This is a genomic window from Paraburkholderia sp. BL21I4N1, assembly GCF_002973525.1.
GTDB lineage: Bacteria > Pseudomonadota > Gammaproteobacteria > Burkholderiales > Burkholderiaceae > Paraburkholderia.
Window position 1 is genome coordinate 1 of sequence record NZ_PVEN01000029.1, and the last position, 51,411, is coordinate 51,411.

General features: G+C 62.3%; 50 protein-coding genes and 13 pseudogenes. 24 read left to right on the top strand and 39 right to left on the bottom strand.

Annotated features, from left to right (window positions below; genetic code table 11):
* From B0G83_RS38960 to B0G83_RS36280, 3 genes and pseudogenes are all read left to right on the top strand, one after another.
* Positions 1 to 471 (top strand): annotated as a pseudogene (locus tag B0G83_RS38960) (chitooligosaccharide synthase NodC); the annotation flags it as partial.
* A 272-nt stretch (positions 472 to 743) separates the two neighbouring features.
* Positions 744 to 1,658: a nodulation factor ABC transporter ATP-binding protein NodI gene (gene nodI / locus B0G83_RS36275; RefSeq protein ID WP_071336792.1), complete on the top strand. Its 915-nt coding sequence runs from the start codon at positions 744 to 746 to the stop codon at positions 1,656 to 1,658.
* A 3-nt stretch (positions 1,659 to 1,661) separates the two neighbouring features.
* Positions 1,662 to 2,450 (top strand): ABC transporter permease, encoded by a 789-nt coding sequence (locus B0G83_RS36280; protein ID WP_105512099.1) that lies wholly within the window; start codon positions 1,662 to 1,664, stop codon positions 2,448 to 2,450.
* 412 nt (positions 2,451 to 2,862) lie between these two features.
* Here B0G83_RS36280 and B0G83_RS36285 read toward each other — a convergent pair whose 3' ends face one another.
* The 13 genes from B0G83_RS36285 to nifH all read right to left on the bottom strand — a co-directional run bounded on the left by B0G83_RS36285 (position 2,863) and on the right by nifH (position 14,469).
* Positions 2,863 to 3,366, bottom strand: coding sequence for a DUF2325 domain-containing protein (locus B0G83_RS36285; RefSeq protein ID WP_258168487.1), 504 nt, complete (start codon positions 3,364 to 3,366; stop codon positions 2,863 to 2,865).
* A gap of 53 nt (positions 3,367 to 3,419) precedes the next feature.
* Positions 3,420 to 3,812: an oxygen-binding protein gene (locus tag B0G83_RS36290; RefSeq protein WP_258168489.1), complete on the bottom strand. Its 393-nt coding sequence runs from the start codon at positions 3,810 to 3,812 to the stop codon at positions 3,420 to 3,422.
* 417 nt (positions 3,813 to 4,229) lie between these two features.
* Complete coding sequence (locus B0G83_RS36295; protein ID WP_105512100.1) at positions 4,230 to 4,790, bottom strand: nitrogen fixation protein NifQ; 561 nt, start codon at positions 4,788 to 4,790, stop codon at positions 4,230 to 4,232.
* Between the two features lie 11 nt (positions 4,791 to 4,801).
* Complete coding sequence (fdxB, locus tag B0G83_RS36300; protein ID WP_105512101.1) at positions 4,802 to 5,113, bottom strand: ferredoxin III, nif-specific; 312 nt, start codon at positions 5,111 to 5,113, stop codon at positions 4,802 to 4,804.
* 25 nt (positions 5,114 to 5,138) lie between these two features.
* On the bottom strand, positions 5,139 to 5,339 hold the full coding sequence (locus B0G83_RS36305) for a CCE_0567 family metalloprotein (RefSeq protein WP_105512102.1): 201 nt from the start codon (positions 5,337 to 5,339) through the stop codon (positions 5,139 to 5,141).
* A 24-nt stretch (positions 5,340 to 5,363) separates the two neighbouring features.
* Positions 5,364 to 5,849, bottom strand: a complete 486-nt coding sequence (locus tag B0G83_RS36310; protein ID WP_105512103.1) for a NifX-associated nitrogen fixation protein — start codon at positions 5,847 to 5,849, stop codon at positions 5,364 to 5,366.
* Positions 5,842 to 6,255, bottom strand: coding sequence for a nitrogen fixation protein NifX (gene nifX, locus B0G83_RS36315; protein ID WP_105512104.1), 414 nt, complete (start codon positions 6,253 to 6,255; stop codon positions 5,842 to 5,844). The genes B0G83_RS36310 and nifX overlap by 8 nt, the downstream gene beginning before the upstream one ends.
* A 22-nt stretch (positions 6,256 to 6,277) precedes the next feature.
* A complete protein-coding gene (gene nifN / locus B0G83_RS36320) occupies positions 6,278 to 7,669 on the bottom strand; it encodes a nitrogenase iron-molybdenum cofactor biosynthesis protein NifN (RefSeq protein WP_105512105.1) in 1,392 nt (463 codons plus the stop codon).
* 25 nt (positions 7,670 to 7,694) lie between these two features.
* Positions 7,695 to 9,176: a nitrogenase iron-molybdenum cofactor biosynthesis protein NifE gene (nifE, locus tag B0G83_RS36325; protein WP_105512106.1), complete on the bottom strand. Its 1,482-nt coding sequence runs from the start codon at positions 9,174 to 9,176 to the stop codon at positions 7,695 to 7,697.
* 500 nt (positions 9,177 to 9,676) lie between these two features.
* Positions 9,677 to 9,859 (bottom strand): hypothetical protein, encoded by a 183-nt coding sequence (locus tag B0G83_RS36330; protein WP_258168491.1) that lies wholly within the window; start codon positions 9,857 to 9,859, stop codon positions 9,677 to 9,679.
* A 515-nt stretch (positions 9,860 to 10,374) separates the two neighbouring features.
* Complete coding sequence (gene nifK, locus B0G83_RS36340; protein WP_105512107.1) at positions 10,375 to 11,934, bottom strand: nitrogenase molybdenum-iron protein subunit beta; 1,560 nt, start codon at positions 11,932 to 11,934, stop codon at positions 10,375 to 10,377.
* Between the two features lie 86 nt (positions 11,935 to 12,020).
* On the bottom strand, positions 12,021 to 13,484 hold the full coding sequence (nifD, locus tag B0G83_RS36345) for a nitrogenase molybdenum-iron protein alpha chain (RefSeq protein WP_105512108.1): 1,464 nt from the start codon (positions 13,482 to 13,484) through the stop codon (positions 12,021 to 12,023).
* Between the two features lie 103 nt (positions 13,485 to 13,587).
* Positions 13,588 to 14,469, bottom strand: a complete 882-nt coding sequence (gene nifH, locus B0G83_RS36350) for a nitrogenase iron protein (RefSeq protein ID WP_018423167.1) — start codon at positions 14,467 to 14,469, stop codon at positions 13,588 to 13,590.
* 378 nt (positions 14,470 to 14,847) lie between these two features.
* On the opposite strand from nifH, the gene B0G83_RS36355 reads away from it, so the two are divergent.
* From B0G83_RS36355 to B0G83_RS36365, 3 genes are all read left to right on the top strand, one after another.
* Positions 14,848 to 15,303: a group II truncated hemoglobin gene (locus B0G83_RS36355; protein WP_105512109.1), complete on the top strand. Its 456-nt coding sequence runs from the start codon at positions 14,848 to 14,850 to the stop codon at positions 15,301 to 15,303.
* Positions 15,303 to 15,911, top strand: a complete 609-nt coding sequence (locus tag B0G83_RS36360) for a hypothetical protein (RefSeq protein WP_105512110.1) — start codon at positions 15,303 to 15,305, stop codon at positions 15,909 to 15,911. Before B0G83_RS36355 ends, B0G83_RS36360 begins: the two co-directional genes overlap by 1 nt.
* Positions 15,912 to 15,987: 76 nt before the next feature.
* Positions 15,988 to 16,551, top strand: coding sequence for an ankyrin repeat domain-containing protein (locus tag B0G83_RS36365; protein WP_105512137.1), 564 nt, complete (start codon positions 15,988 to 15,990; stop codon positions 16,549 to 16,551).
* Positions 16,552 to 16,649: 98 nt separating this feature from the next.
* Here the strand turns inward: B0G83_RS36365 and B0G83_RS36370 are convergent.
* From B0G83_RS36370 to B0G83_RS36405, 7 genes and pseudogenes are all read right to left on the bottom strand, one after another.
* Positions 16,650 to 16,925 (bottom strand): annotated as a pseudogene (locus tag B0G83_RS36370) (transposase); the annotation flags it as partial.
* Between the two features lie 44 nt (positions 16,926 to 16,969).
* Positions 16,970 to 18,052, bottom strand: a pseudogene (locus B0G83_RS36375) (fatty acid desaturase).
* Between the two features lie 105 nt (positions 18,053 to 18,157).
* Entirely contained in the window at positions 18,158 to 18,490 is a 333-nt protein-coding gene (gene cyoD, locus B0G83_RS36380; protein WP_105512112.1) for a cytochrome o ubiquinol oxidase subunit IV, read from the bottom strand.
* Positions 18,491 to 19,099: a cytochrome o ubiquinol oxidase subunit III gene (gene cyoC, locus B0G83_RS36385; protein WP_105512113.1), complete on the bottom strand. Its 609-nt coding sequence runs from the start codon at positions 19,097 to 19,099 to the stop codon at positions 18,491 to 18,493.
* A gap of 3 nt (positions 19,100 to 19,102) precedes the next feature.
* Complete coding sequence (cyoB, locus tag B0G83_RS36390; protein ID WP_105512114.1) at positions 19,103 to 21,109, bottom strand: cytochrome o ubiquinol oxidase subunit I; 2,007 nt, start codon at positions 21,107 to 21,109, stop codon at positions 19,103 to 19,105.
* Between the two features lie 3 nt (positions 21,110 to 21,112).
* The gene (cyoA, locus tag B0G83_RS36395) at positions 21,113 to 22,009 is read right to left on the bottom strand and encodes a ubiquinol oxidase subunit II (protein WP_258168492.1); all 897 of its coding nucleotides are present in this window, start codon (positions 22,007 to 22,009) and stop codon (positions 21,113 to 21,115) included.
* Between the two features lie 478 nt (positions 22,010 to 22,487).
* Positions 22,488 to 22,799: pseudogene (locus B0G83_RS36405) on the bottom strand (oxygen-independent coproporphyrinogen III oxidase); the annotation flags it as partial.
* A gap of 185 nt (positions 22,800 to 22,984) precedes the next feature.
* Here B0G83_RS36405 and B0G83_RS36410 point away from each other — a divergent pair.
* The 3 genes and pseudogenes from B0G83_RS36410 to B0G83_RS36420 all read left to right on the top strand — a co-directional run bounded on the left by B0G83_RS36410 (position 22,985) and on the right by B0G83_RS36420 (position 24,519).
* Positions 22,985 to 23,657: pseudogene (locus tag B0G83_RS36410) on the top strand (OmpW family protein).
* A 157-nt stretch (positions 23,658 to 23,814) separates the two neighbouring features.
* Positions 23,815 to 24,264 carry a hypothetical protein gene (locus B0G83_RS36415; protein ID WP_105512116.1) on the top strand — a complete coding sequence of 150 codons (450 nt, stop codon included), beginning with the start codon at positions 23,815 to 23,817 and terminating at the stop codon, positions 24,262 to 24,264.
* A gap of 18 nt (positions 24,265 to 24,282) precedes the next feature.
* Positions 24,283 to 24,519, top strand: a complete 237-nt coding sequence (locus B0G83_RS36420) for a zinc ribbon domain-containing protein (RefSeq protein WP_105512117.1) — start codon at positions 24,283 to 24,285, stop codon at positions 24,517 to 24,519.
* A 185-nt stretch (positions 24,520 to 24,704) separates the two neighbouring features.
* Here the strand turns inward: B0G83_RS36420 and B0G83_RS36425 are convergent, their stop codons facing one another.
* From B0G83_RS36425 to B0G83_RS36505, 17 genes and pseudogenes are all read right to left on the bottom strand, one after another.
* Positions 24,705 to 25,283: a hypothetical protein gene (locus B0G83_RS36425; RefSeq protein WP_105512118.1), complete on the bottom strand. Its 579-nt coding sequence runs from the start codon at positions 25,281 to 25,283 to the stop codon at positions 24,705 to 24,707.
* Between the two features lie 84 nt (positions 25,284 to 25,367).
* On the bottom strand, positions 25,368 to 25,571 hold the full coding sequence (locus B0G83_RS39500) for an NAD(P)-binding protein (protein WP_105512119.1): 204 nt from the start codon (positions 25,569 to 25,571) through the stop codon (positions 25,368 to 25,370).
* Positions 25,572 to 25,587: 16 nt separating this feature from the next.
* Positions 25,588 to 25,875 (bottom strand): annotated as a pseudogene (locus tag B0G83_RS36435) (2Fe-2S iron-sulfur cluster-binding protein); the annotation flags it as partial.
* 55 nt (positions 25,876 to 25,930) lie between these two features.
* The gene (locus B0G83_RS36440; RefSeq protein WP_105512120.1) at positions 25,931 to 26,773 is read right to left on the bottom strand and encodes an SIR2 family protein; all 843 of its coding nucleotides are present in this window, start codon (positions 26,771 to 26,773) and stop codon (positions 25,931 to 25,933) included.
* A 10-nt stretch (positions 26,774 to 26,783) separates the two neighbouring features.
* Positions 26,784 to 27,947, bottom strand: coding sequence for a DegT/DnrJ/EryC1/StrS aminotransferase family protein (locus B0G83_RS36445; protein ID WP_105512121.1), 1,164 nt, complete (start codon positions 27,945 to 27,947; stop codon positions 26,784 to 26,786).
* Positions 27,934 to 28,212 carry a hypothetical protein gene (locus B0G83_RS36450; RefSeq protein WP_105512122.1) on the bottom strand — a complete coding sequence of 93 codons (279 nt, stop codon included), beginning with the start codon at positions 28,210 to 28,212 and terminating at the stop codon, positions 27,934 to 27,936. Before B0G83_RS36450 ends, B0G83_RS36445 begins: the two co-directional genes overlap by 14 nt.
* Before the next feature lies 1 nt (position 28,213).
* Positions 28,214 to 28,432: a putative nitrogen fixation protein NifT gene (nifT, locus tag B0G83_RS36455; protein WP_007177241.1), complete on the bottom strand. Its 219-nt coding sequence runs from the start codon at positions 28,430 to 28,432 to the stop codon at positions 28,214 to 28,216.
* Between the two features lie 41 nt (positions 28,433 to 28,473).
* Positions 28,474 to 29,561: pseudogene (locus B0G83_RS36460) on the bottom strand (cysteine desulfurase family protein).
* 22 nt (positions 29,562 to 29,583) lie between these two features.
* Positions 29,584 to 29,955 (bottom strand): hypothetical protein, encoded by a 372-nt coding sequence (locus B0G83_RS36465; protein WP_105512123.1) that lies wholly within the window; start codon positions 29,953 to 29,955, stop codon positions 29,584 to 29,586.
* Positions 29,952 to 30,227: a nitrogen fixation protein NifZ gene (locus tag B0G83_RS36470; RefSeq protein WP_105512124.1), complete on the bottom strand. Its 276-nt coding sequence runs from the start codon at positions 30,225 to 30,227 to the stop codon at positions 29,952 to 29,954. Before B0G83_RS36470 ends, B0G83_RS36465 begins: the two co-directional genes overlap by 4 nt.
* Positions 30,224 to 30,604 carry a nitrogen fixation protein NifZ gene (locus B0G83_RS36475; protein ID WP_105512125.1) on the bottom strand — a complete coding sequence of 127 codons (381 nt, stop codon included), beginning with the start codon at positions 30,602 to 30,604 and terminating at the stop codon, positions 30,224 to 30,226. Before B0G83_RS36475 ends, B0G83_RS36470 begins: the two co-directional genes overlap by 4 nt.
* Entirely contained in the window at positions 30,597 to 31,433 is an 837-nt protein-coding gene (locus B0G83_RS36480) for a 4Fe4S-binding leucine-rich repeat protein (protein WP_105512126.1), read from the bottom strand. The genes B0G83_RS36475 and B0G83_RS36480 overlap by 8 nt, the downstream gene beginning before the upstream one ends.
* Entirely contained in the window at positions 31,430 to 32,011 is a 582-nt protein-coding gene (locus B0G83_RS36485) for a hypothetical protein (RefSeq protein WP_105512139.1), read from the bottom strand. The genes B0G83_RS36480 and B0G83_RS36485 overlap by 4 nt, the downstream gene beginning before the upstream one ends.
* Before the next feature lie 15 nt (positions 32,012 to 32,026).
* Positions 32,027 to 32,434 carry an iron-sulfur cluster assembly accessory protein gene (locus B0G83_RS36490; RefSeq protein ID WP_105512127.1) on the bottom strand — a complete coding sequence of 136 codons (408 nt, stop codon included), beginning with the start codon at positions 32,432 to 32,434 and terminating at the stop codon, positions 32,027 to 32,029.
* A 50-nt stretch (positions 32,435 to 32,484) separates the two neighbouring features.
* Positions 32,485 to 32,679 carry a 4Fe-4S binding protein gene (locus B0G83_RS36495; RefSeq protein ID WP_026226294.1) on the bottom strand — a complete coding sequence of 65 codons (195 nt, stop codon included), beginning with the start codon at positions 32,677 to 32,679 and terminating at the stop codon, positions 32,485 to 32,487.
* 40 nt (positions 32,680 to 32,719) lie between these two features.
* Positions 32,720 to 34,315, bottom strand: a complete 1,596-nt coding sequence (gene nifB / locus B0G83_RS36500) for a nitrogenase cofactor biosynthesis protein NifB (RefSeq protein ID WP_105512140.1) — start codon at positions 34,313 to 34,315, stop codon at positions 32,720 to 32,722.
* A 254-nt stretch (positions 34,316 to 34,569) separates the two neighbouring features.
* Positions 34,570 to 36,272, bottom strand: a pseudogene (locus B0G83_RS36505) (sigma 54-interacting transcriptional regulator).
* 318 nt (positions 36,273 to 36,590) lie between these two features.
* Between B0G83_RS36505 and B0G83_RS36510 the strand changes: the two are divergent.
* The 11 genes and pseudogenes from B0G83_RS36510 to B0G83_RS39665 form a co-directional block, all read left to right on the top strand.
* A pseudogene (locus B0G83_RS36510) lies at positions 36,591 to 37,267 on the top strand (aminotransferase class V-fold PLP-dependent enzyme); the annotation flags it as partial.
* 192 nt (positions 37,268 to 37,459) lie between these two features.
* Positions 37,460 to 37,834 (top strand): iron-sulfur cluster insertion protein ErpA, encoded by a 375-nt coding sequence (gene erpA / locus B0G83_RS36515; RefSeq protein WP_105512128.1) that lies wholly within the window; start codon positions 37,460 to 37,462, stop codon positions 37,832 to 37,834.
* A 23-nt stretch (positions 37,835 to 37,857) separates the two neighbouring features.
* A pseudogene (locus B0G83_RS39345) lies at positions 37,858 to 37,980 on the top strand (2Fe-2S ferredoxin); the annotation flags it as partial.
* Positions 37,981 to 38,405: 425 nt separating this feature from the next.
* Positions 38,406 to 39,542: a homocitrate synthase gene (nifV, locus tag B0G83_RS36525; protein WP_105512129.1), complete on the top strand. Its 1,137-nt coding sequence runs from the start codon at positions 38,406 to 38,408 to the stop codon at positions 39,540 to 39,542.
* The gene (locus tag B0G83_RS38840) at positions 39,539 to 39,691 is read left to right on the top strand and encodes a hypothetical protein (protein WP_181157178.1); all 153 of its coding nucleotides are present in this window, start codon (positions 39,539 to 39,541) and stop codon (positions 39,689 to 39,691) included. Before nifV ends, B0G83_RS38840 begins: the two co-directional genes overlap by 4 nt.
* Positions 39,692 to 39,696: 5 nt before the next feature.
* On the top strand, positions 39,697 to 40,035 hold the full coding sequence (gene nifW / locus B0G83_RS36530; protein ID WP_105512130.1) for a nitrogenase stabilizing/protective protein NifW: 339 nt from the start codon (positions 39,697 to 39,699) through the stop codon (positions 40,033 to 40,035).
* A gap of 34 nt (positions 40,036 to 40,069) precedes the next feature.
* On the top strand, positions 40,070 to 40,918 hold the full coding sequence (locus B0G83_RS36535) for an electron transfer flavoprotein subunit beta/FixA family protein (protein WP_105512141.1): 849 nt from the start codon (positions 40,070 to 40,072) through the stop codon (positions 40,916 to 40,918).
* A complete protein-coding gene (locus B0G83_RS36540; protein WP_105512131.1) occupies positions 40,915 to 42,018 on the top strand; it encodes an electron transfer flavoprotein subunit alpha/FixB family protein in 1,104 nt (367 codons plus the stop codon). The genes B0G83_RS36535 and B0G83_RS36540 overlap by 4 nt, the downstream gene beginning before the upstream one ends.
* 11 nt (positions 42,019 to 42,029) lie before the next feature.
* Positions 42,030 to 43,340: an FAD-dependent oxidoreductase gene (locus B0G83_RS36545; protein ID WP_105512132.1), complete on the top strand. Its 1,311-nt coding sequence runs from the start codon at positions 42,030 to 42,032 to the stop codon at positions 43,338 to 43,340.
* Entirely contained in the window at positions 43,337 to 43,636 is a 300-nt protein-coding gene (locus B0G83_RS36550; RefSeq protein WP_105512133.1) for a ferredoxin family protein, read from the top strand. Before B0G83_RS36545 ends, B0G83_RS36550 begins: the two co-directional genes overlap by 4 nt.
* An 11-nt stretch (positions 43,637 to 43,647) precedes the next feature.
* Positions 43,648 to 45,117, top strand: a complete 1,470-nt coding sequence (locus B0G83_RS39665; RefSeq protein WP_374954977.1) for a helix-turn-helix domain-containing protein — start codon at positions 43,648 to 43,650, stop codon at positions 45,115 to 45,117.
* Between the two features lie 817 nt (positions 45,118 to 45,934).
* Here B0G83_RS39665 and nifA read toward each other — a convergent pair.
* Positions 45,935 to 47,809 carry a nif-specific transcriptional activator NifA gene (gene nifA, locus B0G83_RS36565; protein ID WP_258168494.1) on the bottom strand — a complete coding sequence of 625 codons (1,875 nt, stop codon included), beginning with the start codon at positions 47,807 to 47,809 and terminating at the stop codon, positions 45,935 to 45,937.
* Positions 47,810 to 47,971: 162 nt separating this feature from the next.
* Here nifA and B0G83_RS39350 point away from each other — a divergent pair, with 162 nt between their 5' ends.
* From B0G83_RS39350 to B0G83_RS39355, 3 genes and pseudogenes are all read left to right on the top strand, one after another.
* A complete protein-coding gene (locus B0G83_RS39350) occupies positions 47,972 to 48,106 on the top strand; it encodes a hypothetical protein (protein WP_258168495.1) in 135 nt (44 codons plus the stop codon).
* 148 nt (positions 48,107 to 48,254) lie between these two features.
* Entirely contained in the window at positions 48,255 to 48,728 is a 474-nt protein-coding gene (locus tag B0G83_RS39670) for a group II intron maturase-specific domain-containing protein (protein ID WP_219849068.1), read from the top strand.
* A gap of 54 nt (positions 48,729 to 48,782) precedes the next feature.
* A pseudogene (locus B0G83_RS39355) lies at positions 48,783 to 49,106 on the top strand (IS5/IS1182 family transposase); the annotation flags it as partial.
* 43 nt (positions 49,107 to 49,149) lie between these two features.
* Here B0G83_RS39355 and B0G83_RS36575 read toward each other — a convergent pair.
* Positions 49,150 to 50,530, bottom strand: a pseudogene (locus tag B0G83_RS36575) (IS110 family transposase).
* Positions 50,531 to 50,780: 250 nt separating this feature from the next.
* Between B0G83_RS36575 and B0G83_RS39360 the strand changes: the two are divergent.
* Positions 50,781 to 50,972: pseudogene (locus tag B0G83_RS39360) on the top strand (hypothetical protein); the annotation flags it as partial.
* Positions 50,973 to 51,411 lie beyond the last annotated feature (439 nt).

The window sequence follows — 51,411 nt, forward strand, 5'->3', positions numbered from 1 at the left end:
CCCTGTCTCGATCGCTACCTTACGCTGGAGGTGATCGGACTGAATCTGGGCTCGCTATTTCTCGCCTTATCGCTTCTAGCGGGGCTCGCGCAGCTCGCATTGACAGCGACAGTGCCGTGGTGGACTGCCCTGATAATCGCATCATTGACCATGATCCGCTGCAGCGTGGCATCGGTTCGCGCTCGCCAGATTCGATTTCTTGGCTTTTCTCTTCACACACCGATTAACCTGTTTCTCCTGCTCCCCCTGAAAGCCTATGCGCTGTGCACATTGGGCAATTGCGCGTGGCTGTCCCGTGGCTCTGCAGGCAACGTATCGAACATTCGTGAAAAACAGCCCGACACTCCGGATCCGGTTACAAAGCCGAACATGACTTCAGCGTCAAGAGTTGCGACTCCGCACCGTCGACCGGATCACGCGTGTGAGTCTTCAACGTTAGCAACGTCTGACGAAGCATTCGATGGCAATTAGTAAATCGGACATATTGGATCTCGAATATTGCACCACCCCAGAATCGCCCACCATCGGTAGTGGTCCGCTTGAGTGCGATCGTCTCACGCAATGGCTCAATTCCCGCCTTCCTAACGCGAGTGTATTCACCGGAATCCTGGTACTCGATTGTCAGAACTCTTGCGCATGGCAGGCATGGATCTTCTATCGCCGCGGGCGTTTTCAATCGTGCCGCGACAGCAGAACGGCTTCTTTTTCTCCAAGACGAGCGCGTAATTTTCCTTCTTATCCCCATGTCCAAAGCAGCAATTAGCTTCGCTAGCGTAAGGAAGTCATATGGCAACAAGATCGTAGTCGACGGATTATCGTTCAGCGTCGCGCCTGGAGAGTGCTTCGGTCTGCTAGGGCCAAATGGCGCGGGCAAGAGCACGACGGTGCGTATGGTTCTCGGCATGGCGCCGCCCGACGCAGGCAAGATCATCGTGCTCGGGGAGCCAGTGCCGGCTCGCGCTCGCTCGGCACGTATGCGCATTGGCGTAGTGCCGCAATTCGACAACCTCGAGCCCGGGTTCACCGTGCGCGAGAACCTTCTGGTGTTTGGCCGCTACTTTGGCATGAGCACACGTGAAATTGAAGCGGTCGTGCCATCGCTGCTCGAATTCGCCCGCCTCGAAAGCAAGGTCAATGCGCGCGTCACCGAGCTATCCGGCGGCATGAAGCGGCGGCTAATGCTGGCTCGCGCGCTGATCAACGATCCACAGTTGTTGGTCATGGACGAGCCAACAACGGGTCTCGACCCGCATGCTCGCCACCTGATCTGGGAACGGCTACGTTCCCTGCTGGCGCGCGGCACCACGATCCTCTTGACCACCCATTTCATGGAAGAGGCCGAGCGGTTGTGCGACCGACTGTGTGTGCTGGCGGAGGGTCGAAAGATCGCCGAAGGCGGGCCTCGCGCGCTGATCGCAGAACAGATCGGGAGCCACGTGATCGAGATCCACGGCGGCAATCCGCATGAGCTGCGCACGTTGATCGCGCCGCACGCGCAGCGTATCGAGGTCAGTGGTGAGACCCTCTTCTGCTATGTGTCCGATCCGGAACGGGTGTGCATACAGTTGCGCGGGCGCACGGCGCTGCGCCTTTTACAGCGTCCAGCAAATCTCGAGGATGTCTTTTTGCAGCTAACCGGGCGCGGGATGAAGGAGTGAACGATGAGAGAGTTTTATGCAGCGGCCCTGCCCGCGAACCTGTGGAACTGGGTTGCAGTGTGGCGCCACAACTATCTGGCATGGAAAAAAGTCGCGTTTGCCTCGATTCTCGGTAACCTTGCCGATCCTATGATTTATCTGTTCGGCCTCGGCTTTGGTTTCGGGATAATGGTAGGTCGCGTCGATGGCGCATCTTATATCGCGTTTCTCGCGGCGGGTATGGTGGCCACGAGCGCAATGACCTCCGCGACCTTCGAAACGATTTACGCAGCTTTCTCTCGCATGCATGTTCAGCGCACGTGGGAAGCGATCCTGTGTACACGGCTCACGCTCGGCGATATCGTTCTCGGTGAACTGGCATGGGCCGCCACCAGGGCCTTTTTTGCGGGCATCGCCGTCATGGTGGTAGCTACCGTGCTGGGTTACGCAGCGTGGTCATCCATTCTCTGTGCATCGCCTGCCATCGCCCTGACTGGCCTCGCCTTCGCGAGTCTGGCGATGATCCTCACGGCGCTTGCACCCAGTCACGACTACTTCGTGTTCTATCAAACGCTCGTTCTCACGCCCATGGTGCTCCTGAGCGGCGTGATCTTCCCGATCAGTAAGCTACCTGCCGTTTTTTGCGACGTAGCGCGCTTCCTGCCGCTGGCACATTCCGTCGACCTTATCCGTCCCGCGATGCTCGGACGCCCGGCGGGCTGTGTTGCCCTGCATATTGGCGCTCTCTGCATTTGCACGGTGTTGCCATTCTTCCTGTCAGTGGCGCTGTTACGTCGACGTCTCATGTCTTAATGCCAGCTATGGCCAGTACGAGTGAGTAGAAAAAACACCATGTCGTATCACCGCGAACGCTTCGTGCATCCGCGCACGCGCCTCATCCGCCGACGGTAACCGCGCAGCCCGATATAGCACCGTAAACGAGTCGCGCTGCGGGCAAACAGTGGCGCCAGTCCGCTGCTGTTCGCGTTCGACCTGTAGTTATGCTCGGCGAGCCACACCTCGTAGTAGCCGAACGTTCGGGCGGCCGGTGCGTTACGCACCGCTTGCGTCAGCGCATCGCGCGCGTCGCCGTCGGGGTTCTCGACGTTGAAGAAAAGGCCTTAGCGTTATGCGGAATCCGACATGGCAGGCTCTCTTGTGGAAAGACCCACGTCAAAGGCACGTTTCGCGCCCACATCTCGCGGTATGTAAAGTCATGACGACGTCAGCCATGCCTCAGGCAGAAGCGCGACGCTGCGACCACGCCGCGCGGCTGGGCAGGCCGAGCCCGCAACACGCCCGCAATGAAGCTCGTCACGCTCGACGAACGCAAAGCGGACCACGGCGCGCGGTGACGCGCGCACAACCGCCGCAGCGCGACCAGCGAGTCCGGGTCGATCAGATCCAATGGGCACAGCACCCGGTAGGCGCCTGACAGCAAAGCCTCGAAGCCTTCGGCGCGGCCATCGTCGTCGATGGTCCCGGTGTGATGAACGAACTCGCCTCCGGCCGCTTCCACCAGCGCACGCAGCACGGCGTTGATGCTTGGCCGCCCGCCTACATAAACCCATCGACGCCCGCTCAATGCGCGCGTCAATGCGCGGCCATCGAGCAGCGCCTGCTCAACCGCGAACAACTCGCGCTGCAGGCTCGCGACATGTGCCCGCGCGCGCTCGAGCGACAGGCTAGCACTGCTGTCGGGAAGGCATGTGCCGCGGTTCTGATTCATGACGGGCTGCGCTTCGGGTCGCACCTTTACGGCAACGGCAGGCCGCATGGGTTTCATGGCGAGCTCCTCGTGGCATGGCCCGCAAGCCGTTCGCCCGCTGCCGGGGTAAGAAACCAGCTACGCACCGTGTCGTACGTGCAGCGCGTTCGGCCGGCATGACGAGCGTGCGTCGCCGCCAGCCGATGCTCGGACAGCGACTCGGCCCCGCCCCCGAAGTCGGGGCGCAGCGCGGGCGGGAAACCGACGTCGTCGAACGCGTGCCAAAGTTGAACCAGCCGGAGTTCGCGGCCCTTTTCGTCAAGCAGCAACGGCGGCCCGGAGTCCGCCTGCAGATGCGCATGCCGCTCGCCGTAATACAGCAGCCCGCCGCAGGGCTCGACCACGAAGTCGGCCACCCGCAACGCGACACAATCGAAGCGGTGACCGACGCGTGCAAACAGCAGCATAAGCCTGAGCCGCTGCAAGTGGCACAGCGCCAGACCGAGCAACCCCGCTTGGTCGCAGATCGCGAGTAGCCGGTGCAGCGGCGGTTGTGGCAGCGCGGGCACGCGGGCGGGCGGCAATGCCCGCGGGGCGCGCGGCCCCTGCTGCTGCGACCCGCAACGGGCCATTGCAGCGTCAGGCGGCAAGCGCGGGTGCACGGTGTACAGCGACGGCGGGGCCCCCGGGACGGGGGCAGGTCGGAACGAATCCATAGATGTGTAAGGTTTGTGGTTCGATTTTCTCGTTGAATGCCTGAATACATAACGATGAGCATGCTTACGCAACTCCCGCGCCTTCTCACTGTGAATCTACCGAAGAAGCCTGGCAAAGCGGACCGGCGACGCGCCTGCTCAACGGGGGCGCGAGCCGGGCATTTTTGCCTACTCAGCTCCAAAGCAAAGCGCATGGTCCGAACAGACGCCACAACTCGGCGCCTTGCAGCTGAACACGCCCTCGCGCTCGCACAGTTGCTTGTAGAAGAACATCTTCCACTTCATGTCATGCGTATTTTTCGCGGCCAGCCGCGGAAACCAGTGGCTAATCAACGCGGACAGCTCGCGCCGCGACGGCAGAAGCAGGTCTTGCCAAAGGTGGTTTTGCCCGAGGCTCGCACAGGCCAAGGCATGGGCCACGTAGTTTGCCTCGTCTGCCGGGCCGGCGCGCGGATCGGCATGGTGATTGAGCAACGCCACCAGATCTTCGAGTTCGTCGTCACGCGGCATCGTGGCGGGCGACAACGCACACCTAAGACCGAGCGCCGGCCCGGCACCCGGGAACCAGCGCGCGAGCATCCCGCGCGTCTGGTCGGAGTCCAGTCCGCGCATCGGCAGCATATCGACGCCGTGGTGCTCGAACCCGCTCGACAGCACGCCGGCCAGTGCCAGCACGGTGGGATCGCCCGCATCCACCGCGCACGCCATCAGGGTTGCATAGGCGTCCATCGCGGCATCGCTCAGAGAACGGCCGCCGCGTGCGTGTAGCACTTTTTCGGGCAGATCTTCGCGCACGCGGTGCAGCCGACGCACAGTTCACGATGCACGATAGTCATCACTTTCTTCTCGTACTCGTCGTCTTCGTCTTCGTCGTCGCCGTCCAGTGCGATGTGCGCGCCGTCCTCGTTAAGCCCGACGAGTTGCAGCACGCCACGCGGACAGACACGGAAACAGCGTCCGCAACCAATGCATTTTTCTTCGTCGAGCCTCTTGACGAAGGTCGGCGTCCAGGTGGCGCCGCTCGGCAGCGTAACGCTGAAGGTATCGCTCATGGTGTGACTCCGTGGCTTCGCTGGTTCAGGCCGCTGCCGCAGCGGCAGCCTTGCGGGCTGCCATCAGCGCGGCGTGGGCGTCATGGCAGCGCTGGGCAACAGCGAGAATGTTCTCCCAGTTGGTCGGGAGTTCCTCTGAGAGGTCGTGCAGGTCCAATTTCGCCCGGGTCGCTTGCGCGTTGAGTTTCTTCAGGTGCGCCTTGAGTTCATCGGCATCGGTGCTCATCGTCTCGGCCCCCTCACAATTCCTTCAGGCACTGTACTGTGCGACGGCGGGGTACGTCCGGATCAGCTCGACCGCTTCGCCGAGAAGCTTTGCGCCAGCCTCGCCGAGCTTCTCCAGCGAAGCGAAGCCGAACCGGTGTACGTCGCGCAACTGCTTGTTGACAATAACAAGCCGCCCCGCGAGCAACACCATGCGGCCGAAGCCCTCCTGGCTCATCTTCATCATCGGCGAAACCATTTGGCCGGTCTCACGCTCGATCGCCACCGCAATCGCGTTATAGAAAAGCTCGAGCCGCCACAGCGTTTCGGGGTCGGGGTCGCCCATGATCGGAATCGCGCGGCGTTCCTCGGGCGTGTGGATGTACGGCTTGAGCAGTTGCAGGTCGGTCTTTCCGTCCCACACGCCGTGGGCATCCTGCGCGCGCAATTGCCTGACGAGCTGCTGCACGAACGGTGCGCGCAGCAACATTTCGTCGCTGGCCTCGGACGGAATTGCGGATGATTCAGTCATGGGATACCTCATCGTCTTCAAAGTCGTATACTCGTTCGCCATCCTTCGCCAGCGCCTTGCGCAGCCACGGCGGCGGCGTACCCTTCAGCACCTGTTGCAACTTGCCGAGAATCTCCTCGATGGACTCGGGCCGCGGCACCTTGATCGGGTGAATCTTCAGCGCAACCACTCGCGCCGCGGCCGAGCCGCCGATTGCGGCGACGTACAGGATCGCGCAATCCTTGACGGCTTCGAGCTTGGGCGCGAGCTTGTCCTCGTCGCCGTCCTCTTCGAGCTTGCCACCAAAGTCGAACGCCTCGACGAACTGGTAGCCGTCCGGTGTGACGTTGTAGGTGACGATGCTTCTCGCCCAGCCAAAATGCGCATCGACGAACTGCCTGTCCTGGGTGGCGAACGCGATCTTCATGCTGTGTGCTCCTTTAGGTGGGTCAGGCACCGGCCGCGACGACAGGAATGTTCGCTTCCCGCGCCGGATCGCGCGCGGCCAGATCGATAGCGGCCTGCGGCAGCGGCCAGTCGCCCGGATCGTGATGCGGAATCTGCTCGATCATCAGGTTGGCGATCTCAAAGATCAGGTTCATCGTGCCGCGGTAGCCGACGTAGCGTCGATGTGCGTTTCCAATCCGGTCGAAGACCGGAAAACCGATCCGGAAGAGCGGCTTTTGCAGGTGCTCGGCCATCTGCCTGCCGTGCGAATGGGTGATCAGCAGGTCGCAGTCCGCCGCGGCGCGCTCCATGTCTTCGAGATCGCCGATCACGACCTGATCAGCGGGCAGCAACGCGTGCGCGGGCGATCGCGTCGTGCTGATGCAGCAGCGCAACTGCGCGCCCATCTCGTGCAGCATGCTGCCCACCGCGAACAGCAGATCGGGCTCTGCGCCGATCGCGACCTTGATGCCTCCAGTGTAGAAATGGCCGTCTAGCATCGCATCGAGCAATTGGCTGCGCTGACGCCGGTATTTCGCGGGAACGGGTCGTCCTGCGCGCTGCGCGAGCAAGTGCAACAGACGGTCGTTGGGTTCCAGTCCGGTGAGCCGCCCGAACACTTCGAACGGTGTGCCGGCGATAGCATGCAATGCCTCCGCACCGTCGCGCGTCTGCTCGCCCACACCGATCGTAAATGCCGATGCACCCGCGGCCCGGATCTCCGCGAGCGTGGTACCGCCCAGTGTGGTGCCGCGCCAGTCCGGCGCGATATGGCCGTCGAGCGAGCCGGAAATGTCGGGCAGCACAATGACATCAAAGCCGAACGCTTCGATGATCTCGCGCAGTTCGTCGATGTCGCCAGGCGACAGATGGCTGCCGGGCAGCAGCGTCACCTGATTGGCCACCGTTGGCAACGCCTTGACCAGCGCGTTGACGATGCCGGTAATCGCATGCCGGTAGCCGTCTTCGAATGCGCCGACATAGTCGGGGGTCGACACATAGACGATCTCAGTGTCCTTGAGTTCGGGCTTGCGTTTGCGCACGGTAACGAGATAGCCGGCCACGTCGTCGCCCTCGGTCTCGGTGAGACCTGTTGAACAGATCGCGATGACCTTCGGCGCAACGCGCTTGCGGATGTTGAGCAGCGCGGCCTCGATGTTCTCGTAGCCGCCGAGCACCGCGGTGACTTCCTCCATGGCCGTCGTCTGCAGCGGGATCGCCTCCCTGAAGTGGCGCACCAGCAGCACGAGGCCGAACGACGTGCAGCCCTGCGAGCCGTGCATCACGGGCATGCAGGCATCGAGCCCAAGGAACGCGAGGCTCGCGCCCAGCGGCTGGCTCATCTTGAGCGGGTTGACCGCACAGGCTTTCATAGATTCGACGACATCGGCCATGGCATGTTCTCGAGTTCAGGGGGCGTCAGGTCGGTATACCGGGTTCGAGGCTCATCGCCCACGCCGCGACGCTCGACAGTGGGCGCGCGGCTTGCGTTTGGACCACACCGAGCGCTCCCCCGTCTTCACCCCACGGAGCAGGGATGCGCACCTGTTGCCACACCGGGTTGTAGATCGCGCGGTCGATCTCGTACACCAGCTCGACCATCCCCTCGTAGCCGCCATAAGGGTGGTGGCGTTCCTGGTTGATGTCGAGCCACGGTATGCGGGCCTTCAGTGCGACGAACTGTGAGCGGCCACCGGACAGCATGATGTCGGCCCGCGCGTCCCGGAGCATCGCGTACATCTCGCGCGGCGCCATGCCGTCGATCATGTGGGCGTCGTCGCCCATGATCTCCTTGATCTTGTCCTTGTCTTCCTTAGTGCTCTTCTTGACGCTGGTGCCGACGATTTCGAGCCCTGCTTCCTGCAGCGCGGAAACCACCGACCAAGACTTCACGCCACCTGTGATAAGCAACACCCGCTTGCCGGTAAGGCGCGCTTTGTAGTGTGCGATGCGCTCCCACGCGCGCGCTTCCTCGACGGCGATCAGGCGCTCGGTCCGCTCGAGCAGATCGTCCGGCGCGCCCTGCCGCACGAGCAGGCTGGCGATATGGCGCAGCGTGTCGCTCATGTCGCCGATCCCATAGAACGAGCCCTCAAAGTAAGGGATGCCGTAGCGCCGCTGCATCTTTGTCGCGATGTTGATCATCGACTTCGAGCAGACCATCATATTGACCTTGGCGCGATGCGAACTTGCGATCTCGTTGTAGCGCCCGTCGCCGGAGATGCACGAGAGGATACGGATGCCTAGCGCGTCGAGCAGCGGCTTGGTCTGCCAGAGTTCGCCCGACAGGTTGTATTCGCCAATGACGTTGATGTCATACGGCGTCGTGTACTCGGGCTCGCGCGTGCCGATCACATAGTTGAGGATCGCCTCGCCGCCAAGCTTGTTGCCCAGATTCTTCGGCCCGGCGAAACCGGGGGAAAGGACCGGAATCACCGGCTTGCCAAATTGTTCGGTGGCGCGCTTGCAGACTGCCTCGATGTCGTCGCCGATCAGCGCAGTGACGCAGGTCTGGTAGACGAACACTGCGGGCGGATCGTATTTCTCGATGATTTCGCGCACGCTCCTGAACAGGCGCTTCTCGCCGCCGTACACCACGTCGAGTTCGTTGATATCGGTGGTGAAGCCGGTGCGATAGAGTTGCGAACCGGATGAAGCGGCGTGCCGGTTGTCCCACGAGTTACCTTCACAGGCAATCGGCCCGTGCACGAGGTGTGCGACGTCCACCACCGGCTGCAAAGCGATCTTCGCGCCGTCGAACGCGCACCCGCCTGCGGCCGAACCCGGCGAAAGCTGCTTCGTGCAGCCCCTTTTGCGTTCCTTCTCGCTCTTGCCTTGATTCTTGTCGCAACCCGGCTCGTCGAAAACTTCGGCGATTTGGGCATTGAGCGAAACAGACATGACATGCTCCTGATGGATGGACGTTTCTCTAGTGGCAAGTTCCATACCACCGGGAAACGCCTTGAAAACGTGCCAATTGGCGCTGAAGCGCGTCGCTCGCGCGCATCGCCATGGCGGGTTTGAACGGTTTGCGACAGACGGTTCGCGACACAGAAAACGACAACACACGTTCACTGCCTGCCTTGCCGTTCCGTATGGAGCAGGACCCGTGCGATCGCATTCGCGCGCGCCTCCAGCAACGCATCCGGCCCCAAGGGTTCGCGAACCGCCAGGTAAGCAGTCAGCACGCGGCGCATCCGTGGAGCTTTCGCGTAGTCCGTCTACCATGACCGGGATACGCCGCGAAGTCGCAGAGACAGACTTCCAGCAAGCGCTCGAAGCGCTCAGGCCTGATCTCGGCCGGTACGCGTTCGAGCAATGCACCGAGCGCGCCTGCGCGCATATCCCATGCGCTATTCCAGTGTGCATGCGCCATTCGGGCTCCTGCCCCGCTGGGCGGCTCAGTCGTCGTCGGCCAGCACTTCGAGCGCCGCCAGTTGCTCATACTCGTCGCCCACCGCGCAGATCGACAGGTACTCTGCCCGTCCGTTCGCATCGGAAACGTCGTCGACCAGCGCGAGCAGTTCGTGCGCCGTTACCTCGTCATTGATCTCCGCGAGGCTCAACGGGTCGAACGCCGCCACCTCGCGCTCAAAGTCGTCGTAAGCGAACCACGCACGCAGCGCACTGAGTCACACTGCTCGACTACATAAATCATGCCCCGCTCCCTCGCTGAGGTTCGTCACGCAGGCTAGCTACATGCAGCGCAGCAATTTCGTTTTCAGCGGTGCCCCGCTACTCGACACCCTCCGCCGCAATCTTCGCCCACACCGATCGAGGTAACCACGGCGCGATGCCCGCCGGGCTCGCGCCGAACTGCCGCCGAGCCGCCGACATCGCAGTCTGTGCAATCGCAATCTCCTCGTGCGTCAACGGCAACCGGCGGCCACATGCGCGGCCTCCCGGCAGCACCTGGGCGATCACCTGCCGGTTCGGGTGTTCGAGCAGCGGGACGAGGTGGTCGGCCTCGCCCACACCGGCCAGGCAAACCTAGCCGCTGATGACCTCGACGTTACGGCCGTCCTGCGTCATCTTGACCAGAACTTCATCTGCCACGCCCGATGTATCTGCTGTGTCTGCCATCGCCGCGCTCTCCTCGTCAGCGAATGATGTCGTAGCTGTAGTCGGTCTTCGCCACGTCGATCGTGTTGGCGTCGAGCGCTTCGAAGAACTCGTCCAGCAGCGTGACCAGCACCCGCAACGCACCTTCATAGCCCCAGGTCGGAAAGCGATGGTAATGGTGGCGATCGAAGATCGGGAACACCATGCGTATCAGCGGCGTTTTGGTATCGCGCTCGAGATATTTGCCGTAGGTGTTGCCGATCAGGAAATCCACCGGCTCGGTAAACAGCAGTGAGCGCATGTGCCACAGATCGCGTTTCGGATACACCTTGCAGCCGGCGCCGTAGGGCGACGCGTCGAACACCGCCTGCACCTTCGCAGCCCAGGTTTCGTTGCCGTTGGTCGCCAGAACGTGCGCCGGCTCGGCGCCGAGTTCCAGCAGGAACTGCGTGTAGCCCAGCATCTGGTCCGGGTCGCCGTAGAGCGCAAAACGCTTGCCGTGCAGGTGAGCCTGGCTGTCGGCCATCGCATCGACGAGCTGGCCTCGCTCCTTCTCCAGTTGCACCGGAATCGGCTTGCCGATCACGCGCGAGATTTCCATCAGGAACCGGTCGGTGCCCGCGACGCCAACCGGCGAGTTCAGCACCACCACTTCCTGGCCATGCTCGCCAATGAACTTGCTGGTCCTCTCGCAGCAGTATTCCTGGAACACGAAGGTCGCCTTCGCGTTCAACGCGCGCTCGACCTCCTCCTTGGTCGTGCCGCCTTCGTACATCCGGAACTCGCCGTCGGTCGGCGTATTCCACGTTTCGGATGGGTCGCAGATGATGTTCACCGTCACGCCGAACAGATCGAAGATGCGGCGAATTTCCTTCATGTTGCCGACCACGTAGCCGTCGAAGCCACCGATGAAGTTGACGCTGTCGTCGGGCACGCGCTCAAGCGGCGTCGCTGTGCCGGCCTTGCCGTCCCAGAAGTGCTTGAGGATGCCGAGGAGCGCGTTGTCGTAGCCGGTCACGTGGCTGCCGACGAAGGCCGGCGTGTGCGCGAACGGCACGTCATAGTCTTCCGGCACGCTGCCCTTCTGCTTGCTGTTCTTGATGAGCGCGTCGAGGTCATCGCCGATCACTTCCGCCATGCAGGTAGTGGAGACCGCGATCATGTCGGGCTTGTACAGGTTGTACGCATTTGCGAGGCCGTCGATCATGTTGTTCATGCCGCCGAACACCGCCGCGTCTTCGGTCATCGACGAGCTGACGCACGAGGTTGGCTCCTTGAAGTGACGCGAGAAGTGCGAGCGGTAAAACGCTACACAGCCCTGCGAGCCATGCACAAAACTGAGCGTCTTGTGAAAGCCGATGGCCACGTACACTGCGCCGAGCGGCTGGCAGGCCTTGGCCGGGTTGATGGTGAGCGAGTCGCGTGCAAAGTTCTTTTGCCGGTAGTCTTCGCTCTTGGTCCACTCGACGATCTGCTTGACCTGCTCGTCTGAATGGTTGAACTCGAAATTTTCCTTTTTCGCCTGGAAAATTTTCTGGTACTCGGGCTCACGGAACAGGAATTCCTGGTCGAGAATGTGGTCTGCGGATTGGGGCACGGGATGCTCCTGATATTCAATTCAATGGGCTGCCGGCCGCTGATCAGTCCGCTGATCAGTCCGGTGATCGGTGCGGTGGCCAGCGCTTAGGGGGTTTTCTTCCAGGGCGCCTTGGCAAGCCCCCACACCGGGCTGGAAATAGCCATGTCCATGTCGCGCGCGAAAATGGCGTAGCCGTCGTAGCCGTGATATGGACCGGAATAGTCCCAGCTGTGCATCTGGCGAAACGGCACGCCCATCTTCTGGAACACGTACTTTTCCTTGATGCCGGAGCCAACCAGATCGGGCTGGACCTGTTCGACGAACCTCTCAAACTCGTAGCCGGTCACGTCGTCGTAAATCAGTGTGCCGTCCTTCACGTAGTGCGTGGTGCGCTGATAGTCGTCGTTGTGGCCGAATTCGTAGCCGGTGCCGACCACGTTCATGCCGAGGTCTTCGTAGGCGCCGATCACGTGGCGCGGACGCAGGCCGCCAACGAACAGCATTACGGTCTTGTCCTGCAGGCGCGCTCTGAACTTCGCGTTCACCGCATCGACCAGGGGACGATACTTGGCGATCACCCTCTCCGCGTTGGCTTTGATGGTGTCGTCGAAGTGGCTGGCGATCTCGCGCAGGCTCTTCTCGATCATCGACGGGCCGAAGAAGTTGTATTCCGTCCATGGAATGCCGTACTTCTCTTCCATGTGCCGGCTGATATAGTTCATCGAGCGGTAGCAATGCAGCAAATTGAGCTTGGCCTTGGGTGTATTCTCGAGCTCGGCGATCGAGCCGTCGCCCGACCATTGTGCGATCACACGCAGGCCGATCTCTTCGAGCAGAATCCGGCTCGACCAGGCATCGCCGCCGATGTTGTAATCGCCGATGATCGCAACATCATAAGGCGTCGAAACAAATTCGGGCCGCTTGTCCGGATCGGCCTTGTCGAATATCCAGTCTCGAATCGCATCGTTAGCCAGATGGTGGCCCAACGACTGGCTGACGCCGCGAAAACCTTCGCAGCGCACCGGCAAAATGGTGTGCCCTTCATACTGTGCACTCTTCTTCTTCGAGACGGCCTCGATGTCGTCGCCGATCAGGCCGATCGGGCATTCACTCTGGATCGAGATGCCCTTGTTCAGCGGAAACAGTTCCTGAATCTCGTCTATGATCTTGTCGAGCTTCTTGTCGCCGCCGAAGACGATGTCCTTTTCCTGGAAGTCCGACGTGAACTGCATCGTCACGAAGGTGTCGATACCGGTAGTGCCGATGTAGTAGTTGCGACGCGCGCCCCACGAGTACTGGCCGCAACCGACCGGACCATGACTGATGTGGATCATGTCCTTGATGGGCCCCCAGACCACGCCCTTCGAGCCGGCGTACGCGCAACCGCGAATCGTCATCACGCCCGGCAATGACTTGATGTTTGATTTCACGCCACAGTCGGGCTTGCCGTCCTCGAAGGTGCCCAAATGCTTGGCGCGCCGTTTGGCCATTTTCTCCGGATAGGCCGTCAGCACTTCATCGATCAAGGCCTTGTTCGCGGCCTTGCGCTCTTCAACTGTGACGCTCATGGGAATGCTCCATAGTGTGGGTATCAAGCCTGGCAGCGGGTAGCCGGCACGGCCCGGTTCATCGCGTGAAGAAGAACACCGTGCCGCGCGCAGTGGCGCTCGCTTAGGCGGTCAGTTCCGCTGCAGGCTTGCCTACTTGCGATTCGTCGATGGACGTCATGATTCCGTGCTCCATTAACAGGTCTTCCAGTTGATCCATTGTGATCGGCGTCGGGATCGTGCCGTTGCCCGCGTTGTTGTGCACCTTGGTGGCGAGCTGCCGATACTCTTCCGCCTGTTTGGATTCGGGCGCGAACTCGATCACCGTCATGCGGCGCAGCTCGGCGTGCTGCACGATGTTATCGCGCGGCACGAAGTGGATCAGCTTCGAGCCGAGCATCTTCGCCAGCGCTTCGGCGAGTTCGAGTTCCTTGTCGGTCTGACGCTCGTTGCACACGAGCCCGCCGATCCGCACACCGCCGCTGTTCGCGTACTTCAGAATGCCCTTTGAAATGTTGTTGGCCGCATACATGGCCATCATTTCGCCGGACATCACAATGTAGATTTCCTGCGCCTTGTTCTCACGAATCGGCATTGCGAAACCGCCGCACACCACGTCGCCGAGCACGTCGTACGACACGTAGTCCACGCCGTCATAGGCGCCGTTTTCTTCGAGGAAGTTGATCGACGTGATGACGCCACGGCCCGCGCAGCCGACGCCCGGTTCCGGGCCGCCGGACTCCACGCAACGGATGTTGCGGTAACCGATCTTCATCACGTCCTCGAGTTCGAGGTCCTCCACCGAGCCGGCTTCGGCCGCTAGCGACAGGATGGTGTCCTGCGCCTTTGCATGCAGGATCAGGCGGGTAGAGTCCGCCTTGGGATCGCAGCCGACGATCAGGATCTTCTGCCCGAGCTCAGTCAGGGCTGCCAGGGTGTTCTGCGAGGTGGTCGACTTGCCGATACCGCCTTTGCCGTAGAACGCGATTTGCCGAAGTTTAGACATTGCATTTCTCCATTCAGGAAGAAGGGTTGAAACCAGGGTTGCGTAACCGCGACCATGTCAGCCTGTCGTGCCTGTATGGGTCTTCTTATATCGAGTCACGCATCGGCCGGACCTGTGTCCGCGCTGGACTCCAAATGCAGCTTCTGTGCCACATCACCAGCGGTACTGCGTCGCGTCCGCCCCGCCGCGCTGCGGCGGTTGGTTCGGGACTTTTGCGGACTCCTCCTGTGTGTTGTCGATTTCGCGACAAACCACGCGAACTTCGTCGCCAATGAAACCCTTCGGCGCGTTTGTCGTGCGATTTCTGTCGCATTGGCCTGCGTGCAGCCGGACAATCGCCGGGTTGCCGCCTGGTTCGGTTATTGCTTTGATGGCATCATGGACACACCAACCACCCAACCTTCGCGACCCGTGCCGCGCGAGACGCACTTCGACCGTCTAGGCGGCGAGACCGACGTCAACCGCCTGGTCGACGCGTTCTATCGGCACATGGATACGCGGGCCGACGCGCAGCGCATTCGCGCGATGCATCACCCCGACCTGTCTTCGACGAAGGCCGTGCTGGTGCTGTATCTGTGCGAATGGCTCGGTGCCGACAAGCGATACTCGGCACAGCATGGCCAACCACGGCTGCGCACGCGTCATGCCGCATTCGCGATCGGCACCGCCGAACGGGATGCGTGGCTAGCTTGCATGCGCGCCGCGTTCGACGAGACAGGTGTCGATCCGGCGCTGCGCGACGAACTGATGCAGGCTTTTTTCAAAATCGCCGACCGGATGCGCAACACGCAGACGTGCCCCCCCTTCAACTCTGTTCAACCCGAGGATCTGTGATGACCGAAACGCTCGCCCACAAGGATATCGACGACACCGCGTTCGCCCGTCTCGAACATGAAGGCCGTCTGCTCAACCCGGTACTCAAGGGGCTGACGAACAAGTTCGGCCGGGTCGGCTTCCGCGGCGAACTCGCGCTGCGCTTTGCCCCGAAGCTCGCCGACGAAGCGCGGCCGCCGGAGCTGACCTGCGATCAGGTGATGGCATGTGCGACGATCGGCCATAAGCACTTGCCGTTCTTCGTCGGGTATCTGCTGAGCTTCGAGCATCTGAAGGACGTGGCCGAGGTGCTCAGCGACACGCTCTCGGCGGGTGGCAAGTACTTTCTTTTTTGCGACAACGTCGACCTGAGCAAGCGATATCAGGTGCCATACAAGGGCGCGATGTTCTATGTTCTGCCGATTCTCGAGTCCACCGTCTACAACGAGATGCTCGAACTGCTGTACCTCGAAAAGAACGAATTGAAGAAGAAGGACTTAGGCGGCAAGCTGGATGCGGTAGCGGACGCGGCCATCAAGTTCGACGTGACCTTCGACATGATCACCTACAGCGAAGGACTTGAATTGATGGGGCCGGTGCGCAACCCCAACGAGAACCGGCCCGTCTGAAGCGCGGATCCCAACGGCTGCCGCCCGTGCCGCTGCGCCAACCGATGTTCCCTTGCACCCGAAGGCGACCATGATCATGCATACCGACACTGCTTTCGTCGTCCGCGAACGCCTGGCCTCGCGCGTTGTCCGGAACGCCGATGCACAACTCGAAACGAACGTGCCTGCCGCACTTTCCACCTGGCTGGCGTACCACGGCTTCCCTGATCCGCATTCGCGCTGCGTGAACGGCGAAACCCCGTTGATGCGCGCCGCGCAGCATGGCGAGGACGCGGTGGTCGAAGCGTTGCTCGCATTCGGCGCACGCGCCGACGCGCTCGATGACGACGGCAACCATGCGCTCTGGTTCGCGTGCCTGCACGGCGGCCCCGCGACCATCCTGCGGCTGATCGACGCCGGCGCGCCGATCGACCATGTGAACGACGACGACATCACATGCCTGATGCATGCAGCCGCGAGCGGTCGCCTCGACGTCCTGCAGATGCTGCTTGCGCATGGGGCGAACGCAGAACTGTGCGCACCGGATGGCCGCAGCGCGCTCGACATGGCAGCCGACCTCGGGTTGCAACCGCTGCGCACGGCCCGACAGATGGAAGGAGCGGGCACGCAACGTATCACTACAGCACCGGTCCTCCTCTGAGATGTGAGCCATCGGTCGACGAGCCCATCGGCAGCGAACCCGGTACGGCCGGCATCGTCGACAGGAGATCACAAGATGAATGGCCAACGCGTGTTTCCTCGCGACCGCGCCAGCATCGCCGCATGCAGGCGAGCCCGCACGCCATCGTCCTGCCATTCCCGCAACCTTCGCGAGCAGGTCATACCGCTACCGAAGTCCATCTCCGGCGGCAAGTCTTTCCACGGTATGCCGGTGAACAGCACGAACAGGATGCCATTCAATGCAGCAGCGCGTTCATCAACACGCGGGCGTCCGCCCCGGGGCGATACCCGTCGCTCTGGCAGCAAGGCTTCGAGCGTTGGCCATAACTCTTCGCCGATTCTTTGTCTTGTCATCCAACCTCAAACGTATACCCCTTGCTTTCGGATGATAGGCTTTGTTAGCGAGCCTTAAGAGGGACGTGCGTCGCGCGACCAGCGAAATCGGTCCACAGATCAGTCGAAAAATCGTATAGTTTGCAGCCTCGTGCGGTGTCGAAGTACCAACGTCACGAAAACCGCTGCACGACGATCCGTTCCGGAAGCATCGCTTCGAGCATTCGCTGAGCACCGACGAGCCCGTATAGAGGGAGACTCATGTCGACGTGATGCGCGGTGTGCTCCATGATGTGATGAAACAGCGCGCCAAAACGCCAGCGAAAGGTCAAGTGCACCGTCGTGGATACGAACGGATCCGAACGCCCCCATTTCGCGCGATCATCGTACCAGTGGATTTGCGGATGCGTGTGGTGCGCGTACACGACGAAACCGACCATCGCGCACCAGAACAGGAACGGCACCCCGAACCCGCATGCGATTGACGGGATCACCCCCCGCTGCGTCGCGCGAGCGATCCACGCGAGCGCGCCGATCCATAGCAGTGCGAACACCGATACCAGCGTGCAGTCACAGAAGAATACTGGGCGCCGCGTCGGCATTGCGGCACGCGACGGGAAAAACATCTTCGTCCACCAAATTTCGATCATGTAGTAGAGACCAGGCGCGCAGCCGCTGCGATAGATCCGTTCCAGTGCGCGCCGTGGCCCACTCAAGGCGCGATATTCTTGGATCGTCAGCGGTGCCCACACAAAATCGACGCCTTTCAGGTTCGTGTAGCCATGATGCACCACGTTGTGACCCACTTGCCACAGGCTATACGGCGTGAGCGACGGCAGGAAGGCGATCCGGCCCAGCCAGCGGTGGAGCGTGCGGTGCCGGGTCAGGCTCTCATGACATGCGTCGTGACCGATGACGAAGAGCCGTCCGATGACGAAGCCCGCCATGCATCCGAATACGGTCTTCAGCACGAACCCGTGCGCGAACACGCTCGCGGCGAGCGCACACAATAGTAAAACGTAGTCGAACACGAGCAGCAGAAGCGCGTAGGCGGTGCGGCGTTCGGCGAACGGCGTCAGCCACGAGCGGATGGCCTTGCGATGGGGCAATGGCTCATTGGCGGGAACAGGGTGATTCGGGCTGTTCATGAAGAAAGACCGGTAGAACGGTGCAGCACAACACTACGCATGCGGTCGACGGCTGCATGGCGTGTCCGCGATGATGTGACCAGACCGTTTCGCGCTGGCGGGGAGTCAGCGCGACATCATGTTCATGCTGACATTGTGCATCACCCAGATCGTGCCGAAGATCAGGAACAGCGCGGCGAGCGCGGTGTAGCATAACGCCAGCACGTTCCAGCGCTGGCCGCGCGACAGGTCGAGATGCAGGAACGTCACCAGTTGCACGACGATCTGCACGAACGCCAGGAACGCAAGCGCCATAATCGCGGAGCCGGACGGCAGCAACCGTTGCGCGACGATCGAGAATGAGCCAGCCGTCAGCAGCACGGCGAGCACGAAACCGGTGATATAACCGGCGACGTCACCACGCGAGGCGATCGTGGACGTCGAGTGTGAATGGACCATTTAGAGCATGCTCCCGAGATAGACAAACGAAAACACGCAGATCCACACGATGTCGAGGAAGTGCCAGAAGAGGCTCAGGCATGTCAGACTCGTGAGGTCGCGACCGGACAGTTCAGGCGAGCGGACGACCTGCACGACGAGCACGGCCATCCAGACGAGGCCGGCTGTCACGTGCAGGCCGTGGGTGCCAACCAGCGTGAAGAACGACGACAGGAAGGCGCTGCGACTGGGCCCAGCACCGTTGGCGACCAGGTGCGAGAACTCGCGCAGCTCGAACGCGAGGAACAGCGCGCCAAGCACGAACGTCACGAGGAGCCAGCCGATCACGGCACCACGCCCCTGGCGCTGCGCGCCGAGCACCGCGAAGCCGTAGGTGGTGCTGCTCAGCAGCAGCGCGCCGGTTTCAAGTGCGACACCCGGGATGTCGAACAGGTCCCGTCCGGACGCGCCACCCGCGAACTGGTGCGCCATTACGGCGAACACGGCGAACAGCGACGCGAACAGAATGCAGTCGGTCATCAGGTACAGCCAGAAGCCGAACACGGTGGGCGTTGGGCCGTGGTCAGCGCTCGACCTGCCGTGATGGACGAGTAATGCAGATTGCGTCATGGATCAGGTCTCCGCAGATTCGGGCAATTCAAGGTCGGCCGGGGTGGGTGCGCTGCCGCGTCGTGCTTCGATTTCGCGCACGCGCGAGGCCGGAATCACGTAGCCATGGTCGTCGCGGAAGCTACGCGCGATCAGCGCGGCGACGATCGCGACGAAGGCCAGCACGGCGAGCCACGTGATGTGCCAGACGCCGGCGAAGCCGAGCACGAGGCTGAATGCGCCGATCAGGAACCCGTCCGCGGTGTTCGACGGTAGGTGGATGTCCTCGTAATGCGCCAGTGCGGCATTTGCTGCGCCGCTCTCCTTCATGTGCACGAACGCGTCGAGCTGGTGGACGACCGGTATGCGCGCGAAGTTGTAGACAGCGGGCGGCGACGCGGTGGCCCATTCGAGCGTGCGGCCGTTCCACGGGTCGCCCGTCAGGTCGCCGTATTCCGGCTCGTTGCGATGGATCACGCTCACGACGACCTGGGCGATCTGGTGCACGACACCGAGTGCGATCAGCACCACGCCGCATGCCGCGACGAACAGCCAGGGATGCCAGGTCGGATTGTCGTAGTGATTCAGGCGCCGGGTCATGCCCATGAAGCCGAGCACGTAGAGCGGCACGAACGACACGTAGAAGCCGACGAACCAGCACCAGAACGCCCGCTTGCCGAGCTTCTCGTTAAGCTTGAAGCCGAACGCCTTCGGGAACCAGTAATGGAAGCCTGCGAGATAGCCGAACACGACGCCGCCTATGATCGCGTTGTGAAAGTGCGCGATCAGGAACAGGCTGTTGTGCAGCACGAAGTCCACGCCCGGGATCGCCATCATCACGCCCGTCATGCCGCCGATCGTGAACGTGACCATGAAGCCGATCGTCCACAGCACGGGTGCGGTGAACTCGATGCGACCGCGGTACATCGTGAACAGCCAGTTGAAGATTTTCACGCCCGTGGGGATCGCGATGACCATCGTCATAATGCCGAAGAACGCGTTAACGTCCGCCCCGGAACCCATCGTGAAGAAGTGGTGCGCCCACACGAGGAATGCGAGCACCGTGATCGCGCACGACGCGTAGACCATCGTTCTGTAGCCAAACAGCGGTTTCTTCGCAAACGTCGCGATCACTTCCGAGTAGATGCCGAACGCGGGCAGCACGAGGATGTACACCTCCGGGTGGCCCCACGCCCAGATCAGGTTCAGATACACCATCGCGTTGCCGCCGAGCTCATTTGTGAAAAAGTGCATGCCTGCGTAGCGGTCGAGGCCGAGCAGTGCGAGCGTCACGGTTAGGATCGGGAACGTTGCCATGATCAGCACGTTCGAGCACAGCGCGGTCCACGTGAACACCGGCATCTTCATCAGCGTCATGCCGGGCGCGCGCAGCTTGACGATCGTCACGAAGAAGTTGATCGCGGTAATTAGCGTACCGACGCCGGAGAGCTGCAGACTCCAGATGTAGTAGTCGACCCCGACGCCGGGACTGAACTGCAGCTCCGACAGCGGTGGATACGCGAGCCAGCCGACCTGCGCGAACTCGCCGATCACGAGCGACAGATTGATCAGGATCGCGCTGATCGCCGTCATCCAGAAGCTCAGCGAATTCAGGAACGGGAAGGCGACGTCGCGCGCGCCGATCTGCAGCGGCACGACAAGATTGAAGAGGCCGACCATCAGCGCCATAGCCATGAAGAAAATCATGATGACACCGTGCGCGGTGAATATCTGGTCGTAGTGGTGCGGCGGCAGGTAACCGGGGCCGTGAAACGCGATCGCGAGCTGAAGCCGCATCATTACGGCGTCGACAAATCCGCGCATGAGCATCAGCACCGCGACGATGATGTACATGATGCCGATCTTCTTGTGATCGACGCTTGTCAGCCACGTGGTCCAGAGCCACTTCCAGCGGCCGAGCTTCGTGAGCGTGACGATGACCGCCAGCACGATGAGCGCCATGAACGCGGCCGCGCCCATGATGATCGGCTGATCCAACGGAATCGCGCCGGGCGTGAGTTTTCCAAACATGGTTTACTCCGTGGTCTGCGTGCGACAGGCGGCGTCGCGGAAGGCCGTGACGTTGCCGTTGTTGTATCGGGCAACGATGTTGCGGAAAAGGTGCTGGTCGATCGATGAGAAGTAGCGTACCGACTGCTTCTCGCTCGGCTTCGCGACTTCCGCGTATTCGTCCATGCTCAGGCGGTCCGGCGAAGCCTTGACCTGCCGCACCCATGCGTCGAAGTCGGTGGCGCTCGTCGCGAGCGTGCGGAACTTCATGTCGGCGAATCCCTTGCCGCTGAAGTTGGCGGACATGCCTTCGAAATTTCCCGGTGCATCCGCGATCAGGTGCAGACGGGTCTGCATGCCGACCATTGCATATACCTGGGTGCCGAGTTGCGGGATGAAGAATGAGTTCATCACCGAGTCCGACGTGATCCGGAAGTTCACCGGCGTATCGACTGGCACGGCGAGCTGGTTCACCGACGCAATGCCGAGGTCCGGGTAGATGAAGAGCCACTTCCAGTCGAGCGCGACCACCTCGACGTCGATCGGCTTCACACTCGACTGCAGCGGCCGGTACGGGTCGAGCTCATGCGTGGTGCGCCACGTCAGGATACCGAGGTACAGGATAATCAAGGCGGGGATCGCCCAGACGACGATCTCGATCGCCGTCGAGTGCGCCCATTTGGGTGCATAGACCGCGTGAAGGTTCGACGCATGGTAGCGCCACGCGAAGAACAGCGTCAGCAGGATCACCGGGATCACGACGATCAGCATCGCCCACGTGGCGGTGGCGATCAGCGACTTCTCGGCCGCGCCGACGCTCCCTTTGGGATCAAGCACAGCCAGATCACATCCCGATAGACAGGCGCTCAATGTCGTGACGATGGCTATCGACCGTTTCCTTAAGGCTTTTCTGTCTGTCATAGTGGTTAAGTCCGGGTTGTGGCACTTTTGACCTGAAGCTGGCTTGACGCATGCGGCATCACACTCGCAGCGTCATGGTCCGACAACCGGCCAGCTTTGTGATTGATGTCGATCAAGGATGAACAAAGCGGCGGGGTGCGGTGCACTGACGCAGTGCGCGGGCTCAATCAGGCGATCGCCCATGTCTTCATGGCTGAACTGAAGCAGAGCCAGGCTGCGAGGAATGGCCTCGATCTGGCAATCGAGGGTCGTAACGGAGCACGTGGCGCGGAACGAAGGACAGACTCTGCGGCGCCCGTGTGAGCAGGGGAACACCTTGCTGACGGTGCGGTTTGCGGGTAATGCAACGCTCGCAGCATTCTCGATGCGCGGGACAATCTGATCCGGATCAGCGAATACGCGCCTTGGCGTTGCTATTTCGGAGTTCGACGAACACTTCTCGTCGCGTTGTTTGCGCCAGCCACCGACGGTCGTGCCGCTAGATCAGTTTTGACCAGGACGCGCTCGAGGGGCGCTCCAGATAACCGTCGAACACCATGGCCACTGCACGCACGAAGAACCGGCCTTTTGGGGCAATCGAGATGCCGTTTCCATCGATGCTCACCGGTCCCGCCTCCCGGTATGGTTCCAGGGCAGTAAGCTCACTTGAGAAATAGCGGACGCAGTCGATCTGATGCGCTAGCGAGATCGCCGCGAAATTCAGCGGCACGCTGCACATGAGCGTCATGATCACCTCCCGACGCAACGCATCGTCAGGCGATAGGGCAATTCCGCGTTCGACCGGCAACCGGCTGGGTACCGGTCAATGCGGGTGAAGGCCAATAGTCCGGCCTCAAGGCTCCCGCTATCTCGACATTCCGACGCGTGACCCGATGTCGCATCTTGACTTCGGGCTCGGGACCGGTTGATCCTGCGCAAGGACCACCCTGATTTGCGCGTCGACAATTCCCCGCATACGTCAACAAGGGGAAAGCGATGAAGCACATGATTAACGCCGTGATGATCGTGGCAAGCCTGTGCGCTACCGGTTTATTCGAAGTACGGGCATACGCGAATGACGTAAGCGCGAACGGAAGCACGATGGCAGGCGCGGTGCCGGCGGACGGGACCCACGCCGGTGACGTACTCGTGCGTTTGCGTGCCATCTCGATCGAGCCGGAAGTACACACCAGCGGCACGTTGTCGTCGCTCGGCATGGGTGTCAATAACGCACTCGTGCCGGAGTTGAACCTGACCTATATGATCCGCGACGCGATCGGCGTCGAGCTGATTCTCGGTACCTCGCGGCAACACGTGACGTCTGGTCTCTGCGATCTGGGTGGCGTGAACGTGCTACGACCGACACTGCTGCAATATCACTTCAACCATGCTGGCATGATCCGACCGTATGCCGGCGCGGGGGTCAACTACACGTACTTCTACAACGACGGCCTGAGCGCGGGCCCAGAAGGCACCCCAGGTGTCACGCAGCAGCTTCGGTCCGGCGGTGCATGCTGGCGCCGACGTGCATATCACGAAGACCGTCTTTCTCAACGCGGATATCAAGAAGATCTGAATGCACACGGATGCCTCGGTCGGCGGCAGTTCGTTGGGCCGACTGGACATCGACCCGCTAGTACTGGGAACAGGCGTTGGAATGAAATTCTAGCGAGCGCAGCGAGTGTTCCGTTCCGTTGTTAAGTGCGCACGCTGCTCGGACTGGGCGCCGATCCGGCTGTGCATTACCAGGACGACTTCACTGCCATCGACATGGCGGCCAGCCTCGACTACCTGCAACTGCTGCGTCAAACCTGAGAACGCCGGCAATGGTCCCACCTCACCATCTACAAAAACCCGGCTGCTCCGGCAATGCGCGCCAGAAAGCCCTGCTGCGCATGGCCGGCCACACGCTCGACGTGTGCAACCTACTGAGCTGGCCTTGGACCGCCGCACGCTGCAGGGCCTTCATGGCGCCGCAGCCGGTCTGCGAGTGGTTCAACCGCGCGGCACCGCGCATCAAGTCGAGCGAAGTGGTGCCGGAAACGATCGACGCCAATGTCGCGCTGGCGCTGTTGCTGGCCGAGCCGCTGCTGTTCCGCCGGTCGCTGATGCAATGCGACGAGCGCCGTATGGTCGGCTCCAATTCGACCCTGGTGTACACCTGGATCGGGCTCGGCGCGCACGCACCGGTCCCGGACATGCTGCTCGAAGACTGCGCCGCAATGACAGACCACAGCTCGCACCAACGCGCGATCCGCTGCGCCCCATCCACCTGAAACGGAGATCGGATCACCATGCCCCTGTACGACTACCGCTGCGCGGCCTGCGGCCACGCATTCGAAACGCTGGTGCGCGCCGGCCACACGCCCGTCTGCCCGCAATGCGGCGGCACCGCGCTGGACAAGCAGGTCAGCGCGCCGGCCTCGCCCGGCAAGAGCCGCGCGATCATCTCCTTCGCGCGGCGTCAGGCGGCCCGCGAAGGGCACCTCAGCAACTATTCGCCGGCCGAGCGCTGCAAGCTGCTGCGCTAAGCCGAACGGGGAATCGCGCTGTCGATGCATGTGAACTTCGAGGGGCGCCTACCCGATGGCACTCAGTCTCACCGTCGTCATGTGGCCGGCACGCTGGAACAGGCCACCGCCGACTGCCTGCCGGAACGCGCGAATGGCATCTGCCCGTATCTCGGCGCTACCCGGATCCACGCCTTCGGTCAGGATCATCGCGGCCGTGCCGGCCTGCTCGATGATCGCCAGCCGCGCGCTGGTTTCGATAGCGGCGCTACGGGTCGTGCCGGCACCGCCGCAGGATCGATGTCCGGACAGGCATGCACGAGACGCGCGTTCAATTCGAGCGCGATCGCACGTAGCAGCGCCGCGTCCGGCTGGTGCTCATCGGGGAAGTTCGGCAACGCGCACGACGTGTTGTTGAACGCCAGCTCCGCGCTCAGCAGCGTTGGTGTGGCCGCGAGCGCGTCAGCAAGCAGCGCGGGCAGCGGCGGATCGAACCTGACATGCTCCGCCCCCCGCTGCAGCAACGCGAGTACCGCCCGGCGGCCACGCAGCACGCGTGTCGCAGCGCTACTTCGTGTTTGCAGTTCAAGCCAGGCGCCGCGGTCACGCAGCATCAGCAACGCGCTGCTGGTCCGCACGCAGGCTGCCGGCAGCGCAGCAGCCCGCGTATCGACCAGACGCGCCGTCCCGCCTGCGATGCGGCGCGCCCCGGCATGCTTCTCAAGCGGCCCCTCGCGCCGCTGCGATTCGTCGTTCGTGGTTCGCGGTTCGGGTCGGTGAGCCAAAGTGCATCGCCGGGGTCGTGCTGCCGCACGCTCGGCATACCCAGTTCGAGTTCGTCGAGCAGCGCGCCGATGCGCGGCTAGGCATCAGGCCAGAACCAGGCCGGACCTAGACCCAGCGTCTGACCGGTGGCTTAGCGTTGTTGCGTCAGCACGGCCGCCCACGCGCTCGCGCGCTTCGTTGACAACGACGGAAACGTCCTGAGCGTGCAGTGCGCGCGCCAGCGCGACGCCGCATAGACCCGCGCCGACGATGGCCACGTCGACCACCAGCGATTCGACCGCGGTCATCTCGCCGCTCAGACGAAGTCAGCAGTTCGATGGTCACCGGCTCTTCGGCCAGCACGACTTGACAGGCGAGGCGCGACTTGGAGCCGATGCCGACGAGCGTATCGAGCTTGTCGTTTTCGAGCCGCTGGATCTTCGACAGGCTCTTGCGCCCTTCCTGTACGAACAGGCGGCACGATCCGCAGTCGGCCTTGCCGTTGCACTTGTGCTCGATGCTCTCGCCTACGGCGAGCAGTGCCTGCAGCAGGGTCGCGCCGACGGCAACGTCGTAGGTCTTGCCTGAAGGCAGTACGGTCAGTGTGGTCATGATGGCGATCTTGATAGAAGGCTACGGATAAAGAACGCTGGCTAGCGACCGCGCTTCACGCGGCCAGTGCGGGTTGCAAGGCATCCACCAACGCTTCGGCGAACCCGCCCAGCGGCATCGCGATGCACGTGATGCCCTGCTCTTCGAGAAAGCGCGCCTCCATACGCGTCGGTTCGTCGGGCAGCACGGCCCAGTGCATGTCGGAGGAGCGCTTCATGATCTGGCGCGTGAAGCTGCGTGTGAGCTGGTCGTCAAAACGGCAGCCCAGAAACAAAAAACTTCGACCGCTGCGCCACGCCTGCACGGCGGGCGGAATTGGCGTCTGGATATCGATCTCGGTCATGACTTCGACGAAGTCGCTGTCAGAGACCAGGTAGTTAGAGGCCGGCGCATGGCCGCCAATCGGCTTGTAGAGCAGCGCGCCCGAGGCCGGCACGGCATCCAGCAACGCGCCGTCTGCGCTATAGGCCGCGAACCAATGGCCGAAATGCTCGGCCTGCGACAGCCCCTGCAACTGCGCCCAGCCGCCCTGCGGCCGCGCCTGCGCCAGCGCGCAGGCGAAGGTGTCGTCGTACCAGCTGTCGACAACCAGCCCGGCACCGATCGCCGCCAGCGCGCAATGCAGTGCCGACGGCGTCGACGTAATGGCGAAGGCCTCATTCATGACGCTCACCAGCGACTTGCGATGCTTGAAGTTTTCGATGAACTGCGCCGCCTGGGTCAGCCGGGTGCGGATCTTGTGCAGCACGCTGACCTTGGCCGTGATGATTTCGGCGAGCGCGAGCGGCGTGGCAGGGGCGGCCGTATCGGGGCACAGCGCGAGCAGCGCCGGTCCCAGATACGGAATGACGCCGCCCGCACACAGGCGTTCGGCGATGGTCTGGACTGAAACGGTCATGGAGTGCGCCTCACAGATAAATGGCAGCGCCGGCGCCTACGTTGGTCGCGGTGTCTTTCAGCGTCTTGACGATGTACTTGACCTGGTCGGTGTCGAGTAGCGTGTGCAGCGGCAGCGCCAGCGCGCGATCGCCGATGCGCTCGGTGTCGGGCAACAGGCCGCTCTTGCGGCCGATCGCATCGCCCGCGTTCAAGTAGTGGAACTGCTGATGCAGCGGATGGCTGTAGGCCACCGTCTCAATGCCGCAAGATTTCATGTCGTCGATCATCTGGGCGCGCGCGCTCTGCGTAAAACGTTTGCCCAAATGCACAACATAGAGCATCCGGTGCACTTCTTCGACGTCCTCTGCCAGGTAGGCCGGCTTGATCCCTTCGAAGCTTTGCATCTCTTCGTTATACCAGGTCTCGACCTGCTTTCGCTGCGCGAGGCGTGTGTCGAGTTCGGCCAGTTGCGCGAGACCGAGCGCGGCGGTCAGATCACTGATGCCCGCCTGCAGCGGCACCCACGAGCCGACCGAGACGGACGCGCGGTCCGTGACGCGCCGCTCGCGCAGATAGCGCAGTTCATGGACGAGTTCGTCATCGTCGGTGACGAGCATGCCGCCCGCTCCTGTGCACAGCGCGGACGGGCTGGAGAAGTCGAACACTGATACGTCGCCGAAACAGCCGACGTTGCGGCCCCGGTAGCGCGAGCCCAACGCCTCGGTACTGTCTTCGATCAGCCGCAAGCGCTGCGCGTCGGCCAGTTCGCGCAGCAGCGCCCACGCGGCCGGGTGGCCGTTGGTATTGCCGGCGAGGATCGCGCGCGTGCGAGGGCCGATCTTCTGCGCGGCTTTTTCGGCGCTCAGACAACCGCTCCAGTAGTCGATGTCGGCGAACACCGGCATGGCTCCCGCCAGCGTGATCGCCTGCGCCACCTGATGCCAGGTGTGCGACGCGCAGACCACCTCGTCTCCCGGGCCGATCCCCATCGCGCGCAACGCAATCCAGGTCGCGAGCGTGCCGCTCGCGACCGCGACCGCATACTCCCGGCCAACCCAGCCCGCAAACGCGCGCTCGAACGAATCAAGCATCGGCCCGTCGCTCCAACGCGAAGATTGCAGCACAGCGTTGACGAAATCGATCTCGCGCGCCGCGCAAGCCGGTTCGCTCAGCGCGATCTCATCGATTTCCATGCGCCCCGTCCTCGGTCAGGATCAACGCATCGGCCTCTTCAGGCCGCTGCGTGATGGACCTGCAATGCCCGGCCGACATCGCAAAATAGATACTGCGCACACCGAACCGAAGCGCTGCTATATCGTCGCGCATCACCGCTGCGCTGACATGCATTGTGCGCACCTCGGGATAACGTTCGTGCCATTGCGTGGCGGCGTCGCGTAGCGTCGGTGCCGTGCGGAGCAGGTCCGCCGCGAAGTCCAATTGCTCGGCGTTCAGGGTCATCTCACTCCTCCACGCCCGCAATGCGCCGCGCTTCGACCGTGATGGGCAGCGGCGTATCGTCGGCCATCGCGGGCAATTCGAGTTGCCAGCCGTTCGCGAGCGTGACGAGACCGCCCCACATCCCGGGCTGCGCCATCGCGACAATGGGCTCCTCCAGGTCCTTCTTTGGCACGTAGGCGCTCAGCGCGCCCTTGCTGTCCTTGCGGATCATGACTTTCATGGTTTCGGACTCCGGAGATTGATGACAGGTTCAAAGCACGTTCAAGCGGGATGCGCTGCTTCCTCCAGCAGTGGACGAAGCAACGGCGGCAGATAGGCGAGCACGTACTCAATGTCCTGCGCCGTAGTGGTTTCGCGAGCGACAGCCGCACCGCCGCCAGCGCCTCATCGCGCGGCACATCCATCGCGGCAACGCCCAGCAGCTCGATGCGCTGCAACACGACCTCGGCGGGAACCTCGCCGAAACGCAGGTAGCTGGTGCCGGGCAGACGCGATGCCTGCGCCGAAAACACGTGGACGGCCGGCAGTGCGCACCGCAGCCCCTGCTCCAGTGCGTCAAGCAGCGCGGCCACGCGCGCCGCTTCGCTCGCTACGTCGCTGATACGCTCGAGCACCGCTGCAAAGCCGGCGATGGCCGGCAGGTTCTCGGTGCCGCCGCGTCGATGCCGTTCCTGGCTGCCCTGTACCTGCGGCACCAGCGTCACGCCGTGGCGCACGAGCAGCGTACCGATGCCCTTCGGCACGCGCAGCTTGTGCGGCGACAGCGACACCGCATCGACCCCGCTCTGCACGAAATGGAACGGCAGCCTGCCGATGAACTGCGTCGCATCGACATGGAGGCGCGCGCCGGCCGAATGCACGAGATCGCGTACTTCGGCGACCGGCATCAATACGCCCGTCTCGTTGTTGGCCGCCATCAGCGATTCCACCCCGACGTCAGGTCCAATCAGCGCGGCGGCACTGTCGAGGTCCAGCGTCCCGTCGGGCCGCACGGCGATGTAGTCGACCGCAACGGCGCGTGCAGCCAGCGCACGCGCCAGCTTCAGGTGCGCTGCATGTTCGATCGCGCTGAATACGCCACGGTGCCGCCCCCCCGGCGCCGCCGCGTGCAGCCCGCACACGGCCAGGTGATTGGCTTCGGTGGCGCCGCTGGTGAAGATCAACTCTGCGGGCTCGCAACCGAGCGCTCGCGCGATCGTCGCGCGGGCCGCAGCGAGCGCGCCCTTCGCCTGCTGCCCGACGGCATGCTGCGGCGACGCGTTGCCCCACGCATCCGTCAGGATGGACAGCATCGCCTGCGCCACGGCGGAGGCTGGCGGCATGGTCGCGTTGTGGTCGAGATAGATCATCGCCCGGCTCCGTTAGTTTGCTTCACGGCCAGAACACGCATTCGCGATCGATGCACAGCGTGTCCAGCAGCTCGGCCAGACCGGTGCTCTCATGCTGGAGCATCCATCGGTGCGACGCATGATCGCGCGCGCTCAGGTGCCACATACCGTCTTCATCGCGCGTGAGCCAGGCTATGTCGATCAGCCCGCCATTCGCGTCGACATTGCGGGAGCAGCACGGGCTCTCGACACGGAACCCCTGCCCATCGCGCAGCACGCGCGGCAGCACATAGTGGTAGCGGGTACGCTCGCGCAACGCTTGCTCGATCTGGCGCTGGGTCAGGTCGAACGGGCGGCTCGCGCGCAAACCGTCGCGCGGCGCCGCCGCTTCTGGCGCACTCGTCTGAACCGTCATGACATGGCTCCTTCTTCAGGTAGCAGGCCGGCGGGTGCGGGCGCAATTTCATTCCCCGTGCATCCGACGACACAGTTGCCGAAATCCACCAGATAGACCGGCTCGCAGCTCTCAACCACCTGGCCGACGTTGACGATTTCGCCGACCGTACCCGCCTCGGCCAGACAATCGTCCTGGCCGCGCTCCGGAAAGCTGCCGTCGTTGCACAGGTCATCCAGCGCGTTCACGCGCATGCCCCACTGATAAGCAGGCTGAACCGGTTCGATACTCATGCTGACGGCTCCTGCGGTTGCGACGTTTCCGGCTGGACCCGCGTGCCGATCTTGTGCAGCGCTTGGGCCCGCTCGCCCAAGCCTTGCAGCACGTCGTCCGGCAGGTTGTCGAGCGTACATAGCTCTTTCGCGCGCATGCCGACACGGTGGCCGCTCTCGACGAAATCCACCGCGTAGATATAGAACTGCTGAAGGAAGGTGTCGATGCTGGTGACGTAGCCGATCTCGCCCTTGTTCACCAGCACTTCGCCGATGTCCTTGCCGTTGTACGTACCGTCGTTGCGGATAACCGAGCGTGCGATCACGCGCTCGCCGTAGTTGAAGCGCGGGGGAAACGCGACCTCAATCAGGTCGTCGTCGCGGTTGATGTCAGCCATGCTTCGCTCCTGCTGATCGTTGCGTCTGTCCGGTGGTCATCAGGTTCGCGACCTCGCCCGACTGCCGGCGCCGCCGCGCGAGCGCGCGCACCTCTTCGTCCGCGTCATCCACCAGCGACGCCACGATTTCGCCAGCGGCGCGCCGCGCGACTTCCCAGCGCACTCGCCAATCGGGATCGAACGCGAGGCGCGATAGCAGCGTCGCGGGCAGACGCTCAGCGACGATGCGGCGTACCTCGGCCTCGCTGTCGTCGGCAATACGCAGCAGCGCGGGCATCTCAAGACGCTCGGCCAGTCGCATCCGGACTACGCGATCAGGGTCGCCGATCATCTGCGGCAGCAGCGCGAGCGGCAGACGCTGCGCCACCCACTCGCGCACGCCGTAGTCGGAATCGCCCCGCATGCCGACCAATGCAGCAGGCGACACGCGCTGCGCCACGCGAATCCGCACCTCGCGATGCGGATCGTGGATCAGGCGCGCCAGTTGCGCCTGCGGCAATCGCAACGCGAGCTGCAGCCGGACCATCTCGTCCGGATCGCCGAGCAATGCAGGCAGACAAAACACATCGGCGTGACTCGCGGCGATTGCGCGCACCTCGAAGTACGGATGCGCAAGCTGCTCGTTGGCCAGTTCAGGGTGCCAGTGAAAGAAGCGCTCGATGCGGCGCGCGTACGCATCCTGCATGCACGCGTGACCTGGCCCACAACCGTGCTCCGCCGGCAACTCGCGGAACCGCACGTAGCCGCAGCCGGTGCAGTCGAGCGGGCCGCCCTGCCAGTGGCGCGGTACCATGTCGCCGCCTGGTACGCGCACGTTCTGTACGCTCATGGTTGCGTCCCCGTCCAGCCGCGCGTCGGATACGCACCCAGCGCATCCATTGCATCGTCGGACCCGGCGCCGGTCTCATGACGATCCAAGACATGCGAAAGCAGCGCGCCCCCCACCCGGTCTTCGGGATCGAGCCGGCGCAATTCGCGCAGTAGCATGCGCGCTTCTTCAAAGTCGCCGAGACGCATGTTGAGGTACACGAGGCCCTTCAGCGTGAACAGATAAAAACGCGCGGCCGCGTCATAACGCGTGGTCACGTTCGCGGCCGCAAGCGGTTCCTCGCCGAAATCTGAGCCCAGCGCGGTGCGGGCGACCGCCAGCGCGTCTTCGCCGATCGCACGCGCCTGCGCCAATTGATGGCCGTAGAAGTAAAAGCGGTACAGCGCGATCAACGGCACCGGATGGCGCGGCGCGGCGGCGCGGGCGCGTTGCAACAGCGCGAGCGCCTCATCGGGGCGCTCGCGCAACCGACCCGCCTCGGCGATCAATGCATTGACGCCTGACGGCAAGCCGCCGCCAATCGCGCTCTGCGCAAACGCGGTCATTGCGTCGTCGAGGGCACGGTCGCCGAACTCCATCGCCATCGCTCCTCTTCAGGAAATCTGACGCGGCAGCGGCGGCCGTCCGCGGCCAATCGCGCTGACATCGATGGTCGCCACGCCTGGCGGCGCCGAATCCGCACTGCTGCTGCAACCACAAGCGGCCTGGTTCGGATTGAAGAAGATCAAGCCGGACTGGGTTGGCGTGTCGGCGAAATCTATCGTTATGCCTTCGAGCATCAGCCGGCTCTCAGCCGGCAGGAATACGCGCAGGCCGTTGATGTCGAGTTCCTGTTCGCCTGGTTGTAGCGCCGGCTCGGCGGTGAATTCCGCGGTATGGCCGGAACAGCCGCCGGCGCTCACCACCAGACGAAAGCCGGCGCCAGCCGGTAGGCCCGAAAAGCCCACGATACGACGCATGAACTTCTCGGCGGCGCTCGTAACAGTTACGTTGGACAGCATGATGCGTAGACTCCTGTTGGATGAATGGCCGGCCCGGCCACGAGCCAGACTCAAACCTGAACGATGCAGCCGTCCACGGGACACACCGCGACGCACTGCGGGTCGTCGAAGTGGCCTTCGCATTCGGTGCATTTCTTGGGGTCGATCGCGAACACGCCGCCTTTCTCGCTGATCGCGACATTGGGGCATTCCGGTTCGCAGGCCGAGCATCCCGTACAGGTGGACGCAATAATCTTCAGAGGCATGGAGGCTCTCCTGTTGTCCTGTCTGGAAGGGTGTGGGGTATCACGCCACTGAGGCTGACGAGGTGTAAGCGCCCTGGCGGATTGAAGCATCGCCGCGGTCCCGGTGCACGATGGCGCCGCTGGCGATGCGACTGCGGTAGTCGTTGAACCAAGCAAGCAGCGCTTTTTCGATGAATTCGCCGACGTACTGATCGACCGGCTCGATGCCCGCTTGCGCCAGTTCGTCTTTCGGGCAGGCGCCGATCTTCGCGACCAGCACCGCGTGGCAGTCGTGGAGCGCGCGCACGACCGACGGTAGTTGCTCGTCGTCGCCGTAACCGCCCCGGCAATACAGGTCCACCCGGCGATGGCCGCCGAACAGCGCTTCGGCTACCGAGACCTCGAAGATCTGAAACTCCGCGACGTGGCCGAAGTGCTCGTTGATCCGGCCGCCGCCCTTCGTTGCGACCGCGACCAGCACCTTCATGTCGTCGGCGACGTCGATCTCGCGAGAGACAGCCAGCGCTTCTTGCTTCGCGTCGTGCTGCGCCTGACGCTCGGCTTCGACGCGCTGCTGGTATTCACGGCGGCGGTCGAGGTCGTAGACCACTTCCATCTGCTCGATCTTGTCGAGCGTGAATTCCTCGCTGCGGTCCTCGCCGAGCAGGCCAACCGCATCCGCGCGGCACTGGCGGCAATGACGCATCAGGTTGGCGCCGCCCATGCAGGCGTCCTGCACGGCCTTGAGTTCCTGCGCAGTCGGCCCGCGCTGGCCGCTCAGGCCAAAGTGAGTGCCGTGCTCGGGCTCCGAGATCAGCGGCATGATGTTATGCAGGAACGCGCCGCGTTTCTTCACCTCGCGGTTGACCTCGATCAGGTGCTCGTCGTTGATGCCGGGAATCAGCACCGAGTTGATCTTGGTCAGCACGCCGCGTGCGGTGAGCATCTCGAGACCCTTCATCTGCCGGTCATAAAGGATGCGGGCTGCTTCGTAACCGGTCACGCGCTTGTGCTCCCAGAAAATCCACGGATAGATTTTCTCGCCCACCGCCGGGTCGACCATGTTGATGGTAATTGTCACGTGGTCGATGTTGTACTTGCAGATTTCGTCCACAAGGTCGGGCAACGCCAAGCCATTGGTCGACAGGCACAGCTTGATGTCCGGCGCCTGTTCCTGCAGCATCCGGACCGTCTCGAAGGTCTTCTTCGGGCTCGCCAGCGAATCACCAGGACCGGCAATGCCAAGTACCGTCATCTGCGGAATCTCGCTTGCGATGGCCACGACCTTCTTCACTGCCTGTTGCGGCGTTAGCTTCTGAGAGACCACGCCGGGACGCGACTCGTTCGAGCAGTCGTATTTGCGGTTGCAGTAGTTGCACTGGACGTTGCAAGCCGGCGCCACCGCCACATGCATGCGCGCATAGTGATGATGGGCTTCTTCCGAGTAGCACGGGTGATTCTTGACCTTCTCCCAGATGTCCGGCGGCAAGTCGTCGAGACTGCCCGACGCGCCGCAACTGGCCTTACCCTCGCCACCGTGCGTGCCGCAGCCGCCACCGGTGGACGGGTCTTCGATCTTCACGCCGAGAGGTTTAATCTGCCCGATGCCGATATAAGCCGCTGCGGGCAAGTCGCTCGCTTTTGAACTCGCTTGCATGGATATCTCCTCGCAACCGACGGCGGCCGCGCGCAAGCCATAAAGCCAGATCCATGCCACTCGACAAGAAAGCCAAGGATCAACGTGTTAGGGGATATTTCGCAGTTCTGTATGATCCCGGCGCGCGACGTATCCCTCCAATTTCGTTGCGTCGTGTCGGTGTTGCGACAAATCTCACACGACCTGGAACGCATGTGCCGAACCAGCGAGATGGACCCGCACAAGCTGGGTAGGCGAAGCATTCTCTATCCTGGTCAGAACCGGTGAACCTCAATAGAGGATGTATGCAGCGCATAGCCTATCTGCCGGGGCGTGATCCCTAGGAAGCGCGCCGCCTTCGCCTGGGCCGAGCCGCTGCGCTCCGTCGACCAGATCAATCGTTCGCGGTCACCCTCCGGCTTCCCCGGCTTGCGATGTCGTGAACGTTCAGTCGTCCGCCGCCGGATCCAGATCAGTGGCAGCCTCAGTGGCCGGGCTGCCCACCAGACAGCCGGTGCCGACGCCATATCCGGATCATGATGCCCGTACGGCGGCTGCGACGACGGCACTTCAGCGATCGGCATTTCGCCCAGAGGCGCGGGACGAACCGCATCCTCGCGCTCGATGTAGTGCAGCATCTTCGTCAGATAATGGTCCTCCTGACACAGGAACTTGAAACGGTCGATCACGCCGTCACGCGTCATGGTCGCCTTGCATTCGACACAGTTCTCCAGTTCACGAACTTTGCCCGGCCAGTAGCATCTCATCAGCACCCGCATCGCTTCCGCGTCGAGGCGAATGGACTGCGCGTTTTCACGGTTGAAACGGGCAAGAAGCTGTGCCTTGGCCGGAATATCTTCTCGCCGCTCACGCAGGGGCGGCAACTCGATACTGACCACGTTGATACAGTAGTAGAGATCCGAGCGCAACTCGCCGGCCGTCGCCATCCGTTCAAGGTTGCGATTGGTCGCGAGAATCAGACGCACATCCACCTTCACCGGCGTCATGCCGCCGACACGCTCGAACTCGCGCTCCTGCAGCACGCGCAACAGCTAGGCCGGAAACGACGGCGCGATATCGCCGATCTCGTCAAGGCACAGCGTACCGCCGCCAGTTCGAAGCGGCCCTTACTTGTGGCCCCTGCGCGCCGGTGAAGGCGCCTTTCCCGTCGCCGAACAGCTCGCTTTCCCGCAAGGACTCCATCAACGCCGCGCAATTGCCCGGACGAACGACTCGCTGCCACGCGGCGACAAGTCGTGGATCGCACGCGCGATGAATTCCTTGCCAGTGCCACTCTCGCCGTGCAGCAGCACGATGGTACGCGCGGGGGCGAGCTGGTGAATCTGTGCGAACACTGCCTGGATCGCCGCCGAGACACCGACTACCTGGTCGATCAGTTAAGCGGGCTTGATCACCTTCCGCATGCGCCTGACGTCATCCTGCATGCTATCGTGCGCCGCGCATACGCTGCGCTGGAGCAGCAACGTCTACCCCCATCAGGGTCGCGACAATCATCACCAGATGCAGGTCATCGACAAACAGCCGGCTTGCACCGGGGTTCACGCAATCGACAGCGAGCACGCCGAGAGTGCGCCGGTCGGTGTGGATCGGCGTCGCTAGCATGGCGATGCACGCCCCCGGTATCTGGTCCGCGCCACCCATGCGAACAGGAGCGACGGTTCATCATTCACGTTGGACACGATCACCCCGATGCCGCTCTTTCACGCGCGGCCGACGGTGCCTTCGCCGGGACGGAACTGAAGACGCTGCTGCTCGTCACGCGAAAGACCCGTAGCGCTCAGGCCGCCCAGTTGCCGGTCCGGTTCGGCCAGCACCACAAAGGCGCGCCGCCACTCCATGGTGCGCACAAGATAGTTCAGGGACTCGGGAAGGCTTTTGCCACATCGAGCGACGAAACCAGCGTCTTGCTCGCCTCGTAGACACCGTCCAGCGCTTGCCGGGCAACGGCCGCCTGCATGTTCACATTGACTTCCTCTTCGTGCGCTGCGCGCTTTCGATGTACCAGCGCAAAGCGCAAGATCAACGCAAAGACACGGCGTCTAAGGTAAGCCCATTTCTACGCCTGATGATTGAGCCATCGCGCATGTCAATCCCGCGTGCGCAACGACAAATCCGACAAAAAGGACGACGAAAATCCGGGCTCGTCGCGCGCATCGACACAAAAACAACAGCGAAACAACACCGGACCGGCTGAACGAGGCCACTAGAGCGTGAAAATCCACTGGCATGGAAGTTGCGCTGAAGGTCGCACTACCCCCGCTTTCAGGAGCCTGCAATGTCGGATTTCCAACGCGTCAGCACCGGCCTTCATCCACGCGGCGCCGACCCCGTGTATCGGGATCATGCCACCACCACGCCGGTCGATCCGCGCGTGATCAGACGCATGCTGCCTTACCTGATCGAGATGTACGGCAATCCTGCCAGCCGTTCGCATGCCTATGGCTGGGTCGCCGAAGAAGCGGTTGAACTGGCCCTCGAACAGGCCAGTTCGCTCGTGAACGCGGACCCGCGCGAGATTGTCTGGACCTCCGAAGCGACGGAATCGAACAACCTCGCGATCAAGGGTGCCGCGCACTTTCATCGCGCCAAAGGCAATCCCCTGGTGACGCTCACGACCGAGCACCAGTCGGTGCTTGGCGCGATGCCCGAACTTGATCGCGAAGGCTTCGAGGTCACAGTGTTGCCGGTGCAGGAAAGCGGCTACGTGGACATCGCTGCAAACGGCGCGCTCTGCCGCGCCCGGGGCATCCTGCTGCACGTGGATGCCGCGCAGGCCGCCGGCAAGTGCCGGTCGATCTGATGTCTTTCCCGGCTCACAAGATCTACGGCCCCAACGGCATCGGCGCGCTATATGTGGGGCTCCGGCCGCGCATGCGGATCGCGTGCCAAATGCACGGCGGCGTCCACGAGCGCGGCATGCGCTCCGGGACGTTGTGCACGCATCAGATCGTCGAGGAACTGGCATCGCCGCCGATCGCGATCCACTGGTCGATTCTCGCCGAGGACGCGATCAAGGCGGCCGTGTCCGACTTTCGCTCGCGCCAGACGATTCGAGGCGCAGCAGCCAACGACCTGCAACTCGCCGAGCAACCGACCTGCTCATCCAACCCGAAGTGAGTCCATTCAAGCCTGAAAGGAACCTCCATGGAAACGCTCGCCCAACCGGCTTCCGCCACACCCGACGTCATGCCCGGCCTGCTCGAATTCACGCCTCAGGCCGCTGCGAAAGTGGCCTCGCTGATCGAGGAAGAAGGCAATCCCAACCTGAAGCTGCGGTTGTACGTGTCCGGCGGCGGCTGCTCGGGCTTCCAGTACGGCTTCACGTTCGACGACCAGGTGGTGGACGGCGACATGCAGACCGTCACGGACGGCGTCACGCTGCTGGTCGATTCGATGAGCCAGCAATACCTGTTCGGCGCGCGCGTCGACTACGAAGACGGCCTGGAAGGTTCGCGCTTCGTCATTCACAACCCCAATGCGCAGAGCAACTGTGGCTGCGGCAGTTCGTTTTCCGTGTAAGACAATCATGACAATCTCACTGACTGGCACCTCCTGACGACGAGGAGAACAACCAGTTCGACAGTGCATGGGGTCTTGACGTGCAATCGCGTCTCGCGTGCTGCGTGAAGCTGCGCGACGCCGACCTGACGATCGAACTACCGTGACATACGCGCGACCTCGCGCGTGAGCACTGGGGGCAAGCGTCCTTAGCGCTGTGCGGCCTCTTCAAGCGCCATGGCGGTCATCGCCGCGAGCGCATAGCCGCGCTGATAGCCGCCGCCTCTGTTTATCTTCCGGCATCGTCGTTCCTATGGATAGCCAATCCCTACAGCGTTTGCATCGCACCGATGGCGTCCGCACGTCCTGGCTGACCACGCACATCGCGTCGTCCATCGCTTTTTGCAGCGCCGTGTTCCTCGCTACACCTAGCTGTTCGAAACAGGACATTCGCGACAGGTCTTCGTTGGGACCGCTTCATCACAGCGCCAGCGAACGCCGGGAAGCCCCGCGGCAAGCGGCTATTCGCAGTAACCGTGCATGGCACAGTACTTGCCATGGGTATGATCAAATGCCTAAAGGACCACTTCCCGTGTCGAATCCGATCATCAACGACACCACACTGCGCGACGGCGAACAGACCGCTGGCGTCGCATTCACGGTTGCCGAAAAATGCGCGATTGCCGAGGCGCTGTCAAGCGCCGGGGTACCCGAACTGGAAATCGGTATCCCCGCAATGGGTGCCGAGGAAATCGATTGCATCCGGACCATCGTCGCGCTGAATCTCGACGCCGATCTGATGGTCTGGGGCCGTCTCACCGACGCGGACCTGGCGTCGGCCTTGTGCTGCAATCCCGACATCATTCACCTGTCGATTCCCGTCTCCGATATCCACCTTCAACACAAGTTGCGCCAGCCGCGCTCATGGGTGCTCGCGCAGGTGAATCGCGTGATCAGCGCCGCCGTCAAAAGCGGCCGCAAGGTTTCGCTGGGCGCGGAGGATGCCTCGCGCGCGGACCCCTCGTTCCTCGACGACGTGGCGCGGCACGCGCAACAGTGCGGTGCGCAACGCATCCGCTTTGCGGACACGCTCGGCGTCCTCGATCCTTTTTCGACCTATGAAGCGATTGCGCGATTGCACGACGCGGTCGATCTGGAAATCGAAATCCACGCGCACAACGACCTCGGGCTCGCGACCGCGAACACCCTTGCCGCACTGCGCGCCGGCGCAACCCACTCCAACACCACCGTCAATGGTCTCGGCGAACGCGCCGGAAATGCCGCGCTGGAGGAGATCGTGATGGGCGTGCGCCATATCATGGGTCGCAATACCGGCGTCGACACGACCGCGCTATTGAGCATCTCTCGGCTTGTCGAACGGGCTTCAGGACGCCCGGTCGCGCTGAACAAAAGCATTGTCGGCGCCAGCGTATTCACGCACGAGTCCGGCATCCACACAGACGGGCTCGCGAAGAATGCATCGACCTACGAGAGCTTCGATCCCGCCGAACTCGGTCGCGAACGCTCGGTCGTGCTCGGCAAGCATTCGGGTTCGCAAAGCGTGCGCCAGGCTTATGACGCGCTCGGCCTGCCCGTCAGTGAAAAGCTGCTCGTGCTGCTGCTGCCCCGTATCCGCCACCATGCCACCCAGCACAAGCAAGCGCCCAGCGCCGCCGACCTGTATCGCTTCCTGATCGAGTTGCGCTACACCGTCGGAGAATTGTCATGAACGGCGCTGTGGTCCGCTTCACGAAGTGCGTCGTGCAACCCGATCAGTCTGGCACGACGCCGCCGTGCGCCACCAGCGACGCCTGCGACAAGTACTTCGCCGAGCCGACGTTCTGTCCGCATCTATCCTCATCCGCTTGCAAGGAGTAAACGCTATGAAAAGCTTTGTCCAGCAACTCAAGGCGCTGTCCTCAGCCGAGGACTTCCTGCAGTTCTTCGGCATTCCGTTCGACCAGAAGATCGTCAACGTGAGTCGGCTACACATCCTCAAGCGCTTCTTTCAGTACATCCAGCAACAGGACGCGCTGCCGGAAAGCGACGAAGGCGCGCTGTTCGCGTCATATCACGCGCTGCTGCTCAAGGCTTACGGCGACTTCGTCACCTCCACGCCGGCGCAGGAAAAAGTGTTCAAGGTGTTCCGGGACACAAATGGGCGGCAGCACGTTTCACTCGACAGTCTGCGCGCGTCGCTGCCCGCGCGCACCCTTGCCTGACAGGTGGAGCAAGACCATGCACATCGTTAAGACCATGCACATTGTCGTCTGCATCAAGCAGGTCCCGGACTCCACGCAGATCCGCGTTCATCCGGTCACCAACACGATCATGCGCCAGGGTGTTCCGGCGATCGTCAACCCGTATGACCTGTTTTCACTCGAAGAGGCGCTGCGGCTGAAGGACCGCTTCGGCGGCAAGGTCACGTTACTTTGCATGGGCCCGCCGCAGGCCGAGGAAGCGCTGCGCAAGTGCATCAGCTTCGGCGCGGACGACGCCGTGCTGCTCACCGACCGCGCATTCGCTGGCGCGGATACGCTCGCTACGTCGTACGCGCTGGCAGCGGGTATCCAGCAGATCGCGAAGGAGCAGGCGGTGGACATCGTGTTCACTGGCAAGCAGACGATCGACGGCGACACCGCGCAAGTCGGCCCCGGTATCGCCAAACGCCTCGGGCTGCAATTGCTGACCTACGTGTCGCGCATCGTCGAGACCGCTCTCGATGCGCGCACGATCACCGTCGAGCGCCGCGCCGAGGGCGGCGTGCACGTGCTCAGGACCGCGCTGCCGTGCCTGATCACAATGCTGGAGAACACCAACGAACTGCGTTTTGCGACGCTGCCCGCGATGATTCATGCGGCCGGCTATCCGGTGCACAAATGGAACTGCGAACAGGCCGGCATCGAAGACCTCAGCAAGATCGGTCTGAAGGGCTCGCCGACAGTGGTCAGCAAAGTCTTTGGACCGACGCCGCGCAGCGAGAAAGCGGAGATGCTCGACCTCGACGCATCGAGTCTTTGCGACGTGTTGGTGAACCTGCTGCAAAAGATCTTCACGCGCCATCCTACTTTGGAAGCTGACCTGCTGATGAAGGAGGGGTCATGAACGCACCCGCCGCCCCCGCGAAGAAGCCCGCCGGTCGCGCAGGACGCAACCTCGAACTGCCGGAACACCTGAAGGCCTACAGAGGCGTCTGGGTCTTTATCGAGCACGACCGTGGACACGTGCACAGCGTCTCGTGGGAACTGCTCGGTGAAGCGCGCAAACTGGCCGACACGCTCGGCAGCCGAGTGGGCATCGCGGTGCTCGGCGGCGCGAATGAACCGCTCGAACAGTTTGCCGCAGAAGCCTTCACTTACGGCGCGGACGATGCGTACATCGTCCACGACCCGGTCTTGCAAGGCTATCGCAACGAGCCGTTCACGAAAGGGCTCACCGACCTCGTCCACCAGCATCAGCCCGAGATCCTGCTGCTGGGCGCGACGTCGATGGGCCGTGACCTTGCCGGCTCCGTAGCAACGACCCTGCTGACCGGGCTGACCGCCGATTGCACTGAACTCAACATCGATCCTGCGTCGCGGGCGCTGGCGGCGACGCGCCCCACCTTCGGCGGCTCGCTGCTGTGCACGATCATGACGCTCGCGTACCGTCCACAGATGGCGACGGTGCGCCCGCGCGTGATGCCGATGCCGCTGCGCGACGCCGAACGCACCGGCAACATCGTCCCGGGAACGCTGGGGATGATCGAGACGGATATCGTCACGAGGCTGCTCGACTTTATCCCGGATGCGAGCAGCAACCGGATCAACCTGCCCTATGCCGATGTGATTGTGAGCGGCGGCAAGGGGTTGAAGAGCCCGGAGAACTTCCAGCTGGCGTTCGAACTGGCGAACGTGCTCGGCGGCGAAGTGGGTGCGACCCGGCCATGTGTGCAGGCCGGCTGGGTCGAGGGGGAGCGCCAGGTGGGACAGACCGGCAAGACGGTACGGCCCAAGCTCTACATTGCCGCCGGCATATCCGGCGCGATCCAGCACCGCGTGGGCATGGAAAGCGCAGACGTGATCGTGGCGATCAACACCGACCCGAACGCACCCATCTTCGATTTCGCACACTACGGGATTGTCGGCAATGCGTTGCAAGTGTTGCCCGCGCTGAAGCAGGCTTTTGTGGAGCATTTGACCCGGCGCCGCAAGCAGGCTGCCTGAGGAGAATCACGATGAGAAAACCATCACAGTTCGATGTGATCGTGGTCGGCGCCGGTCCGTCCGGCAACGCTGCCGCTTACACGATGGCCAAGGCAGGTCTGGAAGTGCTGCAGATCGAGCGCGGCGAATATCCGGGCAGCAAGAATGTTCAGGGCGCGATCCTGTACGCCAAAGCGCTCGAAGAGATCATCCCGGACTTCCGCGACGATGCGCCGCTGGAGCGCCACATCATCGAGCAGCGAATGTGGATGCTCGACGACACGTCGTTTGTCGGTACACATGTGCGCAGCGAGGATTACAACAAGCCGCCCTATAACCGCTACACGATCATCCGCGCGCAGTTCGACAAGTGGTTTTCATCGAAAGTGCGCGAAGCCGGCGCACTGCTGCTCTGCGAGACCACGGTGAAGGAACTGATCATGGACGGCGACCTGGTGGTCGGCGTGCAGTGCGACCGCGAGCACGGCGATGTCTATGCCGACGTGGTGGTGCTCGCCGACGGCGTGAATTCGACGCTCGCGCGCAAGGCGGGCTTTCATGGAGAGATCGGGGCCGGCAACGTTGCGCTCGCCGTCAAGGAGATTCTCTTCATGCCCGAGGAGACGATCCGCCAGCGCTTCAACGTCGGCGAGGACGACGGCGTCGTGATCGAGATGGTCGGCAGGATCACCGACGGCATGATGGGCACTGGCTTCCTCTATACCAACAAGGAATCGCTCACCATAGGCGTGGGCTGTATGCTGAGCGACTTCAAGAAAAACCCCAACCGCACGAGCCCCTATGTGCTCCTCGAAAAGATGAAGCGGCACCCGTCGATCGCACCGCTGATTGCGGGCGGCGAGATGAAGGAGTATTGCGCGCATCTGATTCCCGAAGGCGGTTTTCACGCAATCCCGCAGGTCTACGGCCACGGCTGGATGATCGTTGGCGATTCAGGCGGTTTCGTGAACGCCGCACACCGAGAAGGATCGAATCTTGCCATGACCTCAGGACGCCTCGCCGCCGAAACGGTGATCCACGCGAAAGCCGCGGGCCAAGGCTACCGCGCCGGCACGCTCAAGGCCTACAAGGCCGCGCTCGATCAGAGCTTCGTGATGAAAGACCTGCATAAGTACCGCGACATGCCGGCCGTGCTGCACCAGAATCCGCAGTTCTTCACGACCTACCCCGACCTCATGGCGCGCGCCGCGCGCACGATGCTCACGGTCGACGGTAAGGACAAGAAAAGCAAGGAGCGCGAGATTTTTTCGAGCTTCCGCAAAGCCCGTTCGCTTTCCGGCATCGTGGGTGACGCCTACAAACTCCTGAGGGCCTTCCGATGAGCACCCTACCCGTCAACGTAGAGGAAAAGCTGTTCCAGAACCGTTACCGCGTCGATGCAGGACGGCCGCACGTCCACATCAAGGATGCCGACGTCTGCCGGAGCGAATGCAGCGAGAAGAGTTGCACCTTCGTCTGCCCGGCCTCGTGCTACAAGGCCGAAGGCAACGGCGCGGTGACGCTGATCACCGACGGCTGCCTCGAATGCGGCAGTTGCCGCATCCTCTGTACCGACCACCAGAATATCGAGTGGGACTACCCGCGCGGTGGTCACGGCATCCTGTTCAAGTTCGGTTGACGAACATCGTCATGGCCAGACCAGAACGACATGTGTTTGCTTGCACCCAGAACCGGCCGCCGCAGCATCCGCGCGTCGTCTGCGCAGGCCGCAAGGGCTCGACCGCGCTGCTGAAGGCATTCTGGGCGGAACAGCAGAAACGCCAGGCGCCCGATACCGTCGCGATCACGTATTCGGGCTGTCTCGGCCCGTGCGATCAGGGCACGAACGTGCTCATCTATCCCGACGCGGTGCTCTACAGCGGCGTGACGATGGCCGACGTGGAGAAAATCTTCACGCGTCAACTCGAAGGCCGCGAACCGGTGCGGCGCCTCATCGAAGGCCTGCATGGCGCGCCGGCCGAGCAGATCGACGCAGTCCTGTGGAGCGTCACACTGACCTCTCCGCGAAGCCTTGCCGCCTACTATCTGCGCAACAAATTCCATGCCGGACGCCGCGAACTCGATGAGGCAGAGCACGCGGCCCATCTGGGACTAAAAGCAGCTGCGCATGCCGCCGGGTTGAATGAGGATTGGCAGATGGTACAAGCCGGCGACGCGAACTTCCACGCGCCCGATCCCGCCCGGTCCCGCCCGCTTCTGGCTGTTCACGCTAAAGGCGCTCGCCTTCATCGGCCTGCGGCGCGGCGAACGCGAAACCGCAACACAGTTGATCACACAGCTACGACAGCTCGATCCGGCGGGCCACCTCGGCTTCGGCGTAGTGGAAGCGTTGCTGCAACGGTCCGTCTGAGGAGAAGCACGATGTCCAAACAGCCCGCCATCGCATCGTTGGCCGACGACAATCTGGCAGCCGGCGGCGTGGCAGCAGTCGACCGTGCGCTGACCCTGCTGGCTGCCTTCGGCAACGGCACGCACGTGCTGTCATTGAGCGCGCTCGCGGAACGCACGCGTCTGTACAAGAGCACCGTGCTGCGCCTGCTCGCGTCGCTGGAACATGCGCATCTCGTGGTGCGCCGCGCCGATGGCTGCTACGTGCTGGGGTCCGGCGTCGCAAGGCTGCATGCCGTCTATGCGCAATCGTCCTCCAGCGAGTCGCTGGTGATACCCGTGCTGCAGGAACTGGTGGCCGCAACCCGTGAAAGCGCCGCGTTTCACGTACGTCAAGGTGCGCAACGGCTATGCCTGTATCGCGTCGACTCGCCACAGCCTGTGCGAGATCACATCCGCGCGGGCGAGCTACTGCCGCTGGATCGTGGCACAGGAGGCCGGGTATTGCAAGCCTACTGCCACGAGGGCGACGAGGCACTCGGTCAGCAGATCCGCCGCCAGCAGGTCATCGCGCTAGCAGGAGACCGCGATCCGCAATTGGCAGGTATCGCCGCGCCGGTGTTCGGCCCGTCCGGGCAACTCGCCGGTGTCATTACGCTGACCATGCCCCGCGAGAGACTGGACTCCGCTTGGGCAGAGATAGTGAGGAATTCTGGGCGAACTCTCACACGATACCTTGGCGGAATCAAGCCGGGCGAGGCAGACGGGTAGTGATGCGTGAGGAACGAACTTGGGTTGTTACTCGCTTTTACTGAATGTCTTAATGTTGGCCATTACGGCCAGCCGCGCTCGATCCCAACTTCGACTCAACGAATGTCAGTACATGGACACCCTCAGTTTGCCAAGTTTTCAATCGGTGATGATGGGTAGGTAGATTGCAACCATAGATTCGGACTTTCAATGTGGCTGTGCCTGACGGGTTTCGCTTGATCGGTTCCCCGTCGCTTTCGCACACTCGACGGTGCTCGGACATTCCCGGGCCTTGCCGACCACGCTCTAACCTGTCGTGCCATCACGTCATGATTACCTAAGCAATCGGTCGACTCTTCTCGTGTTGTCAGCGTTTTTTCCTTCTATTAGCCGGGCTGACTACGCAACCGCAGCGGCAGATGTATCTTCTGCCCGGAACTCCCGGTCATCTGCCCACAGCGCCCAGACGGCGCGCGATCTTGTTGGCGTGCGACAGAGTCGCCTCGCTGATATGACCCCGGGCGCGCCTCCAGAAATTCAACGCGATCGAACACCACCGCTTGCGTCGCTGACCGCATCCGGTGTGAGCTGATGGTCGAGCGCGACATGGCCGACGCACCGGCGATGACAGCGCAGCGTTCGCACCACCTTAGTCGAGATACCGACCGCCCCTGAGGTCGGCCGGGCTGTTCTCGACGATTACCGAATTGGCGCCGACTGGGCCGCTTCCGATCGTGATCATGCCAAGGTCCGCGCCAAACCCTGGCTTGACTTGTCTGAGCTATTCGCATCAGTCGCGATGTCGCGGCCCCGACACGCCGCAAGTCCGACAGTGCTTTCAGAAACGCTTGATCTCGACACCGTATTTCCTCAGCGCGTAGCCAATCTGGCGAGGCGTCAGTCCAAGCAGCCGCGCCGCCCTTGCCTGCACCCAGCCGGATCTTTCCATGGCGGCGATGAGACGCTCGCGGTTGGTCATCTTCGCACCACTTCCGAGAGCTGCACCGCCAGGCACTAGCGGAGCCCGCTCGCTGCCGACAGGCGGGACCGCAACTGCGCCCGGCGTAGCAGCCTCAGCCGGGGGCGTACCCGGCTTCACTTGCACTGGTACGATCGGCCCGGGCTGCAGCGCCATCTCGTCCGATCCGCTCTTCCACAGCATCGCGGACAGACACTGGCCGTGGCAGCAGGCAAAGTCGTTTCTCACGATCGCTGATCCCGGCGCCAGGGTCGCGCTCCGCTGCACGCAATTCTCGAGCTCGCGGACATTGCCGGGAAAACCGCAGTTCATCAACACTTCAATCGCGCTCGCATCGAAGGTCAGCGTACGGCCGTTCTCGCTGTTGAAATTCTTGAGAAACTCAACGGCGAGGAGAGGAATATCACTGCGCCTTTCACGCAACGGCGGCAGCAGCAAGGGAACCACGCTGAGGCGATAATAAAGGTCGGCGCGGAACTCGTTCCTTGCCACCGCGTCTTCCAGGTTCTTATTCGTGGCGGCAACCACGCGAACATCGACCTTGATGGTCTGGTTGCTGCCGACGCGCTCGAATTCTTGCTCCTGCAGGACGCGCAGCAGCTTTGCCTGGAACGAGGCCGAAATCTCGCCGATCTCGTCCAGAAACAGCGTCCCCTTGTCGGCGAGCTCGAAGCGCCCCTTGCGCGAATTGAAGGCGCTGGTAAAGGCACCCTTCTCATGACCGAACAATTCGGATTCCAGCACCGTCTCAGGGAGCGCCGCGCAATTGAGCTTGATGAAGGCCCGCTTGGCTCGCGGCGACAGCTCGTGAAGGGCCTTGGCGACCAGCTCCTTCCCGGTACCGGATTCGCCGCGCAACAGAACTGTGCTGTTCGATTTGGCTACCACCGCGATCTTCTCAAGCAGGCCGCGCAGCGCCGGACTGTCGCCAATGATCCCCTCGACCTGAAACTTCTTACGCTCCTGCGCAGGGTACTTGAGCTCGGACAATTGTTTTTGCAGCCCGTCCCTCCCCGCCATCAGTCGCTCGCGGTCGCTCTTGAATAAGCGATGCAGCTTCACCGTCTGCCCCACCAGGTTGGCGATCATAGTAAGCAGCCGCACGTCGCAATCGAGCCGGAAGTTCGACCCATTGTCCGGGATGCGGTCGATGGTCAGTGTGCCCACGACCTTCGCGTCGATGCGAATAGGAACGCCGATGAACGACACTCGCATGTTGTCGGAAGCACCGAGCACGCCCATGTCGGCGGCACTGAAGCCCGAATGCCCCACTACGTTCTCGGCGACGAGCGGCCTGTCCGTCGACATGATCTGGTCAATTGCCTTCTGCGGCAGGCGCATCCGGTAGCGCTCATCGCTGCCTTCGCTCCAGCCGGCGCCAACGGTAATGTCCGGTACGCCATCATCGTCGAAGAGAGAGACGATGCCGAGCCGCATCTGCACAAACGATTGCAGGAGATCGACGACGTTGGCCAACATGACTTCGAGCCGGCAGGGGGCGGTAAGTACCTTCGATATCTCCAAGATGCCGGTAAGCGCGCTCTCGTACCACTGCACAATAGGGACCGCGTGGTCCGTCTCGGACTTTGAGCTAGGCCTTTCGCGTACGGAAGCGATATGCAGCATGACGACGTCTCCGTTGTTGTGACCATCCTCTCTGTCACCTTGTTCGGATTTACGAGTATTGTGTTGCATATCATCCTCGATCTCGCGCCCTTCACGGGCTGAGTTCAAGAGATAACGCCTTTTCATGGCAGGACGGTGAAACTATAGTGCCTTGATTTACTTATTTTCTCCTTTTGCGATCTCGCCGCGCAGATTCCGCCGGGAACGCGAGTTCCATTGATGTCGCTCAAAACAACTGCGATTTGTCTACTCCGGTGCAGCCGATTACAGGTGTCGTCCATCATTGATTGCTGCCTCAGTCTGATGCGCTATACCGATGACTTTGTGATCACCGGTCACTCGAAAGAGTTGCTGGAAGACGAGCTGGAAGACGAGCTCAAGCCACTGGTCGAGGTCTTTCTGTAGGAGCGCGGACTGACGCTCTCCCCGGAAAGGACCAGGATCACGTACATCTCGCAAGGGTTCGACTTCCTCGGGCAGAACATTCGAAAATATCCAACGGCAAGCTACTCATGAAGTCACCAAAAAGAATGTTCAAGCGTTTCTGACGAAAGTGCGCACAGTCATCAAGGACAATGCATCGGCCAAACAGGTCAATCTAATCGGCCTGCTCAACCCGATCATCGATGGCTGGTCGAACTATCGTCGATACGTGGTCTCGAAAGAAGTCTACAGCGCAGTCGACACTGCCATCTGGCAGGCGTTGTGGAAGTGGTGCTGCCGGCGGCATCCGTGCAAGGGCGCACGATGGATCAGAGCGCGATACTTCCATCATGAAGGACGCGGCACTGGGTATTGGACGCGATACTGGTGGACTAACGGCAGAAGGGAACCCAGGACGATTGAGGCTACGCAAAGCATTCGTCGTGTGGACGGAGGATCGAGTGCGCGGGCCAATCTCGTCATGGTCCATCCCGTCTGCCACCAACAGATCCATCGTCGTGGTCTAACAGTAACGAACCGCCTCCCAATCGGGGGCTTTGAAAGGCTTGAGCCGTCTGTATTAAAGGGACATGCACGGTCCTGAGGGGGGCGCTATGCAGCAAATTCGTAGCGGCTACCCGACACGGCGTCAAGAGGTCTCGCGACCACGGCGAAACAAGGACTGATCGTCGGCGCACGGGCGTTCGCAGGCAAACCATACGACGGCCACACGCTGGCGGAGCAACTCGAACAGAGCTCCATTCTGTTGCAGGATCTGCCGGGTATGCCGCAACCGAAGGCCGTGCTGGTCGATCTCGGGGTTCGGGGCGTCAATGCCGAAACATCATCAGTATGACTTATTCATCGCGGCAAACGGAAGACCCTGATCAGCACTCAGCGACGTTGGCTCAAGCGACGGCACGCGATCGAACCGGTCATCGGCCATGTGAAGGACGACCACGGCATGCGGCGTTGCTGGCTCTCTTAAGAAACACACCCCAAGTGTCTGATTGGGAATAAGTTTTTCAGACGGGTTGCGGTTGTTCTGTGGCGACGAGCTTCATGCCGAGCTTCTGGGCGCGCTGGGATAACTGCCGAAGAACACGTTCGCGGCAGCGCTCTTCGTAGTAGTCCTGCCCTTGATCGGTGTATTCCTCGCCCTTGGTAAGCATTGTGTAGATGAGTCGCGCGAGCTTGTGGGCGACATCGGTAATGGCCTTCGGTTTGTCCATACGCGAACACATCCGCCTGAAGTACGCGCCCAGTGCCGACTGGCTGGTGCGCAATGCCGTAGCGGCCAGACGCAGGGCCTGGGCCGCTCGGTTAGCGCAGCGCATGGTCTTGCCACTCATCACTTTGCCTCCGGTTATCCGGGTTCCTGGGCACAGCCCCAGCCAGCTCGCGAAGTGTGCCGCCGAGGGAAAGCGTGACATGTCGGCGCCAATCTCCGAGATGACAGCCAGCGCCGTCGTGACGTCGATGCCGTCAATGCGCGTGAGGTCCACGCCGCACATCCTGACCAACTGCGTACGCAGGTCAAACTTCGGCGCGTTGCGTGTCCGGCCGCGCTGCTTGCCCCTGGCAGGTTCACCCTCATGAGTTTGCAGGCGTTGCAACTGTCGCTGGATCTCGCGGTCGCCCTCGGCCAGTTGCGTACCGATGAAGTCGAACGCGTCCACCGCCTGCCTGAGCGCGAACAGGTGCTCGGCACGCCAGGTGCCTTGCAGGCTCTTAGCTATCTCCTCGACGCTGGCAGGGATACGCGCATCCTTCATGCCCGCGAGCGCATGGCCATCCCGCTCGCCGGCGCACAATGGCGCGCAGGATCTTCTGGCCCGTCACACCGACTAAGTCGGAGATGACGTTGGCGAGTTGGACGTTCATCTGGGTCAGCGCCTTCTGCATATGCTGGACGTGGCGCGACTGGCTGCGCAACAGCAGCCCACGTTGGCGCCACAGCGAGCGCAGCACACAGACCTGGTCGGCCGGGCGAAATGCCCCGCGCAGCAAACCGTACGTCATGAGCTGCTGGATCCATTGACAATCCAGCACATCGGACTTGCGCCCCGAGACGTTCCTGACGTGACGCGCATTGATCAGCATGACCGTGAAACCACGCGACTCCAGCAGTTCGAACACGGTCCAGTACACGCCGGTCGATTCCATCGCGATGGTGTCGATCCGGCAGGCCTTGAGCCAGTCGGCCATGGCGTTGAGGTCTGCCGTGAAACTGGCAAATTCGCGCACCGGCTCATCGTCCCGATCCGGCGGGACAGCCACAAAGTGGGACGCGCTGCCAATGTCGATGCCGGCGGCATTGGGATGGGTGATCGACAATGCTGCCGCCCGGGACTTGCGCGGCTTCAGGCTGACTGCAGGGTTGCGTTGGGCCAAGGCTTGCTCCATCTTCAGTTGCGGGAATGGCGCTGCATCGGGTACGTCGTTAGCTCACTCTCTTAAACGGGATATCAGCACAGCAGCTTACGCCGTCACGCCGATTCACCAATATCGATGACGTCACCCAGGACCACGCTCAAAGACGGGCATTACGCACCATTGCCTCACCGGTCTTCCGCAGCGCCGCATTCGACTTTGCCACACCGAAGCCACCCTTTGTTTCTTCGGCGCGATTTGCGGCAGCGGGCCGATTATTTCGCTCAAAGGGCAAAGCGGCGATGCGCTACACGCGGTACTGTGCGCTGCCGGTTACAACCTGCGCTGGTTGCTGCGCGCCGTCGTCCGTCTCGGCCGGGGGCCTGGATTTTTTATCCTCGCGGTGCTGCATGGGCTCGCCAATGTCACGCTGCAGCCGAGCGATTGTTCGGCACAACCGCTTTCGATGGGCTGATTCCTGTTCGCCGACAGGCGCACCCTTGACTTGGCTCGCTACCGCAAACTGAATTTTTTCAGGATCGACTATCTACCCGCACTATGTCTTTGATTCGTGGATAGAGCGATGGCGGCGTCACCGCGCGCAGCAGGGGCCCGGCTTGAGGTGGAGATACTGGCGCACATCAGCGCTCCCGCGGGAGTTATGGGGCCGAACGCCTGCAAGGCACCTCGTAGCGCATGGCTTGCACGTCGGCGTATCCGATAAAGAGACTGCGTCGCAAGCAGGGGGTTGCGTTGCAACCAGAAACGCAAATTCAAGGCAACAACCAGATTGACACATGGCTTGCCGTTCGCGCCGAACCTGCTCGATCAGGCGTTTGCCGTCACCGCGCCGAATCAGGCCTGGTGTGGTGATATCCGTTATGTCGCCACAAAACCCTCGAAACCCCACAGAT

Bases quoted from the DNA above. Each gene is read 5' to 3' on its own strand.
- nodI (WP_071336792.1), top strand. From the start codon at position 744: ATGTCCAAAGCAGCAATTAGCTTCGCTAGCGTAAGGAAGTCATATGGC.
- B0G83_RS36280 (WP_105512099.1), top strand. From the start codon at position 1,662: ATGAGAGAGTTTTATGCAGCGGCCCTGCCCGCGAACCTGTGGAACTGG.
- B0G83_RS36285 (WP_258168487.1), bottom strand. From the start codon at position 3,366: ATGAATCAGAACCGCGGCACATGCCTTCCCGACAGCAGTGCTAGCCTG.
- B0G83_RS36290 (WP_258168489.1), bottom strand. From the start codon at position 3,812: ATGCTGCTGTTTGCACGCGTCGGTCACCGCTTCGATTGTGTCGCGTTG.
- B0G83_RS36295 (WP_105512100.1), bottom strand. From the start codon at position 4,790: ATGGACGCCTATGCAACCCTGATGGCGTGCGCGGTGGATGCGGGCGAT.
- fdxB (WP_105512101.1), bottom strand. From the start codon at position 5,113: ATGAGCGATACCTTCAGCGTTACGCTGCCGAGCGGCGCCACCTGGACG.
- B0G83_RS36305 (WP_105512102.1), bottom strand. From the start codon at position 5,339: ATGAGCACCGATGCCGATGAACTCAAGGCGCACCTGAAGAAACTCAAC.
- B0G83_RS36310 (WP_105512103.1), bottom strand. From the start codon at position 5,849: ATGACTGAATCATCCGCAATTCCGTCCGAGGCCAGCGACGAAATGTTG.
- nifX (WP_105512104.1), bottom strand. From the start codon at position 6,255: ATGAAGATCGCGTTCGCCACCCAGGACAGGCAGTTCGTCGATGCGCAT.
- nifN (WP_105512105.1), bottom strand. From the start codon at position 7,669: ATGGCCGATGTCGTCGAATCTATGAAAGCCTGTGCGGTCAACCCGCTC.
- nifE (WP_105512106.1), bottom strand. From the start codon at position 9,176: ATGTCTGTTTCGCTCAATGCCCAAATCGCCGAAGTTTTCGACGAGCCG.
- nifD (WP_105512108.1), bottom strand. From the start codon at position 13,484: ATGAGCGTCACAGTTGAAGAGCGCAAGGCCGCGAACAAGGCCTTGATC.
- nifH (WP_018423167.1), bottom strand. From the start codon at position 14,469: ATGTCTAAACTTCGGCAAATCGCGTTCTACGGCAAAGGCGGTATCGGC.
- B0G83_RS36355 (WP_105512109.1), top strand. From the start codon at position 14,848: ATGGACACACCAACCACCCAACCTTCGCGACCCGTGCCGCGCGAGACG.
- B0G83_RS36360 (WP_105512110.1), top strand. From the start codon at position 15,303: ATGACCGAAACGCTCGCCCACAAGGATATCGACGACACCGCGTTCGCC.
- B0G83_RS36365 (WP_105512137.1), top strand. From the start codon at position 15,988: ATGCATACCGACACTGCTTTCGTCGTCCGCGAACGCCTGGCCTCGCGC.
- cyoD (WP_105512112.1), bottom strand. From the start codon at position 18,490: ATGGTCCATTCACACTCGACGTCCACGATCGCCTCGCGTGGTGACGTC.
- cyoC (WP_105512113.1), bottom strand. From the start codon at position 19,099: ATGACGCAATCTGCATTACTCGTCCATCACGGCAGGTCGAGCGCTGAC.
- cyoB (WP_105512114.1), bottom strand. From the start codon at position 21,109: ATGTTTGGAAAACTCACGCCCGGCGCGATTCCGTTGGATCAGCCGATC.
- cyoA (WP_258168492.1), bottom strand. From the start codon at position 22,009: ATGACAGACAGAAAAGCCTTAAGGAAACGGTCGATAGCCATCGTCACG.
- B0G83_RS36415 (WP_105512116.1), top strand. From the start codon at position 23,815: ATGGTCCCACCTCACCATCTACAAAAACCCGGCTGCTCCGGCAATGCG.
- B0G83_RS36420 (WP_105512117.1), top strand. From the start codon at position 24,283: ATGCCCCTGTACGACTACCGCTGCGCGGCCTGCGGCCACGCATTCGAA.
- B0G83_RS39500 (WP_105512119.1), bottom strand. From the start codon at position 25,571: ATGACCGCGGTCGAATCGCTGGTGGTCGACGTGGCCATCGTCGGCGCG.
- B0G83_RS36440 (WP_105512120.1), bottom strand. From the start codon at position 26,773: ATGACCGTTTCAGTCCAGACCATCGCCGAACGCCTGTGTGCGGGCGGC.
- B0G83_RS36445 (WP_105512121.1), bottom strand. From the start codon at position 27,947: ATGGAAATCGATGAGATCGCGCTGAGCGAACCGGCTTGCGCGGCGCGC.
- B0G83_RS36450 (WP_105512122.1), bottom strand. From the start codon at position 28,212: ATGACCCTGAACGCCGAGCAATTGGACTTCGCGGCGGACCTGCTCCGC.
- nifT (WP_007177241.1), bottom strand. From the start codon at position 28,432: ATGAAAGTCATGATCCGCAAGGACAGCAAGGGCGCGCTGAGCGCCTAC.
- B0G83_RS36465 (WP_105512123.1), bottom strand. From the start codon at position 29,955: ATGACGGTTCAGACGAGTGCGCCAGAAGCGGCGGCGCCGCGCGACGGT.
- B0G83_RS36470 (WP_105512124.1), bottom strand. From the start codon at position 30,227: ATGAGTATCGAACCGGTTCAGCCTGCTTATCAGTGGGGCATGCGCGTG.
- B0G83_RS36475 (WP_105512125.1), bottom strand. From the start codon at position 30,604: ATGGCTGACATCAACCGCGACGACGACCTGATTGAGGTCGCGTTTCCC.
- B0G83_RS36480 (WP_105512126.1), bottom strand. From the start codon at position 31,433: ATGAGCGTACAGAACGTGCGCGTACCAGGCGGCGACATGGTACCGCGC.
- B0G83_RS36485 (WP_105512139.1), bottom strand. From the start codon at position 32,011: ATGGAGTTCGGCGACCGTGCCCTCGACGACGCAATGACCGCGTTTGCG.
- B0G83_RS36490 (WP_105512127.1), bottom strand. From the start codon at position 32,434: ATGCTGTCCAACGTAACTGTTACGAGCGCCGCCGAGAAGTTCATGCGT.
- B0G83_RS36495 (WP_026226294.1), bottom strand. From the start codon at position 32,679: ATGCCTCTGAAGATTATTGCGTCCACCTGTACGGGATGCTCGGCCTGC.
- nifB (WP_105512140.1), bottom strand. From the start codon at position 34,315: ATGCAAGCGAGTTCAAAAGCGAGCGACTTGCCCGCAGCGGCTTATATC.
- erpA (WP_105512128.1), top strand. From the start codon at position 37,460: ATGGAAACGCTCGCCCAACCGGCTTCCGCCACACCCGACGTCATGCCC.
- B0G83_RS38840 (WP_181157178.1), top strand. From the start codon at position 39,539: ATGAACGGCGCTGTGGTCCGCTTCACGAAGTGCGTCGTGCAACCCGAT.
- nifW (WP_105512130.1), top strand. From the start codon at position 39,697: ATGAAAAGCTTTGTCCAGCAACTCAAGGCGCTGTCCTCAGCCGAGGAC.
- B0G83_RS36535 (WP_105512141.1), top strand. From the start codon at position 40,070: ATGCACATTGTCGTCTGCATCAAGCAGGTCCCGGACTCCACGCAGATC.
- B0G83_RS36540 (WP_105512131.1), top strand. From the start codon at position 40,915: ATGAACGCACCCGCCGCCCCCGCGAAGAAGCCCGCCGGTCGCGCAGGA.
- B0G83_RS36545 (WP_105512132.1), top strand. From the start codon at position 42,030: ATGAGAAAACCATCACAGTTCGATGTGATCGTGGTCGGCGCCGGTCCG.
- B0G83_RS36550 (WP_105512133.1), top strand. From the start codon at position 43,337: ATGAGCACCCTACCCGTCAACGTAGAGGAAAAGCTGTTCCAGAACCGT.
- B0G83_RS39665 (WP_374954977.1), top strand. From the start codon at position 43,648: ATGGCCAGACCAGAACGACATGTGTTTGCTTGCACCCAGAACCGGCCG.